Origin of the sequence: Bacillus litorisediminis, from assembly GCF_022808645.1 — a bacterium.
GTDB lineage: Bacteria > Bacillota > Bacilli > Bacillales > JC228 > Bacillus_BF > Bacillus_BF litorisediminis.
This window is the reverse complement of sequence record NZ_JAKZKT010000004.1, coordinates 115,343-173,013: the sequence shown is the minus strand read 5'-3', so window position 1 is coordinate 173,013 and position 57,671 is coordinate 115,343. Positions and strand designations below refer to the sequence as shown.

At 40.3% G+C, this 57,671-nt stretch carries 62 protein-coding genes and 1 riboswitch (1 of these 63 cut by a window edge); of the genes, 51 read left to right on the top strand and 11 right to left on the bottom strand.

Annotation, left to right across the window (positions count from 1 at the left end):
- From MLE14_RS03650 to MLE14_RS03630, 5 genes are all read left to right on the top strand, one after another.
- Positions 1-855, top strand: the 3' portion of a protein-coding gene (locus MLE14_RS03650; protein WP_243296941.1) for an MBL fold metallo-hydrolase. 93 nt of this gene lie to the left of the window's left edge; only the last 855 of its 948 coding nucleotides appear in the window; its start codon lies off the left edge, out of view; it ends in the stop codon at positions 853-855.
- Positions 852-1,649 (top strand): SDR family NAD(P)-dependent oxidoreductase, encoded by a 798-nt coding sequence (locus MLE14_RS03645; protein ID WP_243296940.1) that lies wholly within the window; start codon positions 852-854, stop codon positions 1,647-1,649. Before MLE14_RS03650 ends, MLE14_RS03645 begins: the two co-directional genes overlap by 4 nt.
- A 66-nt stretch (positions 1,650-1,715) precedes the next feature.
- Complete coding sequence (locus tag MLE14_RS03640) at positions 1,716-2,264, top strand: YobA family protein (RefSeq protein WP_243296939.1); 549 nt, start codon at positions 1,716-1,718, stop codon at positions 2,262-2,264.
- Positions 2,265-2,532: 268 nt separating this feature from the next.
- Positions 2,533-3,063: a sigma-70 family RNA polymerase sigma factor gene (locus MLE14_RS03635; RefSeq protein ID WP_243296938.1), complete on the top strand. Its 531-nt coding sequence runs from the start codon at positions 2,533-2,535 to the stop codon at positions 3,061-3,063.
- Positions 3,050-4,381 (top strand): DUF4179 domain-containing protein, encoded by a 1,332-nt coding sequence (locus MLE14_RS03630; RefSeq protein WP_243296937.1) that lies wholly within the window; start codon positions 3,050-3,052, stop codon positions 4,379-4,381. Before MLE14_RS03635 ends, MLE14_RS03630 begins: the two co-directional genes overlap by 14 nt.
- Before the next feature lie 46 nt (positions 4,382-4,427).
- Here the strand turns inward: MLE14_RS03630 and MLE14_RS03625 are convergent, their stop codons facing one another.
- Positions 4,428-4,634 carry a YqzH family protein gene (locus MLE14_RS03625; protein WP_243296936.1) on the bottom strand — a complete coding sequence of 69 codons (207 nt, stop codon included), beginning with the start codon at positions 4,632-4,634 and terminating at the stop codon, positions 4,428-4,430.
- A 143-nt stretch (positions 4,635-4,777) separates the two neighbouring features.
- On the opposite strand from MLE14_RS03625, the gene MLE14_RS03620 reads away from it, so the two are divergent.
- From MLE14_RS03620 to MLE14_RS03595, 6 genes are all read left to right on the top strand, one after another.
- The gene (locus MLE14_RS03620; protein WP_243296935.1) at positions 4,778-6,037 is read left to right on the top strand and encodes a Y-family DNA polymerase; all 1,260 of its coding nucleotides are present in this window, start codon (positions 4,778-4,780) and stop codon (positions 6,035-6,037) included.
- A 19-nt stretch (positions 6,038-6,056) separates the two neighbouring features.
- The gene (locus MLE14_RS03615) at positions 6,057-6,386 is read left to right on the top strand and encodes a YolD-like family protein (RefSeq protein WP_243296934.1); all 330 of its coding nucleotides are present in this window, start codon (positions 6,057-6,059) and stop codon (positions 6,384-6,386) included.
- Positions 6,387-6,651: 265 nt separating this feature from the next.
- The gene (locus MLE14_RS03610; RefSeq protein ID WP_243296933.1) at positions 6,652-8,394 is read left to right on the top strand and encodes an ABC transporter ATP-binding protein; all 1,743 of its coding nucleotides are present in this window, start codon (positions 6,652-6,654) and stop codon (positions 8,392-8,394) included.
- Between the two features lie 252 nt (positions 8,395-8,646).
- Positions 8,647-9,408, top strand: a complete 762-nt coding sequence (locus MLE14_RS03605) for a methionine ABC transporter ATP-binding protein (RefSeq protein WP_243296932.1) — start codon at positions 8,647-8,649, stop codon at positions 9,406-9,408.
- Positions 9,401-10,063 (top strand): methionine ABC transporter permease, encoded by a 663-nt coding sequence (locus tag MLE14_RS03600; RefSeq protein WP_243296931.1) that lies wholly within the window; start codon positions 9,401-9,403, stop codon positions 10,061-10,063. Before MLE14_RS03605 ends, MLE14_RS03600 begins: the two co-directional genes overlap by 8 nt.
- Before the next feature lie 21 nt (positions 10,064-10,084).
- The gene (locus tag MLE14_RS03595; protein ID WP_243296930.1) at positions 10,085-10,906 is read left to right on the top strand and encodes a MetQ/NlpA family ABC transporter substrate-binding protein; all 822 of its coding nucleotides are present in this window, start codon (positions 10,085-10,087) and stop codon (positions 10,904-10,906) included.
- A gap of 56 nt (positions 10,907-10,962) precedes the next feature.
- Here the strand turns inward: MLE14_RS03595 and MLE14_RS03590 are convergent, their stop codons facing one another.
- Positions 10,963-11,175, bottom strand: a complete 213-nt coding sequence (locus tag MLE14_RS03590; RefSeq protein WP_243296929.1) for a CDGSH iron-sulfur domain-containing protein — start codon at positions 11,173-11,175, stop codon at positions 10,963-10,965.
- A gap of 148 nt (positions 11,176-11,323) precedes the next feature.
- On the opposite strand from MLE14_RS03590, the gene MLE14_RS03585 reads away from it, so the two are divergent.
- The 10 genes from MLE14_RS03585 to argH all read left to right on the top strand — a co-directional run bounded on the left by MLE14_RS03585 (position 11,324) and on the right by argH (position 24,202).
- Positions 11,324-11,647, top strand: coding sequence for an iron-sulfur cluster biosynthesis family protein (locus MLE14_RS03585; RefSeq protein WP_243296928.1), 324 nt, complete (start codon positions 11,324-11,326; stop codon positions 11,645-11,647).
- Positions 11,648-11,894: 247 nt separating this feature from the next.
- Entirely contained in the window at positions 11,895-12,932 is a 1,038-nt protein-coding gene (gene argC, locus MLE14_RS03580; protein WP_243296927.1) for an N-acetyl-gamma-glutamyl-phosphate reductase, read from the top strand.
- 22 nt (positions 12,933-12,954) lie between these two features.
- Positions 12,955-14,181 carry a bifunctional ornithine acetyltransferase/N-acetylglutamate synthase gene (gene argJ, locus MLE14_RS03575; RefSeq protein ID WP_243296926.1) on the top strand — a complete coding sequence of 409 codons (1,227 nt, stop codon included), beginning with the start codon at positions 12,955-12,957 and terminating at the stop codon, positions 14,179-14,181.
- A gap of 12 nt (positions 14,182-14,193) precedes the next feature.
- On the top strand, positions 14,194-15,006 hold the full coding sequence (argB, locus tag MLE14_RS03570; RefSeq protein ID WP_243296925.1) for an acetylglutamate kinase: 813 nt from the start codon (positions 14,194-14,196) through the stop codon (positions 15,004-15,006).
- A complete protein-coding gene (locus MLE14_RS03565; protein WP_243296924.1) occupies positions 14,990-16,189 on the top strand; it encodes an acetylornithine transaminase in 1,200 nt (399 codons plus the stop codon). The genes argB and MLE14_RS03565 overlap by 17 nt, the downstream gene beginning before the upstream one ends.
- Before the next feature lie 16 nt (positions 16,190-16,205).
- The gene (locus tag MLE14_RS03560) at positions 16,206-17,288 is read left to right on the top strand and encodes a carbamoyl phosphate synthase small subunit (protein ID WP_243296923.1); all 1,083 of its coding nucleotides are present in this window, start codon (positions 16,206-16,208) and stop codon (positions 17,286-17,288) included.
- Positions 17,275-20,508 carry a carbamoyl-phosphate synthase (glutamine-hydrolyzing) large subunit gene (carB, locus tag MLE14_RS03555; protein WP_243296922.1) on the top strand — a complete coding sequence of 1,078 codons (3,234 nt, stop codon included), beginning with the start codon at positions 17,275-17,277 and terminating at the stop codon, positions 20,506-20,508. The genes MLE14_RS03560 and carB overlap by 14 nt, the downstream gene beginning before the upstream one ends.
- A 36-nt stretch (positions 20,509-20,544) precedes the next feature.
- On the top strand, positions 20,545-21,522 hold the full coding sequence (argF, locus tag MLE14_RS03550; protein WP_243296921.1) for an ornithine carbamoyltransferase: 978 nt from the start codon (positions 20,545-20,547) through the stop codon (positions 21,520-21,522).
- 78 nt (positions 21,523-21,600) lie between these two features.
- Complete coding sequence (locus MLE14_RS03545) at positions 21,601-22,836, top strand: argininosuccinate synthase (RefSeq protein ID WP_243296920.1); 1,236 nt, start codon at positions 21,601-21,603, stop codon at positions 22,834-22,836.
- Positions 22,829-24,202, top strand: coding sequence for an argininosuccinate lyase (gene argH / locus MLE14_RS03540; RefSeq protein ID WP_243296919.1), 1,374 nt, complete (start codon positions 22,829-22,831; stop codon positions 24,200-24,202). The genes MLE14_RS03545 and argH overlap by 8 nt, the downstream gene beginning before the upstream one ends.
- Positions 24,203-24,248: 46 nt before the next feature.
- Here argH and MLE14_RS03535 read toward each other — a convergent pair whose 3' ends face one another.
- Both MLE14_RS03535 and MLE14_RS03530 read right to left on the bottom strand, forming a co-directional pair.
- The gene (locus MLE14_RS03535; RefSeq protein ID WP_243296918.1) at positions 24,249-24,779 is read right to left on the bottom strand and encodes a cysteine hydrolase family protein; all 531 of its coding nucleotides are present in this window, start codon (positions 24,777-24,779) and stop codon (positions 24,249-24,251) included.
- Between the two features lie 102 nt (positions 24,780-24,881).
- Positions 24,882-25,829: an alpha/beta hydrolase gene (locus MLE14_RS03530; protein ID WP_390628125.1), complete on the bottom strand. Its 948-nt coding sequence runs from the start codon at positions 25,827-25,829 to the stop codon at positions 24,882-24,884.
- 628 nt (positions 25,830-26,457) lie between these two features.
- Positions 26,458-26,559: riboswitch (TPP riboswitch) on the top strand.
- Positions 26,560-26,668: 109 nt separating this feature from the next.
- Here MLE14_RS03530 and MLE14_RS03525 point away from each other — a divergent pair.
- From MLE14_RS03525 to MLE14_RS03505, 5 genes are all read left to right on the top strand, one after another.
- Positions 26,669-27,277 (top strand): Ykof family thiamine-binding protein, encoded by a 609-nt coding sequence (locus MLE14_RS03525; protein WP_243296917.1) that lies wholly within the window; start codon positions 26,669-26,671, stop codon positions 27,275-27,277.
- A gap of 1 nt (position 27,278) precedes the next feature.
- Positions 27,279-27,866: an ECF transporter S component gene (locus MLE14_RS03520; protein ID WP_243296916.1), complete on the top strand. Its 588-nt coding sequence runs from the start codon at positions 27,279-27,281 to the stop codon at positions 27,864-27,866.
- Positions 27,863-29,527, top strand: coding sequence for an ABC transporter ATP-binding protein (locus tag MLE14_RS03515; protein WP_243296915.1), 1,665 nt, complete (start codon positions 27,863-27,865; stop codon positions 29,525-29,527). The genes MLE14_RS03520 and MLE14_RS03515 overlap by 4 nt, the downstream gene beginning before the upstream one ends.
- On the top strand, positions 29,517-30,296 hold the full coding sequence (locus MLE14_RS03510; RefSeq protein ID WP_243296914.1) for an energy-coupling factor transporter transmembrane component T family protein: 780 nt from the start codon (positions 29,517-29,519) through the stop codon (positions 30,294-30,296). Before MLE14_RS03515 ends, MLE14_RS03510 begins: the two co-directional genes overlap by 11 nt.
- 120 nt (positions 30,297-30,416) lie before the next feature.
- On the top strand, positions 30,417-31,007 hold the full coding sequence (locus MLE14_RS03505) for a histidine phosphatase family protein (RefSeq protein ID WP_243296913.1): 591 nt from the start codon (positions 30,417-30,419) through the stop codon (positions 31,005-31,007).
- A 42-nt stretch (positions 31,008-31,049) separates the two neighbouring features.
- Here MLE14_RS03505 and MLE14_RS22385 read toward each other — a convergent pair whose 3' ends face one another.
- Positions 31,050-31,181 carry a hypothetical protein gene (locus tag MLE14_RS22385; protein ID WP_279326199.1) on the bottom strand — a complete coding sequence of 44 codons (132 nt, stop codon included), beginning with the start codon at positions 31,179-31,181 and terminating at the stop codon, positions 31,050-31,052.
- 49 nt (positions 31,182-31,230) lie between these two features.
- Positions 31,231-32,148: a hydroxymethylglutaryl-CoA lyase gene (locus MLE14_RS03500; RefSeq protein WP_279326757.1), complete on the bottom strand. Its 918-nt coding sequence runs from the start codon at positions 32,146-32,148 to the stop codon at positions 31,231-31,233.
- A gap of 155 nt (positions 32,149-32,303) precedes the next feature.
- Between MLE14_RS03500 and MLE14_RS03495 the strand changes: the two genes are divergently transcribed.
- The 4 genes from MLE14_RS03495 to MLE14_RS03480 all read left to right on the top strand — a co-directional run bounded on the left by MLE14_RS03495 (position 32,304) and on the right by MLE14_RS03480 (position 35,167).
- The gene (locus MLE14_RS03495; RefSeq protein ID WP_243296912.1) at positions 32,304-33,512 is read left to right on the top strand and encodes an acetyl-CoA C-acetyltransferase; all 1,209 of its coding nucleotides are present in this window, start codon (positions 32,304-32,306) and stop codon (positions 33,510-33,512) included.
- The gene (locus MLE14_RS03490; protein ID WP_243296911.1) at positions 33,513-34,202 is read left to right on the top strand and encodes a CoA transferase subunit A; all 690 of its coding nucleotides are present in this window, start codon (positions 33,513-33,515) and stop codon (positions 34,200-34,202) included.
- A 14-nt stretch (positions 34,203-34,216) separates the two neighbouring features.
- The gene (locus MLE14_RS03485; RefSeq protein ID WP_243296910.1) at positions 34,217-34,888 is read left to right on the top strand and encodes a CoA transferase subunit B; all 672 of its coding nucleotides are present in this window, start codon (positions 34,217-34,219) and stop codon (positions 34,886-34,888) included.
- Positions 34,889-34,951: 63 nt separating this feature from the next.
- On the top strand, positions 34,952-35,167 hold the full coding sequence (locus tag MLE14_RS03480; RefSeq protein ID WP_243296909.1) for a YqkE family protein: 216 nt from the start codon (positions 34,952-34,954) through the stop codon (positions 35,165-35,167).
- 52 nt (positions 35,168-35,219) lie between these two features.
- Here MLE14_RS03480 and MLE14_RS03475 read toward each other — a convergent pair whose 3' ends face one another.
- A complete protein-coding gene (locus tag MLE14_RS03475) occupies positions 35,220-36,140 on the bottom strand; it encodes an aldo/keto reductase (protein WP_243296908.1) in 921 nt (306 codons plus the stop codon).
- Positions 36,141-36,220: 80 nt separating this feature from the next.
- Positions 36,221-36,352, bottom strand: coding sequence for a Z-ring formation inhibitor MciZ (mciZ, locus tag MLE14_RS03470; protein WP_243296907.1), 132 nt, complete (start codon positions 36,350-36,352; stop codon positions 36,221-36,223).
- A gap of 106 nt (positions 36,353-36,458) precedes the next feature.
- Between mciZ and MLE14_RS03465 the strand changes: the two genes are divergently transcribed.
- Positions 36,459-37,013 (top strand): NUDIX domain-containing protein, encoded by a 555-nt coding sequence (locus tag MLE14_RS03465; RefSeq protein WP_243296906.1) that lies wholly within the window; start codon positions 36,459-36,461, stop codon positions 37,011-37,013.
- Positions 37,010-38,182 (top strand): endonuclease Q family protein, encoded by a 1,173-nt coding sequence (locus MLE14_RS03460; RefSeq protein WP_243296905.1) that lies wholly within the window; start codon positions 37,010-37,012, stop codon positions 38,180-38,182. Before MLE14_RS03465 ends, MLE14_RS03460 begins: the two co-directional genes overlap by 4 nt.
- A gap of 36 nt (positions 38,183-38,218) precedes the next feature.
- On the opposite strand, the gene MLE14_RS03455 is transcribed toward MLE14_RS03460, so the two are convergent.
- Positions 38,219-38,779 (bottom strand): GNAT family N-acetyltransferase, encoded by a 561-nt coding sequence (locus MLE14_RS03455; protein ID WP_243296904.1) that lies wholly within the window; start codon positions 38,777-38,779, stop codon positions 38,219-38,221.
- 147 nt (positions 38,780-38,926) lie between these two features.
- On the opposite strand from MLE14_RS03455, the gene spoIIM reads away from it, so the two are divergent.
- The 6 genes from spoIIM (at position 38,927) to MLE14_RS03425 (ending at position 44,174) form a co-directional block, all read left to right on the top strand.
- Positions 38,927-39,583: a stage II sporulation protein M gene (gene spoIIM / locus MLE14_RS03450; protein ID WP_313897595.1), complete on the top strand. Its 657-nt coding sequence runs from the start codon at positions 38,927-38,929 to the stop codon at positions 39,581-39,583.
- A gap of 116 nt (positions 39,584-39,699) precedes the next feature.
- Positions 39,700-40,146: a ferric iron uptake transcriptional regulator gene (fur, locus tag MLE14_RS03445; RefSeq protein ID WP_097157469.1), complete on the top strand. Its 447-nt coding sequence runs from the start codon at positions 39,700-39,702 to the stop codon at positions 40,144-40,146.
- Positions 40,147-40,396: 250 nt separating this feature from the next.
- Entirely contained in the window at positions 40,397-40,627 is a 231-nt protein-coding gene (locus tag MLE14_RS03440) for a YqzK family protein (RefSeq protein ID WP_243296903.1), read from the top strand.
- 5 nt (positions 40,628-40,632) lie between these two features.
- Positions 40,633-41,526, top strand: a complete 894-nt coding sequence (xerD, locus tag MLE14_RS03435) for a site-specific tyrosine recombinase XerD (RefSeq protein WP_243296902.1) — start codon at positions 40,633-40,635, stop codon at positions 41,524-41,526.
- Between the two features lie 147 nt (positions 41,527-41,673).
- The gene (deoB, locus tag MLE14_RS03430) at positions 41,674-42,855 is read left to right on the top strand and encodes a phosphopentomutase (RefSeq protein WP_313897594.1); all 1,182 of its coding nucleotides are present in this window, start codon (positions 41,674-41,676) and stop codon (positions 42,853-42,855) included.
- Positions 42,856-42,869: 14 nt separating this feature from the next.
- Positions 42,870-44,174 carry a pyrimidine-nucleoside phosphorylase gene (locus tag MLE14_RS03425; protein ID WP_243296901.1) on the top strand — a complete coding sequence of 435 codons (1,305 nt, stop codon included), beginning with the start codon at positions 42,870-42,872 and terminating at the stop codon, positions 44,172-44,174.
- Positions 44,175-44,363: 189 nt separating this feature from the next.
- Here MLE14_RS03425 and galU read toward each other — a convergent pair whose 3' ends face one another.
- Positions 44,364-45,224, bottom strand: a complete 861-nt coding sequence (gene galU / locus MLE14_RS03420; RefSeq protein ID WP_243296900.1) for a UTP--glucose-1-phosphate uridylyltransferase GalU — start codon at positions 45,222-45,224, stop codon at positions 44,364-44,366.
- A gap of 242 nt (positions 45,225-45,466) precedes the next feature.
- Between galU and MLE14_RS03415 the strand changes: the two genes are divergently transcribed.
- From MLE14_RS03415 to MLE14_RS03355, 13 genes are all read left to right on the top strand, one after another.
- Positions 45,467-47,149 carry a DUF6044 family protein gene (locus tag MLE14_RS03415; RefSeq protein WP_243296899.1) on the top strand — a complete coding sequence of 561 codons (1,683 nt, stop codon included), beginning with the start codon at positions 45,467-45,469 and terminating at the stop codon, positions 47,147-47,149.
- Positions 47,150-47,182: 33 nt separating this feature from the next.
- The gene (locus tag MLE14_RS03410) at positions 47,183-48,220 is read left to right on the top strand and encodes a glycosyltransferase family 2 protein (protein WP_243296898.1); all 1,038 of its coding nucleotides are present in this window, start codon (positions 47,183-47,185) and stop codon (positions 48,218-48,220) included.
- A complete protein-coding gene (locus MLE14_RS03405) occupies positions 48,189-48,623 on the top strand; it encodes a GtrA family protein (RefSeq protein WP_243296897.1) in 435 nt (144 codons plus the stop codon). The genes MLE14_RS03410 and MLE14_RS03405 overlap by 32 nt, the downstream gene beginning before the upstream one ends.
- Before the next feature lie 128 nt (positions 48,624-48,751).
- Positions 48,752-49,924 (top strand): D-alanyl-D-alanine carboxypeptidase family protein, encoded by a 1,173-nt coding sequence (locus MLE14_RS03400; protein ID WP_243296896.1) that lies wholly within the window; start codon positions 48,752-48,754, stop codon positions 49,922-49,924.
- A 112-nt stretch (positions 49,925-50,036) separates the two neighbouring features.
- Positions 50,037-50,387 carry an anti-sigma F factor antagonist gene (gene spoIIAA, locus MLE14_RS03395; RefSeq protein ID WP_097157479.1) on the top strand — a complete coding sequence of 117 codons (351 nt, stop codon included), beginning with the start codon at positions 50,037-50,039 and terminating at the stop codon, positions 50,385-50,387.
- Between the two features lies 1 nt (position 50,388).
- Positions 50,389-50,829 carry an anti-sigma F factor gene (gene spoIIAB, locus MLE14_RS03390; RefSeq protein ID WP_243296895.1) on the top strand — a complete coding sequence of 147 codons (441 nt, stop codon included), beginning with the start codon at positions 50,389-50,391 and terminating at the stop codon, positions 50,827-50,829.
- Between the two features lie 12 nt (positions 50,830-50,841).
- The gene (gene sigF, locus MLE14_RS03385) at positions 50,842-51,600 is read left to right on the top strand and encodes an RNA polymerase sporulation sigma factor SigF (protein WP_243296894.1); all 759 of its coding nucleotides are present in this window, start codon (positions 50,842-50,844) and stop codon (positions 51,598-51,600) included.
- 149 nt (positions 51,601-51,749) lie between these two features.
- Positions 51,750-52,370 carry a stage V sporulation protein AA gene (locus MLE14_RS03380; RefSeq protein WP_243296893.1) on the top strand — a complete coding sequence of 207 codons (621 nt, stop codon included), beginning with the start codon at positions 51,750-51,752 and terminating at the stop codon, positions 52,368-52,370.
- Positions 52,360-52,782 carry a stage V sporulation protein AB gene (locus MLE14_RS03375; protein ID WP_243296892.1) on the top strand — a complete coding sequence of 141 codons (423 nt, stop codon included), beginning with the start codon at positions 52,360-52,362 and terminating at the stop codon, positions 52,780-52,782. Before MLE14_RS03380 ends, MLE14_RS03375 begins: the two co-directional genes overlap by 11 nt.
- Before the next feature lie 24 nt (positions 52,783-52,806).
- Positions 52,807-53,382 (top strand): stage V sporulation protein AE, encoded by a 576-nt coding sequence (locus MLE14_RS03370; protein WP_243296891.1) that lies wholly within the window; start codon positions 52,807-52,809, stop codon positions 53,380-53,382.
- Positions 53,369-54,835, top strand: a complete 1,467-nt coding sequence (locus MLE14_RS03365; RefSeq protein WP_243296890.1) for a spore germination protein — start codon at positions 53,369-53,371, stop codon at positions 54,833-54,835. The genes MLE14_RS03370 and MLE14_RS03365 overlap by 14 nt, the downstream gene beginning before the upstream one ends.
- Positions 54,836-55,073: 238 nt before the next feature.
- A complete protein-coding gene (lysA, locus tag MLE14_RS03360) occupies positions 55,074-56,408 on the top strand; it encodes a diaminopimelate decarboxylase (RefSeq protein WP_243296889.1) in 1,335 nt (444 codons plus the stop codon).
- A gap of 297 nt (positions 56,409-56,705) precedes the next feature.
- Complete coding sequence (locus MLE14_RS03355; RefSeq protein WP_243296888.1) at positions 56,706-57,053, top strand: GNAT family N-acetyltransferase; 348 nt, start codon at positions 56,706-56,708, stop codon at positions 57,051-57,053.
- Between the two features lie 37 nt (positions 57,054-57,090).
- Here the strand turns inward: MLE14_RS03355 and MLE14_RS03350 are convergent, their stop codons facing one another.
- Positions 57,091-57,612: a DUF309 domain-containing protein gene (locus MLE14_RS03350; RefSeq protein WP_243296887.1), complete on the bottom strand. Its 522-nt coding sequence runs from the start codon at positions 57,610-57,612 to the stop codon at positions 57,091-57,093.
- Between the last annotated feature and the right edge of the window lie 59 nt (positions 57,613-57,671).

The window sequence follows — 57,671 nt, the reverse complement described above, 5'->3', positions numbered from 1 at the left end:
GCTCTGACTTTGGTAGATGCGGGTGTGCTGACAAATGAAGCTTGGGAACAAATGCAGCACTCCTTTAGCGAGCTGGGGATTAAGATTCACGATATTGATCAAATTGTTTTAACCCATCATCACCCTGATCATGTTGGGTTAGTTGAAAAATTTCCTCAATCAACACCCGTACTGGCTCATCCGGCTGCGGACAGATGGCTTTACCGGACAAAGGATTTTGCTGATTATCATCGGGAAGTTTTTACAGAGTGGTTTGCTGAGTTTGGTGTTCCTGATGAATTTTCTTATTATCTGGATCAATTAATGAGTCCGCTTGATTATGCCTGCCAGAGAAAGCTGGATATCCCTCTAACGGATGGAATGACTCTTCCTTTAGAAAATGATTGGGTGGTATTAGAAACACCTGGACATGCAACCAGCCATATTAGTTTATATCGGGAAAAAGATCAGATTCTAATTGGCGGAGACGTGCTTCTGAACCATATCTCATCTAATCCTATCTTAGAGCCGCCCTTTAATAAGGGGGAGGAACGCCATAAACCTTTGTTAGATTATATACATACGTTAGAAGACTTAGCTGAGCTAAATCCTTTGACGGTTTATCCGGGTCATGGGGAAATTATGAAGGGCGGTGTGAGAGAGCTAGTAGAAAAAAGGTTAAAAGCGCAAGAAGAACGGGCTTTTAAGGTATGGGACATGCTGAAGGAAAATGAAAATTTGTCGGTATTTGAAATTTGCCGGAAGCTATTTCCGCATGCCTATAAAACGCAGCTGCCTCTTACGATTTCGGAAACAGTTGGACAATTAGATTATATAGAAGCCAAATTTCAGATAAAGGATTGGAATCAAACATGATAAATGATCGGCTAAACGGCAAAAATGTGGTTATTACAGGAGCATCATCAGGCATTGGCGCGAAAATAGCGGTACTATGTGCACAAAGTGGGGCTAACGTGATTTTATTAGCGAGATCATGGGACAAGCTTCAAACTTTAAAGCAGGAGATTGAGGAAAATTATCCGGTATCTGTATGGATTTATAAGCTGGATATAGCGAATACCGATGAAATTCAGAGAATTTTTGCACAAATAACTGCAGAAGTCCCGTCTATTGATGTTCTCGTCAATAATGCAGGATTTGGCATATTTGAAACGGTTGAAGAGGCCAAGATTGAACATGCCAAAGCGATGTTTGAAACCAATGTGATTGGACTAATCGGGTGCACCAAAATGGTGCTCCCTGGAATGAAAGCAAGAAAGCAGGGACATATCATTAATATCGCATCAATTGCCGGAAAAATTGCTACGCCTAAATCCAGTATATATTCTGCTACTAAGCATGCGGTTCTCGGTTTTACCAATGCCCTTAGGCTGGAAGTAGCTGAAGATGGAATCTTTGTGACCGCTGTTAACCCGGGGCCAATCGAAACTAATTTTTTTAATATAGCTGATCAAACTGGTTCTTATGTCAAAAATGTGCGGAAGATTATGCTATCCAGCGACCAGGTCGCTGGAGCAGTTGTAAAAAGAATGCTAAGCCGGACAAGGGAAATCAATCTGCCTCGCTGGATGAATGCAGGTGATGTCCTTTTTACTCTTTTCCCTAAAACCTTTGAAAGACTTGGCAAAAAAGCTATCTTTAAAAAATAGTGTAACAAATGATGAGTTCCCTCCGTCAAACTAAGTAAAGAGAAGACACCTTAGGAGGGTTTATATATGTTAAAAAAGGGGATTATCGTGATTGCGGCTGTCCTGTTTCTAGCAGGGTGCGGAACGGCTCGGGATACAACTTCCGGAGACGAAGGAGATACAGTGAATTACCGTGAGTCAGAACCTATGTTTATTACGGATCTTATGGCTGAAGGAGAAATGAAGAGGGTTCTCATTAAGGATATTATCTATGGCATTGAAGAAGAGACTGAGATCGTAAATGACAAGGGAGAAGAACTAGCCTTTGAAGATTTAGAGCTTGGCATGCGTGTCATTCCTGAGTCAACCGGTCCAATTTTAGAATCATACCCTGGCCAAACCGGCGCGAAAAAAATCATGGTCTTAACGGATGATGAGAGTAAGGCAGAAGCAGCTGTTGTGCGATCGGTCGTTCATGAAATCAAGAATGAGGAATTAGATGGATTCACAATCGTTAAGGAATTGAAAAAAACCGAATCAGGCTATGAAATCCATGCAGACGTGTCTTCTGGTACCCAGCCTAATCGGGTTTATCTCTATGACATGGCCACTCAGAAGCTTGAGCTCCAGCCTTAATAACAGGAAAAATGTCAGCCCGCTATTTTGGCGGGTTGTTTTATTTTAAAAATGAAACATGGGGACGGTTCTTGCGTTTCACTTTGTAACGGACATCTTTTCCGCTATATGTGAAAAAATGGGGGATTTCAGAAATGAAAGGACATAGTTCCGTTATCAAGGTAAATATCAGCGATATCAGCTCCACAAATAAAAATAATAAAAAATAAAAAACAAAATGCTTTTTTTCCAGTCTAACAAATAGAACCATTCAAAAGGGGAGAGCGTGTTGACGCAAAAAAGCTTAGTGAAACGAGCGATAAAAGGCGATGACGGCGCTTTTTATGAGCTGATTCAGAGAGAAAAAAACAAACTCTATAAAATCGCGATTCTTTACCTGAAAAATGAAGATGATGCAATTGAAGCCGTCCAAGAGATCACGTATCGTGCTTATTGTTCGATTTCATCCTTAAGAAAACCGCAATATTTTTCAACCTGGATTGTCCGGATCTTAATTAATTATTGTTTTTCACTTCTGAAAGAACGAAAACGCCTATCTTTTCACGATGAAATGGCACAGATACTTGGCGGAAAAGAGGATGCGATTTATCTAGATGTGTATGTAGCTTTGGAGAAATTAGAGGAAAATCAGCGAAATGCCATTACACTTAAGTATTTGCACCAATTTAAAATTAGAGAAATTGCTGACATCCTTGAATGTCCTGATGGAACAGTTAAAACATGGATTCATAAGGGACTAGAGACTCTTCGATTAGAACTCCGTGATGAGGAAGGAGGGGCTCACCGTGTTTACGAATGAGGAGAAAACATTAGAGGCACTGCATAAAAAAATGGATCATGTTCAGATTCCTGAAGTCCGTTTAGATGAAGCGATACTGAGAGGGATTCACCGTGGGAAACTAGAAGCACCCAAACGAAAAAAAGGGGTGTCTTGGAATTGGAGAGCCGGACTCGCCCAGGCTGCTGTTGTACTCCTCTTATTTGTTCTTTCAATCCGTTATTTAGATGGGTTTGCTGCGGTCGTGCGGGGAATTCCGGGCATGGAAAACCTCGTAAGTGCTATCCGTGATGAACCCTCACTGCAGGAAGCAATTGATAATCATTTCTTACAAGAAATAGGTTTGTCTGACGAACATGATGGAATTAAGTTCACCGTTCATTCTGTATTAGCAGATGAAAAAAGAATGATCTTGTTTTACTCAATTGAAACGGATCAGGAGTTTAACGAATTGACGGTTAGACCCGAGCTGATTGATAAAGACGGAAATAAAATGGATCAGGGCTATGCTATGTCTGTTTGGAGTGTCCCTGAACCGCACAAGTCGAAAGGGAAACTGTATCAGATTGAGTTTACTTTTACCGATATAGAAGTACCCGAGGAATTTTTGCTTGAGGTTCATATAAGTGAGTATCGTTCTGAGCTTCCTGGGGAATGGAAAATTCCGATTCAGCTGGACAGAAGTGTTTTTGCCGGACAGAAAAAAGAGTTTGTCCTTAATCAAACCTTTGACTTTGAAGGGCAGAAAGTGACAGTTCGGGACATCACTATTTATCCAACACGAACGGAAATAGATGTTATGTTTGATGAAAAGAACTCGAAGCAAGTTTTTGATATTGAGGATTTGCGGTTAGTAGACGAAAAGGGTGAGTTCTGGTCCGGTCATCCTGGCAGTTTATCGGCTACAGGTTTGCAAGATTATATGACTTTTTATCTGGAAAGTAATTATTTCCGTCATCCTAAACACCTTAGCTTACAATTTTCTAAACTGCAGGCTCTTGATAAGGATGAGCTGGATCTAGTCATTGACCCTGCTAAAGCAGAGATTATCAAAAGGCCTTCGGTAGGACCAGAGCTATCGGTAAAGCGGGAGGGCAGTCTCTTACTTATTACAATCCATGATGTGCCGGACGACTTTCATCACTTCGTTATCGAAAAAGTAACCGACAGTGCGGGCAATGAGTTGAATCGGAATAGTATGGGCGTTGCGGAGACTGGAAAGGATATGATTTTCCATGTTCCTTATAATGATAAAACTGTCGCACCTGGTCCTATAAGGATAAGAATGAACGGATTCCCTTCTTATATTTACGGAGATGCTAATATACCGCTTTATTAAAAAAATCCCGTTTCCTCTGTGAGGGGAGGATGCGGGATTTCTTGTCTCATACATTCGCATCATTGGTTATATACTCATATACCACATCTTCCACGAGCTCATATACCTCATTTTCTGACGCCAGTGTTTTCCTTTCCATGATCCGCTTGTACATAATCTCATAATCTTCATTCCTAATTTCCCAGTCATCCGCCCCTGATATATAGGGAATTAACGCGTCTTCAATCATTTTGTATATAAATTTTTTCTCCAATTTCCAACACCTCTCCTCGTATTATACAGAACAAACCAAAAAATCCACCTTAAAATTTCCATTGAATCAGAACGTATATTCCCCTACAATAATACATATAATATATAGGAACATATGTTTGGTTAAATTTGGAGGAGAAGAAGATGGTTGATTACAGCTTGTTTCCCAGGAAACAGATACTATGCATTGACATGAAGAGCTTTTATGCAAGCTGCTCGGCCGTCATGGAAGGATTGGATCCTCTTACCTGTTACCTGGCTGTTGTGGGTGATATCGACCGTCAGGGAAGTATCGTACTGGCCGCCTCCCCCCGTTTGAAAAGTGAGTTTGGGATTAAAACAGGGTGCAGGCGCTTTGAAATTCCCAATGATCCGCGGATCAAGATAGTCGAACCGAAAATGTCGACGTATTTGCGGCTTTCCACCGAAATTACACGCCTCTTTCATCGTTACGTCCCAAAGGAAGCGATTCATACGTACAGCGTTGATGAAAGCTTTTTGCAGTTAGACGGGGCAAACAATCTCTGGGGTGATGCGAAAACAGTCGCATATCAAATTAGAGACGAATTGGAGCGGGAATTTCAGCTCCCCTGTGCAATCGGAATTGGTCCGAACATGCTTCTGGCCAAGCTTTGCCTGGATTTAGAAGCAAAAAAGAAGGGGGTAGCAGAGTGGACATATGAAGATGTAGCTAAAAAGCTTTGGCCCGTGACCCCTTTACGGGAAATGTGGGGAATTGGCCGGAGAATCGAAAAAAGACTAAACAGTATGGGGATTTTTACAGTTGGTCAGCTAGCCAATTACGACCTGGAAAGGCTAGAAGCAAAGTTTGGCATAATGGGAAACCAGCTTTACCACCATGCCTGGGGCATAGATTTATCAGAAATTGGCGCCCCGATTATGGAAGGGCAGATTAGCTTTGGCAAAAGCCAAATTTTGCTTCGTGACTATACCGATGAGACGGAGGTGAAGCACGTTATTTTAGAAATTTGCGAGGAGGTGGCGAGGAGAGCGCGTACCCATAAAATGGCAGGCCGCACGATTAGCCTTAGCGTCGGGTACAGTAAAGATGAGTTTGGCGGCGGCTTTCACCGCTCCCGTTCGATTCCGGAGCCAACCAATATAACGATGGATCTTTACCGGGTATGTTTGGAACTGTTTCATGAGAATTTTGAGAAAAAAACAGTTCGTCAGCTGGCGGTGACGCTCTCCAATGTGGTGCCGGACGAGAGTATGCAGTTAAATTTGTTCGACCCGGATCAGCCCAAGCGCCGGGAGTTAGGGTACGCGATGGATCTGATTCGCCGCCGCCACGGCTCGAGTGCGCTGCTCCGGGCCGTTTCTTATACATCAGGAGGGACTGCCGTTTATCGCTCTAAGCTCGTAGGCGGTCACAAATCATAACGGAAGAAGGAAGAAACGGATGCTTCGAGATCGCGGACGAATTAAATGGACATCAATGATGCTGCCGGAACACGTTAAGCTCTTGCGTGACTGGGCAGAAGAAGACAAATATGAAACACCAAAAGAGTTGGACGAACAACAGATGGAGGAAATGAATCAGCTATTGGAAGAAGCGATTGCAACTGACCAGCCTTTACTGATTACCTACTTTGAAAACCATCATTATCAGACTGTAAAGGGGCGTGTTCACAAGGTCGATCCTTATCAGCATCGCCTCTATCTGAAAAGAGAAAATGAAGAGGTTCTCCTTATTCCTTTCGAAAGAATCGGGCGGATTGCCGCGGTCTGAAAAAGGAGGGGCAACCCTTTTTTTATTTATACTTTAAGTCTTCAAAAAACGAATAAAAGTCAACGGCAGAAAAATTGTAAAAATATTCTGTACATTATTAAGTAAAATTATATATAATTTTCGTATCAACGAATAAGGAGGAACTTTCAATGAAAAACATGACATATCAATCCGTTCAAACATATAAGGGTGGAACACTTTCTTAAATGTTTACGGTGTACCCCCTTATATGTGTTTATTTAAATAACACAAAAAGGGGTAACTCATGGATTTTCCAATTAAAAAATTTTTATCGTATTACAAACCGTATTTAAAGTTGTATCTTTCAGTATTGGCATGTGCCTTTATTGTGTCGGGTGTCACATTGGTGTTCCCATTACTCGTGCGGTATATAACGAAAGATGTCCTTGAAGGAGACTTGATCGCCGCCCTGAGTGAGATTTATTGGATAGGCGGGCTGATGCTTGTTTTAGTCGCCATCCAGAATATTGGAAACTATTTTGTTGACTATAAAGGACATGAAGTTGGTGCTCGAATGGAAAGTGATATGCGCAGTGAGCTGTTCGCACACATGCAAAAACTTTCCTTCAGCTTTTACGATAAGGAAAACACAGGCCAGCTCATGTCCAGAATTACGAACGATCTGCTGCTGCTTTCCGAATTGTACCATCACGGCCCGGAAGACTATCTCAAATATCTGGTCCGCTTTATTGGGGCATTTGTTATTTTATTCATTATTAATGCACCATTGACGATTGTCACATTCTGCTTCCTGCCATTGTTAGGAGCCATTTCTTTATATTTTAATAAGATCGAAAACATGGCATTAAGAAGAAACAAAGAAAGGATTGGGGACATAAACGCACAGGCAGAGGATAGTCTATCAGGAAACCGTGTAGTCAAATCATTTGCCAACGAGCAGGTTGAGATTGAGAAGTTTAACCGGGAAAATAATCGTTTCCTTGATAGCAGAAAAATATTTTATAAGACGGAAGCAAAGTTTTACAATGGGGTACAAACGATTATCCAATTGATTACGGTGACGGTAATCATATTTGGCAGTACCAGTATCGTCAACAACACATTAGATTTAGCGGATTTGATCACTTTTTTACTGTACATCAACTTTATGATTGAGCCCATTCAAAAACTGACTCATATGAGTACCCAGTTTCAAGAAGGAATTACTGGCTTTCAGCGATTTATGGAAATCATGAATGTAAAACCCGTGATCGAGAACAATCCGAATGCCGTGACTTTGATAGAAGTTCGCGGTGAAATCGAGTTCAAAAATGTATCCTTCCGCTATGATGACCATTTGAATTATGTGTTGGAAAACCTGTCTCTTCGTATACAACCAGGAGAGTATGTAGCGTTGGTTGGTCCGTCTGGAGCAGGAAAAACGACATTTTGCTCGCTCATCCCCCGCTTTTATGAAGTTACAGACGGAGAAATATTACTGGACGGGAACAACGTTCGCACGATCGACCTGCAGTCTTTACGAAAAAGTATTGGAATTGTACAGCAGGATGTTTATCTCTTCGCGGGAACGGTTATGGAAAATATTCGTTACGGAAATCCGCAAGCCAGCGATGAAGAAATTATAAATGCTTCTAAGCATGCAAACGCTCACGACTTTATCATGAACTTGCCAAACGGATATCACTCTGAAATTGGTCAGCGTGGAGTCAAACTTTCCGGCGGGCAAAAACAGAGACTAAGCATAGCCCGTGTATTCCTAAAGAACCCGCCCATTCTTATTTTAGATGAGGCAACAAGTGCATTAGATAATGAGAGCGAAAGCATCATTAAGAAATCACTCGAAAAATTGGCAAAAGGGCGTACAACGATTGTTATTGCGCATCGTCTTTCAACCATCCGCAATGCAGGACGGATTATCGTAATAACTGAGGATGGTATTGTGGAACAAGGCACACACGATGCGTTACTTGCGAACAATGGTGCTTATTCACATCTGTATACTAAACAGTTTGAATTCACATCATAATTTTCTTTAAATAAATCGGCTCTCTTAAAAAGGGCTGATTTATTTTTTTATATTAGAATCTAATTGAATCACAGCTTCCCAGTTATCTATATTTGTAAAGCTATTCAGTGAACCTGAGGAGCGCATGCACGCTCTTAAGTCAGAAATTCCAATTCATACCGTTTCAGTCGGAATACATGGACATCCTATCCTCTCTTCCCTATAATAGAAAAGGTATGGGCCGAATTGATGGAAGAAAAGGAGAACAGAATCGTGATTTCTTTACAAAATGTTCGAAAGAGCTATCTGCAAAAGAAAAAACGTTATGAGGCGATTCAAAATGTATCTTTAACTGTAAATAAGGGAGATATCTACGGAATTATCGGGCATAGCGGTGCTGGGAAATCTACGCTGCTGAGGCTGATAAATTTATTAGAAAAACCGGATGAAGGAGAGGTTCTGGTTCATAACCAGGACTTAACGAAGCTTAACAGCAAGCAGTTGCGAAAAGCGCGGCAATCGATTGGGATGATTTTTCAGCATTTCAATCTGGTCGCTAATAAAACGGTTTTTGATAATGTGCTAGTTTCATTGGAATTAGCCCGATTTCCTAAAAGGGAGAGAACCGAACGGGTCCTAGAAAGTTTAAGATTTGTCGGTCTCGATCAGGAAAGGGATAAATACCCCGCCCAATTAAGCGGCGGACAGAAACAGCGGGTTGCGATTGCCAGAGCCCTTGCCAATCGTCCGACGATTCTTTTATGTGATGAGCCGACTTCAGCTCTCGACCCGAACACAACCGCTGAGATTTTAGAAGTACTCCAGACCATTAATCATGAACTGGGAGTCACGATTGTAATTGTGAGTCATGAAATGGGTGTCATAACCAGTATTTGCAACCGGGTTTCGATTATGGAAAATGGTGCGATTTATAAAACCGTGGATGTGAAGCCTAAGGGCATAGCCGTTCCAAGCAAAAGTCCAGACTGGTTTTTACAACAGCTGCAAGAGGAGGGTGAAAGACATCATGCCTGAGATCTTAGTCCAATATCAGTCTGAGATATGGCAATCGATTGGTGAGACTTTTGTGATGGTGGGAGTATCGGTTTTAGCTGCCATTCTGCTGGGGCTCCCAACCGGGACCTTGCTGTTTTTGTGCCGAAAAGGACAATTGCTTGAAAATCAATCTGTTTTTTCTGCGCTCAATCTATTTGTAAACATTGTCCGGTCCTTTCCCTTTTTATTATTTGTAGTCTTTTTGATTCCGTTTACTAGATTGATAGTTGGAACCGCGATTGGAACGGCTGCAGCAACAGTACCGCTAGCCATTATGGCGATTGCCTATTACTCCCGCTTAGTGGAACAAGCCTTGCTTGACGTTCCGAAAGGCGTGATAGAAGCAGCGGTTTCAATGGGTGCATCTGTAAGAGAGGTTATTTTTAAGTTTATTTTTGTAGAAGCTCGGTCTGGCCTTGTCCTTGGTTTAACGACATCTACCATCAGTTTTATTTCCTATTCAACGATTATGGGAGTTGTCGGCGGTGGCGGAATTGGGGACTTTGCCATCAGATATGGCTATCAAAGATTTGAAACAGAACTGATGATTTATTTAATTATAATCATGATTTTCTTTGTGCAAATGATTCAATTTACCGGAACAGCCATCTCGAGAAAACTCGATAAAAGATAGAAAACAGCAGGAGGATTTACTATGAAAAAAATTTGGACTCTAATGATGGTATTGCTTTTGGTACTGGCAGGCTGTGCCGAAGAGCAAGAAAAGGAAGCATCAAGTGATCAAACAGACAAAGAAGAAGTAACCTTAAAAGTGGCTTCATTAATCCCGCCTATGACAGATATTTTGGAAATTGCAAAGAAGCAGTTGAAAGAAGAGGGAATTAATCTTGAAATTGTAGTGTTAAGTGATAATGTTCAGCCTAATAATGCACTGGCAGCTAAGGAAGTCGATGCTAACTTCTTTCAGCATGTTCCATACATGGAAGAATACAATGAGGAAAACGGAACCGATTTAGTTCCAGTTCAGCCTATTTATCACGCGATCTATGGGGTCTACTCTAAAAATTATAAGACAATGGAGGAACTTCCTGAAGGAGCGACGATTGCGATTGCAAACGATCCGACCAACATTGGCCGTTCGCTTGCTATTCTAGATAATGAGGGAATTATTAAGCTCAAAGACGGCGTTGGGATTCATGCGACACAAGCCGATATTATAGAAAATCCTAAAAACTATAAGTTCGAGGAAGTAGACTTATTGATGCTTGCAAGGATGTATGATGATGCAGATGCAGTGATTATGACACCGGCTTATGCGCAGCCGCTTGGATTAACACCAAAAAGCGATGCCCTATTAACCGAAGGTCTTGAGTCAGAATTCGCGATTACATTGGTCGCACGTTCAGACAATGCAGATTCAGAAGCGATTCAAAAATTAGCTGAAAGTATGACAAGCCCTGAGGTGAAAAAGTTTTTAGAAGAAGAATATGGGGAGAATTCAATTCCTGCCTTTTAAACTAGCAAATAAAAACATCCACAGGAGTCAACCTGTGGATGTTTTTCATCGAGTCCTTATTTAAAATTTTCAGCTCTTACCATAGATTCAAAATTTCCTTTATGGGAACCGTCGCAAAATGGCTTGTTGTTAGAGCGACCGCAGCGGCATAAGGAGAATGAGCTTTTTGTATCAATTTTGTTGCCTTCACCGTCTAATAAATCAATGTGTTCCCCTCCACTAATGCGCAGGGAGCCATTATCGTTTACTTTGATTGTGATCTTTTCCATCATTATCAATCCCCTCTAAAAATTACCTTATTATTTTGATAGTACAGGAATACGGGCTACGAAAGCAAGGTTAATAGGACTTATAAATATAGAGAAACTAGGGTGTAATATGAAAATGATAAAATAAAGAAAATCAGGAGGAAAGCAGATGTTCATTACAATTACAGAGAAGGCTTCAACTGAAATTGAAAAAAAGCTAAAAACGAAAGAAAGTGTTCTTCGCCTTCACTACGATACGGAAGGGTGCGGATGTGCAGTTAGCGGGGTGCCAACCCTATATTTGGAACAAACCAGTAAACCGGGAGATCATCAGGCTGAGTCGAATGCCAAGGTTAGAATTTTTTATAACCCGCAGCATCAAATATTCCTTGGCGACCGCCTCACAATTGACTTTTCAGAAAAAGCGAATACATTTCAGTTAAAAACGCCCAACGAAATGCTAAGTCCGCGAATGAAACTAATTGAACGCTAACATGTCTATGAAATAATTCATAGGCATTTTTTTATGTAAAAAAGCTTGGCATACGATAATAAACAACCTGTTGCTATATGCATAGGCTTGTATATTTATGATTAACCAAGAAGGGAAATTCTGTAAAGGGCTATTAAAATAAGGGTTAAATAATGAAAATAAAATTTTTGTAAAATGACTGTTGTATAAAAATTCATACCGAGTTATAATCATTCAATAATAAGGGTTTTTTTAGGAGTGAGAAGGTATGAAAGCAGCCATCGTTGGAGGAACAGGTTATAGTGCGGTCGAGCTAATCAGGTTATTACAACATCATCCTTATATTGAGCTTGAAACCGTCATTTCCCATTCAACTGCAGGGAGTGAAATGGATTCAATCTATCCACACCTCTCTCATATCATTGAAACACCATTATCCGCTTTAGATATTGATTCTTTAAGTGAAGCGGTTGATGTTATTTTTTTTGCAACACCATCAGGCGTAAGCAGAGAAATCCTGCCCAAATTTTTAGAGAACGGATTAACCTGTATTGATCTCTCGGGAGATTTTCGGCTAAAGTCACAAACCGAATACGAAAAATGGTACAAAAAATCAGCTGCGGATCAAGGATTTTTAGATACAGCCGTATATGGCCTAAGTGAGATTTATCAGGAGAAGATTAAAGAAGCAAAACTGATTGCTAATCCGGGCTGTTATCCAACTGCAGCACTATTGGCGCTTATTCCTGCTGTACAGCACAAACTTATTGACTATCAATCTATTATTATCGATGCAAAGTCTGGTGTATCTGGTGCAGGGAGGGGACTTTCGTTAGGCTCCCTTTATTCTGAAGTGAATGAAAATTTAAAGGCTTACAAAATAGGAGCACATCAGCATATTCCCGAGATTGAGCAAATTTTAAATGAACAAAGCGGGGAATCATTCCCTGTAACCTTAACAACTCATCTTGTTCCGATGACGAGAGGGATTATGACTACCATTTATGCAAACCTAAATAACCATATAAAAACAGATGAAATTATTGATATTTACAAGGATTTTTATCAGGATCACCCATTTATAAGGATACGAAAGCAAGGGGTTATTCCAGCAACAAAAGAGGTATATGGCAGCAATTATTGTGATATCGGCTTCCTTGCCGATGAAAGAACAGGAAGACTTACGATCGTTTCAGTGATTGATAACTTAGTGAAGGGTGCTTCTGGTCAGGCGATTCAAAATATAAACATTATAAACGGCTGGGATGTTCAGACAGGACTCAAAAACATCCCGCTCTACCCATAGGAAAGAGAGGAAGATGTTCGTCATGCAGATCACCAAGGAAAATAAAATAACCTTCATCCCGGACGGGGGTGTGACTTCACCTAAAGGATTTAAAGCAGGAGGTATACATTGCGGCATCAAAAGAAAAAGATTGGACCTTGGGTTTATTGTTTCAGCAGTACCTGCAGCAGCAGCAGCGGTGTATACTACTAACCTTTTTCAGGCAGCTCCATTACTCGTTACCCAGGAGAGTATCAAAAAAGAGCATAAAGTTCAGGCGCTTATCGTAAATTCAGGAAACGCCAATGCTTGTACAGGAGAACAAGGTCTAAAGGATGCATACGACATGCAAGCTCTTTTTGCCGAAAAACTTGGGATTCCTGCTGCTTATGTGGCTGTGGCGTCAACAGGAGTAATTGGAGTTCCGCTGGAAATGGATAAAATTAAATACGGGATTGAACAAATTAACTTGCCAGAATACGAAGCCGTAAGACGCTTTGAACAAGCAATTTTAACGACAGATACAAGTGTAAAACATGCATGTGTTCAGCTTGAAATAGATAGACAGACGGTTACAATCGGGGGCGCTGCCAAAGGTTCAGGGATGATTCATCCGAATATGGCAACAATGCTTGGTTTTATTACAACAGATGCAAAGATTAACCACGATGAATTGCTGTTTGCTTTGCGGGAAGTTACCAATCAAACGTTCAACATGATTACCGTGGATGGCGATACCAGCACGAATGATATGGTTCTTGTTATGGCTAATGGAGAAGCAGATAATCTGACCTTAACCAAGGACCATCCAGAGTGGTCTGTGTTTATAGATGGATTAAGGATGGTATCCGAATCACTTGCCAAACAAATCGCAAGAGATGGTGAAGGGGCAACAAAGCTCGTTGAGGTTCAGGTAATAGGGGCAATCGATGATAACACGGCTCGGGTGGTCAGTAAATCAATTATTGGCTCCAGCCTAGTCAAAACAGCTGTTTACGGAGCAGACCCGAACTGGGGAAGAATCGTTTGTGCAATTGGCTACAGCGGAGGGCAGATCAATCCAAACAGTCTTACTGTCAAACTTGGACCTATCGTGGTGGTTGAAAATGGGTTACCTGTCCCTTTTAACGAAGGCGAAGCAAAAGCTTATTTAGAACAGGAACACGTTCATATTTTTGTAGATTTGAAAGAGGGATCCGGAAGTGCAACTGCATGGGGCTGCGATTTAACCTATGACTATGTGAAAATTAATGCTTCTTACCGAACGTAAGGGAGGTTCCGAATGAAATACCTTGTCATTAAATGCGGCGGAAGTGTTTTGGATCAGGCTCCTAAAAGCTTCTTTCAAAATATAGTTCAGCTAAAGGAAGCCAAGGAATGGCAGCCAATTGTAGTTCATGGCGGGGGGCCAATGATTTCTTCACTTCTAACTCAGCTCGATATTGAAACGAGATTTGTGGATGGGCTCAGGGTCACTACTGAAGAAGTGCTAAATGTTGTTGAAATGGTGTTAAGCGGCTCTGTTAATAAACAAATTGTTCGAAATTTGCAAAAAGCAGGCGGGGCAGCTTTTGGGATGAGCGGAGTCGACGGCGGGCTATTGTTAGCGAGGCCAGTTCAAAATAGTGAACGCCTGGGATTGGTTGGTGAAATTACAAAGGTACATTCGGCTTTAATTGAAGATATCGTAAATCAAGGAATGATTCCGGTGATTTCTCCGCTTGGAGTCGATGAGCACGGACAACACTATAACATTAACGCTGATATCGCGGCATCAGCGATTGCAAAAGCGATGCAGGCGCAATTATGTATGATCAGTGACATTCCAGGAATTTATACGGAACAAAACGGAAAGAAGCATTTGCTAAAACAAGCTACCAACATAGAGGTAGAAGAGTTAATTAATAAAGGCATCATTCATGGCGGTATGGTGCCAAAAGTAAAAGCAGCGATAGATGGTCTTGCGGCAAATGTTCCAGAAGTTGTGATTATAAATGGAAATGAGCCTGATAGTCTATTAGCGTATACAGAAGGAAGAGAAATTGGAACGAAAATCACATTAGAGAAGGAGAGTCAATATGTTAGCGAGTTCTAGCCAATCTGCCGTGACTTCACCTTTAATGCCTACCTATAATCGATTTCCGCTTACGATTGTGAAAGGAAAAGGATCTTATGTGTGGGATGATCAGGGTACGCAATATTTGGATTATACATCTGGAATCGCAACCTGTAATTTAGGGCATGTACCGGAATCAGTAAAACTCAAACTGGAAGAACAGCTTCAAACCTTATGGCATTGTTCTAACCTTTATCATATACCGAATCAAGAAAAGCTTGCCAGATTACTAGTAGATCATTCCTTCGGGGATCAGGTCTTTTTTTGCAATAGCGGTGCAGAGGCAAACGAAGCTTCAATTAAACTGGCAAGAAGCTATGCCCAGAAGGAATTAGGGAAAGGACGCTATGAAATTGTAACATTTAAGCAATCTTTCCACGGCCGGACACTTGCGACTTTATCAGCTACAGGACAAGAAAAAATCCAGCAAGGTTTCTTTCCGCTTGTGCCAGGCTTCCGCTATCTTCCTTTTAATGATTTCGAGGCACTAGACTCACTTGTTTCAGAACATACTTGTGCGGTTCTACTCGAACTGGTTCAGGGAGAAGGCGGAGTGATTCCTGCTAATCCAGAATGGGTTAAGCGATTAGCACAGCTTTGCAAGGAACATAATCTGTTGCTGATGATAGATGAAATTCAAACAGGGATGGGGCGGACTGGTACTTTGTTTGCCTATCAGCAGTATGGAATTGAACCAGATGTAATAAGTTTGGCAAAGGGACTAGGTTCAGGGTTTCCGATTGGTGCAATAGTGGCCAATAAAAAAGCAGCAATAGGTTTTCAGCCAGGAAGTCATGGCAGTACGTTTGGCGGTAATCCTCTAGCTGCGACAGCCGGGTTAGCAACAATGGAACAGTTTATATCAACGAAGCTTCTGGATCAAGCCAAAGAGCTCGGTACTTATTTACACGAAAAGCTCACGGAAATCAAGAAAGTAAGTAATCAAATTGAAGAAGTAAGGGGATTAGGCCTTCTCCAAGGAATTGTAATCAAGCAGAAGGCTAATAAAGTGGTAGAAGCAGCAAGAAAACAAAATTTGTTGCTTTTAACAGCGGGGCCAGATGTGGTGAGAATACTCCCGCCTTTAACGACTACAAAAGTAGAAATCGATCAATGTAGTCAAATCCTTGAAACAATTTTCAAGTATTCTTTAGAGGACTAATTTGGAGGGAGCTTACATGACAGAAGGATATTTGATACTTGAAACAGGGGAAACATTTACCGGTACGTTAATTGGGAGTGAAGCCGATAGCATAGGAGAGGTTGTTTTTAATACGAGCATGACCGGGTATCAGGAAATGATTACAGATCCGTCATATGCGGGTCAAATTTTAACATTTTGTTACCCGCTAATAGGAAATTATGGCATTAATCTATATGACAATGAAAGTAAACGTCCTTACCTTTCCGGTGTGGTAATCGGGGATGCGTGTGAAACACCAAGCCACTATCAGGCAATCAGCAGTCTTTCCGATCAGCTTAAAAAGGCCGGAATTGTCGGTCTTACCGGGATTGATACACGGAAATTAGTTCAGTTAATCCGAAAAAGAGGAACCATTAAAGGATTTATTTCAAAGCAAAAGATAGATGCCAGCAAGGTTTCACAAATGGACGCAGGGAGTTTTTGGGTAAAACAAGTATCGACAAAAGAAGTTGTTGCGTATAAAAATAATGGCCCGCATGTGGTTCTGATGGATTTTGGGTTTAAAAAATCAATTCTGGCTGCATTGTTAGATGCCAATTGTTCGGTAACCGTGGTTCCTTACCACTTTACCTATGAGCAAATTTGTCAGCTCAAGCCGGATGGCGTTCTGCTTAGCAATGGACCTGGGGATCCAATGGAGTTAAAGGAACAATTTCAGGATATTAGAAAAATAACGCAAAGCTTTCCTTCACTTGGTATTTGTTTGGGGCATCAGCTGATTGCCCTGGCATTTGGGGCACAAACGGGAAAAATGAAATACGGTCACCGTGGAGGCAACCACGCGGTTAAAGAGATCGAAACAGGAAAGGTCAAAATGACGTCACAAAACCATAGTTATGTGGTAATCGAGGAAAGTATCGATCCAAAAGAATTTATGATAACCTACCGTAATGTCAATGACGATACAATCGAAGGGATTAAGCATCTGAAATATCCGATTCAGTCTGTTCAATTCCATCCTGAGGCACATCCTGGCCCAAGTGATACTGCTCATATATTTGATTCATTTATACAACAATTACTTGCTTTAGGAGAAATCAACTATGCCACTACGTAAAAACTTAAAAAAAGTACTTGTAATCGGTTCTGGCCCAATTGTCATTGGGCAGGCCGCTGAATTTGATTATGCAGGAACCCAAGCCTGTCTAGCATTGAAAGAAGAAGGGATTCAAGTTGTACTTGTTAATAACAATCCCGCTACTATCATGACAGACCAAACGATTGCAGATAAAGTCTATATCGAACCGCTTACTGTTTCTTCTTTGGAGGAAATCATAAAAAAAGAAATGCCTGATGGGATTATTGGAACATTAGGCGGTCAGACAGGATTAAATCTAACAGTTCAGTTATTTGAGCAAAAGATCCTGCAAAAATATGGTGTTGAATTGCTCGGGACGTCAGTCGAATCCATACAAAATGGGGAAGACCGGGAAAGATTCAGAAATTTAATGATTGAAATTGGTGAACCGATTCCTTCATCAAAAATCGTAACAAGTTTTAATGAAGGCATGAAATTTGCAGAGGAAATCGGCTATCCCGTGATCATTCGTCCTGCATATACCCTTGGCGGAGCGGGGGGCGGTTTTGCTTATTCGCAGGAGGAACTGGAGATCATCTTGAAAAAGGGGTTAAATGCCAGCCCGATTCATCAAGTATTAGTCGAAAAGAGCATTAAAGGCTGGAAGGAAATTGAATATGAAGTGATGAGAGATGCAAATGATACGTGTATTATCGTTTGTAATATGGAGAACATGGACCCGGTCGGGGTTCATACAGGTGACTCGATTGTCGTCGCCCCTTCACAAACATTAACAGATGTCCAGCATCAAATGCTCCGAAATGCATCTTTAAAAGTCATTCGCGCTTTGCAAATTATTGGGGGCTGCAATATTCAATTCGCCTTAGACCCCCATTCCGATCAATATTATATTATTGAGGTGAATCCTCGCGTCAGCCGATCATCAGCATTAGCTTCAAAGGCGACGGGTTATCCGATTGCCAGGATTGCCGCAAAATGTGCGATTGGCTATCACCTGGATGAAATTGTAAATCCGATCACAGGGAATACGTTCGCATCGTTCGAACCGGCGATTGATTATATTGTGGTGAAACTTCCGCGATTCCCGTTTGATAAATTTTCAGAAGCTGACCGCTCATTAGGCACACAAATGAAGGCGACGGGAGAAGTCATGGCGATTGACCGTTCATTTGAAGGGGCCTTAAACAAAGCGATTCGCTCGTTAGAAATTGGCGTCAGCGGATTAAAGAATCATAGTTTAACTGCTTTACCGCTTGAAGAGATCACCAGTCTTTTAGAAACGGCTACAGATTTGCGGCTTTTTGCGATAGCAGAAGCATTTTGGCGCGGAATGAGTGTAACTGACATTCATAACCTGACCCACATCGATTATTGGTTTTTAGAAAAGCTGCACGGAATGGTGAAACTTGAGCAAAAATTGAGTCAATTTTCGCTGGAACAGCTTCCATTGGCTCTATTGAAGGATGCAAAACGAATCAACGTCAGTGACCAGCGGTTGGCCCAAATTTTTCAAGTAGAAGAAAAGATGATCAGAGATAAAAGAAAAGCGCTGTCGTTAAAACCAGGATATAAACTGGTCGACACTTGTGCGGCTGAATTTGATGCCGTTACACCTTACTATTACTCAACCTGGCATGGTGAGGATGAGGTAGAAACGACGGACCGCAAAAAAATTCTAGTGATTAGTTCTGGCCCGATTCGGATTGGGCAAGGAATCGAATTTGATTATTGTTCGGTTCACGCCACGAATGCTGTAAAGAAAAAAGGTTATGAAGCTATTGTTATTAATAACAATCCTGAAACAGTCAGCACCGATTATTCGATTGCAGACCGACTCTATTTTGAACCATTAACAGCAGAAGATGTTTTGCATGTAATCGAAAAAGAAAAGGTAGAAGGCGTTTTAATCCAATTTGGCGGACAAACGGCTATTAATCTGGCTAGCGCGTTAAAGGAGGAAGGAGTTCCTCTGCTGGGGACTTCAGTTGAAGGAATCGATGCATTGGAAGACCGAAAGCAGTTTTATCAATTATTAAGCAGACTGGAAATTCCTCATATTGCAGGGCAAACAGCGAATAAACCTGAAGAACTGATTGATGCGGCAAGCCTGCTAGGCTTTCCAGTATTAGTCCGTCCGTCATACGTGATTGGCGGTCAGTCGATGTTTATTTTTCATAAAGCAGAAGAATTGCTGCAATATATAAATCTATTGAAAAAGCAAAAAAATGAAAGAATATGGCCGCTGCTAGTGGATCAGTATATTCCGGGTCTTGAATGTGAGGTGGATGTAATCAGTGATGGGAAAGAGATCATTATTCCAGGGATTTTCGAACATATTGAAAAAGCTGGGGTTCACTCTGGAGATAGCACAGCCATCTTCCCGCCTGTCACAATATCAGATAAGCAAAAAGAAGTGCTAGTGGATTATGCCTCAAGAATAGCACAAGAAGTTCCCATCATAGGGATTATGAACATTCAATTTGTGATTGCTGGAAAGACGGTTTATGTATTAGAGGTGAATCCTAGAGCCTCGAGGACGGTTCCAATAATCAGCAAGGTAACGGACACCCCGCTGATTGAATGGGCAACAGCGATTCAGCTTGGTGAAAAGGTATCAGATATTTCAAATGTAAAAGGTTTATTGGAGGAGCCGCCATTTTATTCTGTTAAATTCCCTGTATTTTCAGCCAGTAAGTTAAAGGGAGTTGACCATGCTCTCGGACCGGAGATGAAGTCTACAGGCGAAGTGTTAGGTTTGGGGCAAACACTTGATGAAGCCATTAAAAAAGCACTCTACTTTGACGGCCATCCACTGCTGCAGGAGCAAAAGGAAAATCCTTATCTTTTATGTTCTTTTTCAGATGAATCGAAAGCGGAAGGTGCAGAGATTATCCAAGAGCTTGCATTATCTTCAACATACAAAATCATTGGGACTGAAGGAACGGCAGAGTTTTTACAGAAACAGGGAATCGAAGCTGAAAAGGTCCAGAATGATCGAATCGTATTGGATGAGTTATTTAAAAAAGGAATTGTAACAGCTGTTTTGAATATACCGACAGCCGGAAGAGATGAACGGACGGTGGGGTTTTATTTACGGGAGCAGGCAACGCGTTATCAAATTCCAATATATACGAGTCTGCAGACATTTAAGGCAGCTGTTAGTGTGAACACGAAAATAGAAAATAAAGCCCGTACAATAAGTGAATACCATTGCTTGAAGGCAGGAGCAGCCATATAAGCGCTATTATATAGGACGAAAGTGGAGGAATGATAAATGAACCATATAAGTAAGTGGCAGCAAATTGAGACACCGAGGATCACACAAAAAGACTTTTTAACATTGGCTGACTATAGCACGGAAGAAATTATGTCCCTCCTTTATGATGCACTTGAGTTAAAGAAACAGCAAAAAATGGGGATTCCCCATTCTCATCTAAGCGGAAAAGTTTTGGGGTTAATCTTTGAAAAATCATCTACTCGTACAAGGGTTTCATTCGAAGTTGGGATGCTTCAGTTAGGCGGGCATGCCATCTTCTTAAGCTCGAAGGATATTCAGCTTGGACGCGGCGAAACGGTGTCTGATACGGCCAAGGTATTATCGAGATATGTGGACGGAATCATGGTTAGAACCTTTGAGCATGATACGATTGAAGAATTTGCGAAGCACGCAACCATACCAGTAATCAATGGATTAACGGATTTGCACCATCCGGCTCAGGTTATGGCTGATCTGTTAACGATTTTAGAGTATAAAGGAAAGCTTGCGGGTCTTAAGCTTTGTTATATAGGAGATGGACATAACAATATGGCTCATTCACTTTTAGATGGAACGGCTAAAGTGGGTATGCATATGAGCATTGCCTGTCCAGAAGGATATGAACCGAACGCGCTGATTACCCAGAATGCCAAGAAAGCAGCCTCTAAAATGGGCAATAAAATCTTGATTACCAATGATCCAATCAGGGCAATAAAGGATGCAGATGTGGTCGTAACAGATGTTTGGACCAGCATGGGGCAAGAGAAAGAAGCAGAACAGAGATTACAAGATTTTAAGGATTTTCAAGTAAATCAAGGTTTATGTGAGCATGCGAAATCAGACTTCATCTTCCTCCATTGTCTGCCAGCTCATCGCGGTGAAGAGGTTACAGCTGATATTATTGATGGCCCGCATTCGGTCGTTTTTGACGAGGCAGAAAATCGTCTCCATGCACAAAAGGCGATTTTAAAGGCATTGCTTGGCAAGAAATCTTAAAATTTTTTTGTTGAAAAATGAATAAAAATACAATACAATAAATATTAATTCATAACAACAAAAATGGGGAGTTAAAACATGGGTAAAGAAAAAATTGTATTGGCTTATTCAGGCGGATTGGATACATCTGTTTCAATTAAATGGATTCAGGAAAAATATGGATATGACGTGATTGCCCTCGGACTTGATGTCGGTGAAGGGAAAGATCTTGAGGCTATTAAAAATAAAGCCCTGCAAGTAGGGGCGATTAAAGCATATATATTGGATGCAAAAGAATTATTGGCAAAAGACTATATTCTTCCTGCATTAAAAGCAAATGCATTATATGAAGGAAAATATCCTTTATCTTCTGCTCTTTCTCGTCCGCTCATTTCTAAACTTCTAGTGGAGGTTGCGGAAAAGGAGGGAGCTGTTGCAGTTGCGCACGGCTGTACAGGAAAAGGAAATGACCAGGTGCGTTTTGAAGTATCTATTCAGGCATTAAATCCGGACTTGAAGGTGATTGCTCCTGTTCGGGAGTGGGGAATGAATAGAGATGAGGAAATTGAATATGCAGAGAAGCATGGGATTCCAATTCCGGTAGATTTAGATAATCCATTCTCGATTGATGCGAACATTTGGGGGCGTGCATGTGAAGCGGGTATTCTCGAAAACCCATGGAATGAAGCACCTGAAGAAGCATTCGCCTGGACGAATCCAATCTCATTAACTCCAGATGAAGCAGAGTATGTGGAAATTGAGTTTGAACAAGGTGTTCCAGTTGCTCTTAATGGAGTAAAAATGGATTTAGTTCCTCTTATTGAAGAACTCAACCTGCTCGGCGGTAAGCATGGAATCGGAAGAATTGATCATATTGAAAACAGATTGGTTGGGATAAAATCTCGTGAAGTTTACGAAAATCCAGCTGCCCTGATTTTAATCAATGCTCATAAAGAGCTTGAGTTTTTAACATTACCGCGCGAAGTAACACAATTTAAAACGCAAATTGAACAGCAAATGACAAAGCTAATCTATGAAGGACTATGGTATTCACCTCTTCGCAGTGCACTAGAAGCTTTTGTGGATGAAACACAAAAAAGCGTTTCGGGAACAATCAGGGTAAAACTTCATAAAGGGAATCATTTTGTGGTTGCACGTAAATCAGCTCATAGCTTATATAATGAAGAACTTGCAACTTATTCAAAAGGCGACATGTTTGACCATAATGCCGCTGTTGGCTTTATTAAGCTTTGGGGACTTCCAACGAAGGTATTTTCCCAAGTAAATCAGACGGAAAAAGAAGAATCTGTTGTTGGAGGAAGTACGGATGTCTAAATTATGGGGAGGTCGCTTTACAAAGGAAACGAACCGATTAGTCGAAGAATTTACAGCATCGATTTCCTTTGACAAAAGATTAGCCCTTCAGGATATCGAGGGAAGCCTGGCTCATGTCCAAATGTTGGAAGAATGTAAAATTATTCCGCTGGAAGATACAGAAAAGATTAAAGCAGGCCTCCTGCAAATCAGGGAAAGAATAGCCTCGGGCAAAATTGAATTTTCAGTTGAGCATGAAGATATTCATATGAATATTGAAAAACTGCTGATTGACGAGATTGGTCCGGTAGGCGGAAAGCTCCATACCGGAAGAAGCCGAAACGATCAGGTTGCAACTGATATGCATCTGTATCTAAAAGGTAAAACATTGGAATTAATTGAACATGTAAAAGCGGTTCAGGCCGCTTTGCTGACACAGGCAAAAGCTAATGTGGAAACTTTAATTCCCGGGTATACGCACCTTCAACGGGCTCAACCCGTTTCGTTTGCTCATCATTTGATGGCGTATTTCTGGATGTTTGAACGTGATAAAGAACGTCTTCAGGATAGCCTGAAACGGATTGACTGGTCTCCGCTTGGCGCCGGCGCATTAGCCGGGACGACTTTTCCAATTGACAGACACCGTTCGGCTGAGCTATTAGGTTTTAGTACCGTCTATCCAAATAGTATGGATGCCGTGAGTGACCGTGATTTTATCGTTGAATTTTTATCGATCGCCTCATTAATCATGACTCATATTTCGAGACTGTCAGAGGAAATGGTGATTTGGTCGAGTCAAGAATTTCAATTTATTGAACTGGATGATTCCTTCTGCACTGGCTCAAGTATTATGCCGCAAAAGAAAAATCCCGACGTGCCGGAACTGTTGCGTGCCAAAACCGGGCGTGTGTATGGCAACCTCATGGGCTTGTTAACTGTTTTAAAGGGGTTGCCGCTTGCCTACAATAAAGACATGCAAGAAGATAAGGAAGGCATGTTTGATACAGTTGAAACTTTGGAAGGCTCTCTTCAGCTGCTTGCTCCGATGATTGAAACGATGTCAGTAAATAAAAATCAGATGAAACAAGCAGTCAATCAGGACTTTTCAAATGCCACTGACATTGCCGACTATTTGGTCACAAAAGGAATGGCCTTCAGAGAGGCACATGAAGTGATTGGAAAAATGGTACTGTATGCGATCCAGCATCAGAAGTTTCTGCTAGATTTAAAGCTGGAAGAATTTAAAGAGTTCAGTCCTCTATTTGAGGAAGATATTTATGAAGTCTTAGCTCCGGAGCATGTCGTAGCTGTTCGGCAAAGCTATGGGGGTACTTCGCCTGTACAGGTGAGGAAGCAGATTGAATTGGCTGAAGAAAAATTGGGATAAATAATGATAAAAACCGCTTGGCAGCTCCAAGCGGTTTTTTACATGCCTAAACCAACTGTTTCGAGATAATTTCGCTTGTTGGACTGACCTTTGCAAAAAAGCGCAATGTCCGGTTATGATGTTGAATAATTTGCTCTGCAGTGAGCTGATCAGAATTCCAAGTACCATGAGCATCCGAAGCCAAGGTTACATGATAGCCTAAGCTGAAGGCTCTTCGGCAGGTTGTATCAATACATATTTCGGTTTGAATACCTGCTACTATCAACTGATCTATTCCCCGTTTCTTTAACTCGGTATCCAATTCCGTATTAAAAAATGAATCGGGTGTCGTCTTTTGAATGACAGGATCGTATTCATGCGGCGCTATTTCAGTATGAATTTCCCATGCGAAAGTGCCTGTTTCCAATTGTTCTCCTTTTGGCTCATTGTGCTGAATATAAAAGATGGGTGTACCATTTGTGCGTGCTTCTGAAATCAGTTTTTTTACATTTTCGATTAAGAAGTCCCCTTTGTAAACAGGATCCTCCTCAGCAAACATCCCATTTTGAACGTCAACTACCAATAAGGCTGTATTCATTATTTTTTCTCCTCCCCAAAACATATGTTCTTATACTAAGTATAAGGGGGCAGGAGCTTGGATACAAGTTAAAAATTACGAAAAGTTAAAAAATAAGCTGGCCTATTGATCTAATTCATTTTTAGGATAATCCCTAGTCCAGGGTGCCACTTTTTCAAGAAATTCGAAAACCGTTCTTTCATATTCTTTTGGATTGGTTACGTACGTTTCAGCATGCCCGCCTCGCTCAGGCATAAAGAGCGCTTTTTCGCCTTCATACGCATCATAGAGCTCCTTCGTCATACTGGCGGGAACATACGTATCTTCCTGGCCATGAATAAAGAGGATAGGCTTCCTAATATTTTTCACTGCTTCAAGCGGTACAATGTCTTTCATGGAAAAGCCTGCACGAAACTTTAAAAATAAATCAGTGTAAGGCAGTAATATCGGAGGCAGTTTAAAATCTTCCCTCAATCTTATTTTTAGCTGTTCCGTAAAATCAGAAAAAGGACAATCCACCACATAAAAGTTAGCTTTATCTTCAACCGTCCCGGCATACATAAGGGTAGTGGCCCCCCCCATGGATTCACCAAATATGCCAAAATAGAGATTGTCTCCGACTTTACTCTTCAGCCAATCTACCACAGCCTTTAAATCATGTCGTTCATAATACCCATAGCTGGTAGTAGTTCCACCCGATCCGCCATGGCGTCTATGATCATATAATACGGCATTAAACCCTTTTTTGATAAACAGGTTCATATACTTAATCATATTGGTTTTAGATTCTGTTACACCATGGGAAAAAATCATATAGCGATTACTCTCATACGGTTTCACCAGTAAAGCGTGCAAAGAATATCCAAAGGGAGAAGGGATTCGAACCTCTTCCTTTGGCAGCCTCTGAAATTCTTCTAAATCAAATCGTGCCTCAGAAGTTTCCCTTTCTAAAATCTCTTCCTCATTTTTCTTGCGAATGTACATGATCCTATTGGAAAAATAGATGCCACCAGAAGCAAGAAGACTAATTAGTCCAGCACCAGCAGAAACCCATTTCCACTTTTTTTTCACGGATTGTCATCCCTTCATAAGATGTAATACCTTTATTTTACCAATTGGACAGGTACAAAAGGAAATCGGTTACTCTTTTAATTTAATCTTCGGTGCGGACGGTTCACTTTCGGTAGGGGGATTTAGTCTCGGCAGGGGGGATTTAGTCTCGGTAGAGGGGATTTAGTCTCGGTAGGGGGGATATAGTCTCGGAGGCGAGGGATATAGTCTCGGAAGCGAGGAGTTTACTACTGGAAGCGTGAGATTAACTACCGGAAGCGGGGTACTTACTACCGGAAGCGGTTGTTTAACTACCAGTAGCGTGAGATTTACTATCGGTAGCCGAGGAATTACTCTCGCAGCGAGGATTTTACTCTTAGCAGTGTGCAAACTACTCCTATCAGGCAGTAGGGCTCCAAATTATGGTATTAAACAAAGAGGAGGGGGAAGCAACTTTGAAATATAAACAATTACTTGTATTCTGCTTATTCATTGGATTTATCGCAACTTTTTTTGGGATGTACCACTTTTGGGAAAAGGGAATATTTAAGGGAAATATATGATTTATTAAATCTATGACTTTAGTATTATTTACATCAACCAAACTTATCATTTATCATAAAGGTTGCAACAAAAACTGCATACTGCGAAAAAACACTAGGGGAGCTGCTTTTAGGCGGCTGAGAGGGAAATCCGACCCTTATGACCCGATCTAGGTAATACTAGCGTGGGGAAGTGTGGTTTGAGCCTGTTAAAGTTCGGGTAGTTTTTGTCTATCCGTCTATATACATAGGGACAACTGCATCCTCACGTGGATGCAGTTTTTTTGTGTTCAAAAAACTACAAGGAGTGATGAAGAAATGGATAATCTACAAGCTTGTGGCACAAGCAGAATTGCGGGGTGTCGTTTTTCTTTATACCCAATGACCGATGATTTTGTGGAGGTGATTTTGTCAGCTTTAAAAGAAGTAGATACGTCAAAGGTTTGGAAGCAAACCGATGATGTCAGTACTTGCATACGAGGAAGGATCTCCCACATCTTTGATGTTACAAAAGCTATTTTTCTTCATGCAGCTAAAACAGGGAAACATGTGGTGATGAGCGGTACATTTTCAATAGGCTGTCCTGGAGACTCGGAAGGAGACGTGTATCTGGTCGAAAACGATATTCGTCTAAATACAGAAAAATCAGCTGTCATAACTCAGCCTGCAGCCTGTCAATTTGCCTTATATCCAATGGGCGATGGCAGCTACATGGATGTGATTTATCGCGAAGTTCAAAAAATAAAGGATCAGGGCGTCGATGTAACGAGTATCCATTATGCAACAAGACTCGATGGCGATACTCATGCAATCTTTACCGGTTTGGAGAATTGTTTTACCAACGTGGAAAAAAGCGGGGTTTCCCATGTGGTAATGACGTTTACAATTTCAGCCAATAGCCCATCCGCAATGAAAGGAGCCAAATAAAATGTCCAATTGGAATATGCGAGAAATTGTTGTAATGTCTGTCCTTTCGGTTGTTTTTGCAATTGTCTATCTGGCGTTTCTGCCCGTAGGAAAGCTTTTAGTGGGGTTCTTTGGACCGATTGGCTATGATTTGATTTTTGGCATTTGGTTTATTGTATCAGTTATCGCAGCATACATCATTCGTAAGCCGGGAGCTGCTTTTATTTCAGAAACAATGGCAGCTGCTGTGGAGGTGTTAATGGGAAATGCAGTGGGGCCAATCCTGATTTTGACCGGGATGATTCAAGGAATTGGAGCGGAAGCTGTATTCGCTGCAACCCGCTGGAAAAATTACTCTATTTGGGTTCTCGTGCTGGCCGGAATGGGCTCAGCCGTTACAAGTTTTGCCTGGGGGTATTTCAGATCTGGCTTTGCTGCACTGGAGCCTGGCTACGTACTCGCCATGTTGATTGTCCGTTTAATTAGCGGGGCCCTACTGGCCGGATTGCTTGGAAAATTAATCAGTGATGCTTTAGCAAAAACAGGGGTGCTTTCAAGATTCGCTTTAGGAAAAGAAATGAAAAAACAAAGGCTGGATAAAGTCTCATGAACGAAATGATACATTCAGATCATGTAACGTTGCAATATGAGGATCATGAGAAAGCTACCCTAAAAGACATTCATTTTAAGATAAACCAAGGAGAACGGGTGCTTCTCCTTGGCCCAAGTGGTTCTGGGAAAAGTACACTGACCTTTTGTTTGAATGGGCTTTATCCGAAAGATCTCGATGGAGAAATGACAGGGAACATTTTTATACAAGGGAAGGAAACCGCTGCATATCGTCCGGGTGAAATCAGTCAGGTGGTCGGGGTAGTTTTTCAAGACCCGGAAAGCCAATTTTGTATGCTTACAGTAGAAGATGAGATTGCATTTGGGTTAGAGAATATTCGAGTGGATCCTGATGAGATGGAGCAAGGAATTGAACAGGCACTGCAATTAGTCGGAATGCTTCCGTACCGCTATGAAATGATCTCAACCCTTTCAGGGGGATGGAAGCAAAAGCTTGCTTTAGCCTGTGTACTTGCATTAAAGCCGAAAGTGCTGATCCTTGATGAACCAAACGCAAACCTAGATCCTATCGCAAGCCGTGAATTGATCCAAACAATCAGAAAGCTGCAAAAAGAGCTTAACTTTACCCTCATTGTGATTGAACACCAACTAGATGAATGGATGGCGATGATTGACCGCTGTCTGATTTTAAATAGAGAAGGCTCTATTATCTATGACGGTCCTCCTGCTCAGGGTTTTCGCAAGCATTATTCCCTGTTAAAAAATGAGGGGATCTGGCTTCCGCGTGCATTTGAACTTGGTATCGAGTGGAATCAGAAAGGATTTCTTACCGATTCGGTGACCCCATTAGTTCTAAATGATTTGTTAAAACATGTTACGGCTTCAAGCGTGGAATTTTTTCCTTCCCGTAAAAGGAAAGAGTCGAATAAAGCCATTCTTACAGCACGGAACATTTCGGTTCGAACACCAGAGAAAGAGATTCTTAGAGATCTATCGATAGACTTATATCACGGGGAAGTCCTCGCGATTATCGGTCCGAATGGTGCAGGCAAAACAACACTTTCCCAGGTGCTTGCTGGCATCAAAAAAGCAAATAGTGGAGAGGTACGGCTGGAAGATAGACCCCTGCATGCTTTTCCAGAGGAAAAATTAAGGAAAAAAATCGGTTATGTTTTTCAAAATCCAGAGCATCAATTTATAACAGATACGGTCTACCAAGAAATAGCTTTTGGGTTAAGAATGCAAAGATTAGGCCAAGAGGAAATTGATGAGAAGGTCAATGAAGTCATTGATATTTGCCAGCTGCAAGACTTAGAATACGCACATCCATTTTCCCTAAGTCAAGGGCAAAAAAGGCGGTTAAGTGTGGCAACGATGATAGTCGATGAGCAGCAAATTTTAATCCTGGACGAACCGACTTTTGGCCAAGATGCAAGGTCAACCGAAGAACTGATGAAATTATTGATTTCGAGAAAAGAGAAAGGCTGTTCAATCATGATGATTACTCATGACTTAGACCTTGTTCACCAATACGCAGACCGGGTAATCGTATTAAAAGATGGAACTGAATATTTTAGCGGAAGCCCTGAAACGCTATGGGACAAAGGAAGCGACTTTTTAGAAACGGCCCATTTATATCTTCCATTTGAAAAACAAATCGAACATGAACTGAAAAGGAGAACAAGGGTTTATGTTTCTTAAATCATTAAATCCAAGTATAAAAGCAGGAACGATCACAATCGTAATTATACTTCTCGCTTTAGTTTTTGATCCTATTACACCGTTGCTATTTTGTATCTGGACTATAGCGATTACGATCCTTTTTGGCCAAGTTACTATAAAAAAGTGGTTCCTCTATTTTTCACCTTTTCTGATTTTAGCATTTGGCTTTTTCTGGACGACCATTGCATTTGCCAAAGACGCGGCGAACAATTCTGATATAGTTCCTATTTTTTGGCTAGAAGTACCGACTGAAACCTTCCTTCTGGCCATTTCATTGAGCTTACGGGTTTTATGCTTTTCAGCCCTCTCTCTCTTATTTATTTTTACAACAAAACCAACTGATTTTATCTTAAGTCTGATGCAGCAATGTAAGCTCTCTTCTAAGCTTGCTTATGGAATCTTGGCAGGATTCCGCTTTTTGCCAATGCTAAAGGAGGAGCTGTTTATTATAAGGTCAGCCCACCGGATCCGTGGGGTCAATCGTGCGAAATCATTAAAAAATTATATAGAAAATATAAAACGATATTCGATTCCGCTTTTGGCAAGTGCAATTAGAAAGGCAGAAAGGACAGCCATTGCTATGGAGTCGAAAGGTTTTACAGGGGAGAAAGGACGAACTTTTTATAGGACGATGAAGGTAACACAAAATGATTGGCTGTTCGTCTTTCTAATGCTCACTTTTCTAGTAGGGAGCAGTTTCATTTCTTGGAAACTGGGATTCTTTCAATTTTATAAGGGAGAGCTGTAAAATGCTATGCTGGAAAGGGCATAGCATTTTATCATTAATGCTTTAGTGATAAAATGAATAGTATCAAATATAGAGATTCATAGAAAAAAGAAATTGATACAGACAGGAAGGGAGAATAGGATGACAAAAATATGCTTAGTACGTCACGGGGAAACAGACTGGAATGCAATCAGAAGAATTCAGGGCAGAGAAGAAATTCCGTTAAATGATAAAGGGAAAAAACAGGCGGAAGAATGCGGTCAGTATTTAAAGAATCTTCACTTTGATGTATTGATTTCCAGTCCGATGGTTCGAGCGAAACAAACCGCAGAATTGATCAATACACATATTGGTCTGCCCGCAATTATTGAGATGGCCGATTTTATGGAACGGGATTACGGCGTTGTTTCTGGGATGACCATTGATGAAAGGAAGGAAAAATTCCCTGATCAGGAACATCCTTCAATTGAAAGCTGGGAAGCATTAAGCCAGCGTGTCATGAAAGGAATTGATACGATTCACGAAATCTACCAGGGTCAAAGTGTGCTGCTCGTCGTTCATGGCGGGGTTATCAATGCCATCCTTGGCTCTATTTCAAATGAAGAGCTTGGTCATGGAAAAACAAAGATTATGAACGGAAGTATTACGAATATCGAAAATCAAAATGGAATATGGGTAATCCATGAATATAATCGGGTTGACCACTTGTCACTCTCTATAACCAATTCATGAAAACTGAAGGACTGAACACCTGCAAAGGCTCAGTCCTTTCTATTATTGTGGGCTATTTTGCCGATTCGTCGGATGAATCGCCTGATCTAATGTTTCCTTTGCCATCGGATTTTTGCTCGTATCTGCACTTGTTTTTCCTTTTTGGCTGTAGCCTTTTTCACGCTTTTGACTCATTTTGAAAAGCTCCTTTCTTTTTTTATAGGGTGAGCCTTTCCTTATAGGTTTATGCTTGCTTGAGCTGATCTTGCAGATGAAGTTTGTACTTGGCGCTTTCTAAGGGCCGTTCCATTTGGGATGCGATTACATCGATTGCATCAAGTAATTTTGCCAAGTCGATACCTGTTTCAATCCCCATTTGATGGAGCATAAACACAACATCCTCTGTAGCAACATTTCCGGTAGCTCCGGGTGCAAATGGACAGCCGCCAAGTCCTCCGGCCGAGCTGTCAAAGCGGTCAACCCCTGCCTGCAAACTTGCTAAAATATTGGCTAGAGCCATTTTCCGCGTATCATGAAAATGTGCCGTTATGAGAGTGTTCGGAAATAAGGACTTTAAGTCTGTGAATAAATCATAAGATTCAATTGGATTTGCCATTCCAATCGTATCTGCCACACTTAACTCATCGATACCGGAATCAACAAATGCCTGGCACAACTCAATGACCTTTTCTTTTTCGATTTTTCCTTCAAACGGACAATAAAAAGCGGTTGATATGCAGGCACGGAGAAAGATTCCCATCTGTTTTAGTCTTCGAATTGTTGGAATAAGTTCGTTAAGACTTTCTTTTGTCGTTTTATTAATATTTTTTTTATTGAAGGTATCACTAACGCCAACAAAGACGGCTAATGCATTGCAATTTTCTTCTAAGGCACGTGCGATTCCTTTTTCGTTAGGAACAAGAACTATTTTTTTCTTTGGTATTGAATTGGAAGCCCTTACAATATCGCTCGCATCTTTCATCTGCGGGACCCATTTCGGAGAAACAAATGAGGTGATTTCCATTTCGCTAATCCCGGAATCAGAAAGAGCCGTGATAAATTTTGTTTTGATTTCAGTCGGTACAAATTGTTTTTCATTTTGCAAGCCGTCGCGTGGTCCTACCTCAATAATCGTTACTTTTTTTGGATAGCTAATCGTCATGAACCTTCTACCCCCTTACATACAATTGTAGCGAGCCTTTTCATTGGATGGCAAGATTTATTAGAAAAATTGACAAAATTAGAGGAATTTTAACATTTGAATCGAAACAATTATGTATTACAAGTACAAGAAACAGACAGGAAAGGGGAACTTGTATGCTACATAACGAAGTCGTTATTGCAAGCGCTGTCAGAACAGCCATTGGCAGTTTTAACGGAAGCCTAAAAAATATATCAGCACCTGAGCTTGGTGCAATTGTCATCCGTTCTGCCCTTGAAAAAGCGGGAGTACCGTTTGACCAGGTAGATGAAGTAATTATGGGGAATGTATTGCAGGCGGGTTTAGGACAAAATCCAGCTCGACAGGCTTCCATCAAAGCTGGTTTGCCTGAATCAGTCCCGGCAATGACCATTAATAAAGTCTGCGGGTCTGGATTGAAAGCGGTCCATTTAGCGACACAGGCAATCCTTACTGGGGATGCAGACATCATTGTTGCAGGCGGGATGGAAAATATGAGTCAAGCCCCTTATTTGCTGCAAAATGCCCGTGAAGGATATAAGATGGGGGATCAAAAACTGATAGATTCCATGATTAAGGATGGACTCTGGTGTGCTTTTAATGACTATCATATGGGCATCACGGCTGAAAATTTATGTGACCGATATCAAATTACGAGAGAGGAGCAGGACAGTTTTGCGGCTAAGAGCCAGGAAAAAGCGATTAATGCTATTGAGGCGGGTGTTTTTAAAGAAGAGATTACTCCTGTTGCCATCCCGCAGCGTAAAGGGGAACCGATTCTATTCGATACAGATGAATACCCAAAGAAAGGGACTACTGAAGAAAAGCTTGCAGGGTTACGACCTGCCTTTAAAAAAGACGGGAGTGTAACGGCAGGAAATGCATCGGGCATTAATGATGGAGCGGCCGCTGTTGTTGTCATGAGCCGGAAAAAATGTGAAGAGCTTGGCCTTACACCGCTTGTATTCATAAAAGCGAATGCATCAGCAGGTGTAGATCCAAGTGTTATGGGGATCGGCCCAGTTTTTGCTGTCAGAAAGGCATTAGAAAAATCATCATTACAGTTGTCCGATATGCAATTAATTGAAGCCAATGAAGCTTTCGCCGCCCAGTCAATTGCAGTGGACCGGGAGCTTAAGTTTAATCATGACATTTTAAATGTAAATGGCGGAGCGATTGCCTTAGGACATCCAATTGGAGCAAGCGGAGCAAGGATTCTTGTCACTTTAATCCATGAGCTAAAAAGAAGAAAAGGCACTTTTGGCCTTGCCACTTTATGTATTGGCGGCGGTCAAGGGGTTGCAACCATAATAGAAAACGCGGAATGGAATAAGGAGGAAATTTAGATGAAACCAGTTTTTACAAGTTTCCAAGAAGCAGTCAAAGATATTCATGACGGAGCCACGATTATGGTTGGAGGTTTTGGCCTATGCGGGATTCCGGAAAATTTAATCTTAGCTTTAGTTGAAAAAGGCGTAAAAGACTTAACGGTTATCTCTAATAACTGCGGAGTAGATGATTGGGGATTAGGGTTACTTCTGCAAAATAAACAAATTAAGAAGATGGTAGGTTCCTATGTAGGTGAAAATAAAGAGTTTGAAAGACAAGTATTGTCAGGTGAAATTGAAGTAGAATTAGTTCCTCAAGGAACATTGGCTGAAAAAATTAGAGCCGGCGGTGCCGGGATTCCCGCTTTCTATACGCCGGCCGGAGTCGGAACTCCGATTGCGGAAGGGAAAGAAACACGAATCTTTAACGGAAAAGAATATTTATTAGAAGAAGCCTATACAGCAGACTTTAGCCTTGTCCGGGCCTGGAAAGGAGATACGATGGGTAACCTTATTTACCGCAAAACAGCACGCAACTTTAATCCAATGATTGCAGCAGCCGGAAAAGTAACAATTGCTGAGGTAGAGGAGCTCTATACCCCTGGTGAATTAGATCCGAATCAGATCCACACACCAAGTATTTATGTTCAGGGAATTATTCAAGGCACTCAAGAAAAAAGAATAGAAAGATTAACTGTATTAAGCTAAAGGAGGACAGGATTATGGTACAAGTTGATAAGAAAAACATACGAGAACAAATCGCAAAACGGGCAGAAAAAGAAATTGAAAATGGATTCTATGTCAATCTTGGGATCGGTATGCCTACACTCGTTGCCAACTATATAAGCGAAAATAAAAGAGTCGTGCTCCAATCGGAAAATGGCTTGCTCGGAATTGGTCCCTATCCGACTGAAGCGGAAGTGGATGCGGATTTAATCAATGCCGGTAAAGAAACAGTAACCGCTATTGAAGGGGCCAGTTATTTCGATAGCTCAGAATCATTTGCTATGATTAGAGGCGGACATATTGACATCGCGATCTTAGGCGGAATGGAAGTCTCTAAAACGGGGGATTTAGCGAACTGGATGATTCCCGGGAAAATGATAAAGGGCATGGGTGGAGCGATGGACTTGGTTCATGGTGCGAAAAAGATTATCGTCATCATGGAGCACGTAAATCGGGACGGTGCCCCTAAAATCGTAAATGACTGCAGTCTCCCTTTAACCGGAAAAGGGGTAGTAGACCGTATTATAACTGACAGAGCCGTGATTGATATTACAGCTGATGGTTTAAAGCTCGTCGAAGTGGCAAGCGGGTATACAATTGAGGATGTCGTCCAGTCGACGGAACCAGAGCTGATTATCGCTGATGATGTGAAACTGGAAGCTTATTAAGCTTGCAAGACTCCCTTTCCCAAAGGAATATTGGTATACTGTTGGAGAGGGAGGATGGATGGTATGAAAAATGATCAGGATTCTTCTTTGAAAGCCCGATTAAATCCGGAAATTCTGAAGAAAATGCAAGAAACGAAGCTGGAATTAAAAGAAATAGAAAAAAGAAAAGCGGAAGAGGAAGAAGCGAGACAAAGGGAAGTACGCAAGTCTAAGGAAAAAAATAAATCATTTGAAGAATTGCTAAATGAGAGTAATTTAGACTGGAAAAAGTTTAAATAATAGAAAGGTGGAGCCCTATCCATAGGGCTCCACCTTCATTTATAGCAGGTTTTCAACGATGCTGGGTATAAACATTCATTTTCGCGATTTTGCGAATGTATTGTATTTCCTCTTTGCTTAAAGGAGGTTCTTTTACTGCTTTTATATTATTTTTTAATTGCTCCACACTTGAAGCCCCAGGAACAACGACGCCTACTGCAGGATTAGAAAGAACGTAGTGTAAAGCCACCGCGGTCATACTGCGTTCGTTAGTGAGGTTATCTTTTAAAGCTTTGAGCAGTTGTTCAAGCTCCTCGTACGTATAATCTAGATATCCCTTCTCCCTGATTGATTCCCCTGCCTTATTCAGCAGCCGATCGGTAAGCAATCCTTTTGCGACTGGCCCCCGGGCAATCACATGAATGTGGTGATCCAGTAAAATCGGGAATACTTCTTCCGGTCTGCGGTCCAAAATCGAATATTGCATCATTATAGACGTTATTTTTGATTTTTTTACAAATTCACGAATCACATTCGGCCGAATTGATGATATGCCATAATAGCGAATATACCCTTCTTGCTTTAATTCTTCGAATGCCACAATCGTCTCATCAATAGGATCGTCAATCGTCCCGCCATGTAGCTGGTATAAATCTATGTAGTCCGTATCCAGCCGTTTAAGGCTTTGTTTAACCTGCTCTTTAATATAGGCTTTGCTTGGATCCCATGACCAGCCTTCCCTGTTTTCATTCCAGCGGTTGCCTACTTTTGTGGCAATCACGACTTGATCCCTTACTTGCTTTAACGCTTGTCCGACAATTTTTTCATTTTCGCCAATATCATAGAGGTCGGCAGTATCAAAATAATTGATGCCTTCCTCTAGTGCCGTTTCGATGATTTTTTCCGCTTTTCTGGCGTCTGTTCCGAGGGACATACAGCCTAGACCAAGCCGGGAAACCGTTAAATCCGACGTTCCTAATTGAATTTTTTTCATAAATCAAGATCCCCTTTTTATAGAATCAATTACTAAGAAGTGTAAAGGGAAAAATAAAATCTGGCAAATAAAAGAAACTACTATCTGGCTGCTGCGGATTCTACCCACTCCTGCATGGTTTTATAGTGTTTTTGATATTGTTTGAGCATAATCTTTACTTGCCATGCCTTTCCTACAAGAACAACCCCTTTATCATGAACATAACATTTCATTCCCATCGCCTCCAAAAGCATTATGGTAAAATGTATGTGAATTTAAACATGAAATAGAACCAGTAAGAATGATTGAAACGGATGACTAAAAACAAGGAGTTGCGACATGTCTGAAAAATTTAATGAAAAAACAATCCATAGGGATGAAATTTTTAGAGGTAGAATCATTACCTTACAAGTAGATGAAGTAGAACTGCCAAACGGAAAAACTAGTAAAAGGGAATTAATCAGACACCCGGGAGCGGTGGCTGTTATCCCAATTTTAGAAAATGGAAAGATTTTAATGGTGGAGCAATTTAGAAAACCGCTTGAACGAACTATTGTTGAAATTCCTGCTGGAAAACTAGAGCCCAATGAAGAGCCAGAATTGACCGCGAAAAGGGAGCTTGAAGAGGAAACTGGGTATCAGTGTGAAAGCCTTGAACACTTAATCTCTTTTTATACATCACCTGGCTTTGCCGATGAACTGATTCATGTATATGTAGCCACGGGTTTGTCCAAGGCGGAGAATCCATTACCTGCAGATGAAGACGAATTTGTCAATATACTAGAGGTTAGCTTATCAGAAGCGGAACAAATGATTGAGTCAAAACAGATTTATGATGCGAAAACTGCTTATGCCATTCTTTATTTGAAGCTAAAGGAGCTTATGAAAAAATGAGATCTTTTTTTGCTGATCTCCATATTCATATAGGACGAACAAGCCGGAATCAGGCTGTCAAAATCACAGCTTCTGATAACCTCACATTAGTATCAATCCTAGACTATGCCAAGCAAGAGAAGGGATTAGATGTGGTAGGTATCATTGACTGTCATTCTCCTGGTGTATTGGAAGATATCCAATTTGCCATTCAGCAAGGTAAATTGGAGGAGCACAAGGATGGCGGGTTGGTTACGAGTGATTCGCTTCTTCTCATAATGGGGGCAGAGGTAGAGATTTATGATGAGTTCTCAAGTGGCCCGATCCATATCCTATGTTTTTTCCCGTATGTAGACAAAATGGCGAAGTTTTCAAAATGGCTCCAAAAAAGGGTGACCAACATTCATTTAAGTTCACAGCGAGCCTACGCAAGCGGAAAAGAATTGCAAGAAATCGTCAAGGAACTGGATGGCCTTTTTATCCCGGCCCATATTTTTACCCCATTTAAAAGTCTTTTTGGAAAAGGGGTTCATAAAAGTCTGACTGAGGTATTGGATCCTGAAAAGATTGATGCCGTTGAATTGGGGCTGAGCTCAAATACGGAAATGGCATATCAAATAGAAGAAATCCGAAAATACCCGTTTTTAACAAATTCGGATGCACATTCATTACAAAAAATGGGAAGAGAATATCAAAAATTGCAGATGGAGGAACTAAGCTATAAAGAGCTTGTTCTTGCTATTAAAGGTTTGGAAGGACGGTTTATTGAAGCCAATTATGGATTAGACCCCCGCATTGGAAAATATCATCAGACTGTTTGTGCGAATTGTTTTCAGCAGGTTACTTCCATTGAGGAGCCTTGTCCGTATTGCGGGCACAAACGGATTGTGAAAGGTGTTAAGGAGCGGATTGAGGAATTAAGAAGCACAGAAAAAGTAAATGAGATTAGAAAACCGCCTTACTTCCATCAGGTTCCTCTGGAAAACTTGCCCGGAATCGGGCCAAAACTATTGAAAAAGCTCATTTCTGCATTTGGAAATGAAATGAACGTGTTACACTTTGCAACGGAAGAAGATTTACGAAAAGTCGCTGGCGAAAAGGTCACAACCTTTATTTTAGCAGCCCGGTATGGCACATTGACTCTCGAAACTGGCGGTGGCGGCCGCTATGGGAAGGTAACCGAAACGTAACGGGGAAGGATATCTAAAGCAGATATCCTTCTTTTTTTATTGTGTAATTGCAAAGACACAAGTGTCCCTGACTTCACTTTCGTCTGCACTTAATGAATCATTTCGCAGAATTCCCTCTAATGTGAATCCTGCACGCTCGGCCACGGTTCTGCTGCTGTTGTTCCTCGGGTCACAACGAATCTCGATACGCTTGACATCCCATTCTTGAAAGGCGAAGTTCACTAAAGCGTTTACTGTCTCAACCATGTATCCCTTTTTAGTATAACGGGTATCTAGCCAGTAGCCAATTTCTACTTTAGGAATCTTCCAGTTTATTCGGTGAAAACCAGTAGACCCAATGAATTCATTATCTTCTTTACGAAAAATATGGAGCCGGATATCATCTCTTTTAATAAACTCTGCCAGAGCTCTTCTGACACTATCTTCAGCATCTTCAAGCGAAGGAACCGCATGTGCAAAAGGAAGCCAAGGCTTCAATTCATTGAGAGAGGCAGCTATTGCTTGTTGGACCTTTTCTCCGTCTCCCGGCTGAGGAGGGCGGATATAAAGCCGTTGAGTTTCAATTTTTTCGGGAAACGAAATCAATGTTTGTTTCATTTTCAGCGCCTCCATTTTTACTAGATTTCTAGCTATTTTACTGAAATTGGCACAATCTAGCAACTCTATTTTTTTTTGATACATGGAATACTTAACTAGATTTGCTCATACGATTAAGTAAGTGTTTAAGAGGAGGCCATATATAAAATGAAGATGAAAAAACGATTTAGCCGTAAGATGCAGCAAACCACTCTTGCTTTTCATTTAAAGCAGCATTCCTCTATTTATTTGTTTGTAACGATATTATTTTTAATGGGAATCGTATTTGGAGCCATCGTAGTTAATAGTCTTTCTTTTTCCCAGAAGGAAGATCTCTTCTATTATTTAAACCAATTTTTCGGGACCGTGATAGAAGGGGAGACAGCAAATGGCCGAGAGATGTTTTTTCAAAGTCTTTTCCATAATGCCAAGCTTATTCTATTTATTTTTATATTAGGTGTGTCTATAATAGGGGTTCCTATTATTCTGATTATCCTGTTTATGAAAGGAGTAGTGATTGGGTTTACAGTCGGATTTTTAGTGTATAAGCTGAACTGGGAAGGTTTTTTTCTTTCATTCGTTTCCGTATTGCCGCAAAACTTAATCACCGTTCCCGTCTTAATCATGATGGCGGTCATGGCGATCACGCTGTCATTTAAACTTGTGAAAAGGCAGTTTGTTCAAATCCATCAGCCCATCGCACCGCTATTTTCATCATATATTCTTACATTTGTGGCTGCATTGTGTTTATTGGTAGGTGCAGCTGCAACCGAGGCATTTATTTCGCCATTTTTCATGGAAAGATTAGTTGATAATATATATTAAATAATAATTAATATCATCTAATAATAAATTTTTTATACAGATTAGAATAATTCTCTTTTGCATCTTCCAAACCTTTTGATATAATATAGTAGACATGGGCGAGGGAGGTTCAAGTGATGGAAAGCAGAATTGAGAGAATAAAAGAGCAGCTTCATTCTGCCAGCTATAAACTTACGCCACAACGGGAAGTAACGGTAAGAGTGCTGTTAGAGAATGAAGAGGATCATTTGAGTGCAGAAGATGTGTACCTCCTCGTAAAAGAGAAATACCCTGAAATAGGTCTGGCAACCGTGTATAGGACACTTGAATTGCTAACCGAGCTAAAGATTGTCGACAAAATTAATTTTGGTGACGGGGTATCCAGATATGACCTGAGACGAGAAGGAGCCACTCATTTTCATCATCACCTCGTATGTATCGAATGCGGATCTGTTGATGAAATCCAGGAGGACCTCCTCGAAGACGTGGAAAAAATTGTGGAACGCGACTTTAATTTTAAAATAAAAGATCATCGTTTAACCTTTCATGGAATTTGCCACAGATGCCATAAAGAAGAATCATAGGCTACATAAAACCTTTTTTCGGATACGGAAAAGGGTTTTTTTGCGTTTCAAGGCCAATATATATTCGATTTTCGCTTTCCAAATTAGATGGTAACCTTCCAGCTGCAGCAAGAATCAAAAATAAAATAAGGCTCTTCCCACAATTCATCCCCTCCAGACGTATATTTTCATCCTCTATTGGCATAGGTTGTTATTAATAGAGTTCTGCCTTACCGCGATCTTAAACTCTGTGTTTCTGGAGGACAAGCTAATGAAAAAATGGATCAGGCTCGTTTTGAATACATTAAAGGTTTTTCTGCTATTCACATTATGCACGATTTTATTTTACTATGGTATGATATGGGTACATCAGGAATATCAAAACTATCAAAAGTATGATGAACCGGATGGTGCAGCAGTTAAGGTTTTTGAAACAAAAGATGATCCGGTCATGTTGAGCGGATATGAACGAATTATATACTTTTTTTTACATGGGGAGTAATCAGGTTGAAATACTTAGTTGCGGATTTTATCCATTTTTTAAGGGTTGAAAAAGGGCTATCCAATAATACCATCACATCGTACCATCGGGATTTACGGGCTTACACCCAATATCTGCAAACCATAGAAAAGATGGATTCGCTTAAGGATGTATCAAGACCAATCATAATGAAATTTTTGGCACATTTAAAGGATTCAGGTAAATCTTCGAAAACGATTGCCAGACATATTTCTTCAATCCGCTCTTTCCACCAATTTTTATTGCGGGAAAAGCAGCTAGATCATGACCCGACTGTACATATTGATTTGCCTAAACAAGAAAAAACACTGCCAAAGGTATTAAATTTAGACGAGGTCGAAGCATTGCTAAGTGCGTCTTACAAGGGTGACTCTTTTTCCTTAAGGGATAGAGCTATGCTTGAAGTGTTGTATGCAACCGGACTTCGGGTCAGTGAGCTGATTGGATTGAACATTGGGGATGTGCATACGATGCTAGGGTTTGTCCGATGTATCGGAAAAGGGAATAAGGAACGGATTGTACCGCTTGGTTCTAAAGCAAAAGAAGCATTGGAAGAGTATTTGGAAAAGGGGCGACCAAAACTTGTTAATCGTAAAAATAGGTCAGAAGCGCTCTTTTTAAATCATCATGGAAATCGTTTGACAAGGCAGGGTTTTTGGAAAATTTTAAAACAAATTGCTTCTTCCGCTGGAATTGAAAAAACTATTACGCCCCATACATTGCGGCATTCGTTTGCCACTCATTTGTTAGAGAATGGGGCTGACTTGCGGGCTGTCCAGGAAATGCTCGGCCATGCTGATATTTCAACAACACAAATCTATACGCACGTCTCAAAAGCGAGATTAAAGGATGTTTACAAACAATTTCATCCCCGTGCTTAGGTTCAGGCTCTCCTTCAAAGAGCCTTTTTTAACGGAATACAGCAGGACTTTCTTCCTAAATCCAAACTTTGATAAAATCAATATGCTATCATGATTCACATTTTTCGGGGTAATTTAAACGTAAGACTGTAATAGGAGGAACACAGAGTGAGTTATACATATAAAAGGGTTTTTCTGATTGTGATGGATTCAGTAGGGATTGGTGAGGCTCCGGATGCTAAAGAATTTGGCGATAAGGGGGCTGACACCTTAGGGCATATTGCAGAGCATATGGGCGGCTTGCATATGCCGAATATGGCTAAGCTTGGTCTGAGTAATATTAGGGAAATTAAAGGAATAGAAAGAGCGGAAAAACCATTGGCCAACTATGGAATTATGCAGGAAGCGTCTGTAGGCAAGGATACGATGACTGGCCACTGGGAAATTATGGGTTTACATATTCATAAACCGTTTAAAGTGTTCCAAGAAGGATTTCCAGAAGACTTAGTCAAACAATTAGAAGAAAAAACAGGACGAAGCGTAATTGGAAATAAACCAGCGAGCGGAACGGCCATCATTGATGAGCTTGGGAAAGAGCATATGGATACAGGTGCGATGATTGTTTATACTTCGGCCGATTCAGTTCTGCAAATCGCTGCTCACGAAGAGATTATTCCATTGGATGAATTATATAAAATCTGTGAAATCGCTCGACAATTAACCTTAGATGAACCTTATATGATAGGCCGTGTCATTGCTAGACCGTTTATTGGCACTCCGGGTAATTTCAAGAGAACTGCAAATCGTCATGACTATGCATTGAAGCCATTTGACCGGACCGTTATGAATGAATTAAAAGACGCTGATTATGATGTTTTAGCGATTGGAAAGATATCTGATATTTACGATGGTGAAGGGGTTACCCAATCATTCCGTACCACCTCTAACATGCATGGTATGGACGAACTGTTAAAGACAATGGATATGGATTTTATCGGTTTAAGCTTTCTAAATTTAGTTGATTTTGATGCTTTGTATGGACATCGCCGGGATCCGCAAGGGTATGGGGAGGCACTCCAAGAATTTGATCAGCGCTTGCCAGAGGTTTTAGAAAAAATGAAACAAGATGATTTGTTAATCATTACGGCTGATCACGGGAACGATCCGGTTCATCATGGAACCGATCATACCAGGGAGTATGTCCCATTGCTCGTCTATTCGCCATCACTTCAAGGAAACAATCCATTGCCTCTGCGGGAAACCTTTGCAGATCTTGGTGCAAGTGTTGCGGAAAACTTTAATGTAACGATGCCGAAACATGGGAAGAGCTTCTTAAAAGAATTAAAATAAAGGAATGAATAGATATGAGAATGGTGGATTTGATTCAAAAAAAGCGGGACGGAGCCGAACTAACTACGGAAGAAATTAAATTTATCATCCAAGGTTTCACAAACGATGAAATCCCGGATTACCAGATGAGTGCCTTTTGTATGGCTGTCTTTTTTAAAGGAATGACTGATAAAGAATGTGCTGATTTAACGATGGCAATGGTAGAATCAGGGGACCAGATTGATCTCTCAGCGATAGAAGGGATCAAAGTTGATAAACATTCAACTGGAGGAGTAGGTGATACGACTACGTTAGTATTAGGTCCGCTTGTTGCCACATTAGGCGTGCCTGTTGCAAAAATGAGCGGAAGAGGTTTAGGGCATACTGGAGGAACGATTGATAAGCTGGAATCTGTGCCTGGATTCCATGTTGAGATTGAGAATGAGGAATTTGTCCGTTTAGTGAATCAAAACAAATTAGCCGTAATCGGACAAAGCGGGAACCTAACCCCAGCTGATAAAAAACTATATTCCTTAAGGGATGTAACTGCAACAGTCAATAGTATTCCGCTGATAGCAAGCTCTATTATGAGCAAAAAGATTGCTGCGGGAGCCGATGCAATTGTCTTAGACGTCAAAACTGGAGCGGGAGCTTTTATGAAATCTCTGGAGGATTCTCTTTCTCTGGCAAAAGCCATGGTTAAAATCGGGAATCAGATTGGACGTAAAACGATGGCTGTTATTTCCGATATGAGTCAGCCGCTTGGGTATGCGATTGGCAATGCCCTTGAAGTAAAGGAGGCCATTGATACGCTGAGAGGGGAAGGTCCTGAAGATTTAACAGAGTTGTGTTTAACTCTCGGAAGTTATATGGTATTCCTCGGAGGAAAGGCGGATAGTTTAGAGGAAGCAAAAGAAAAGCTGAAAGAGGTATTAAAAACCGGTGCCGCGTTAGATACATTTAAGACATTTTTGCAGGCTCAAGGCGGAGATCCGTCGGTGGTGGATGATACGTTAAAGCTTCCTCAGGCTTCCTTTGCTTTTGAGCTTGAAGCTAAAGAAGATGGGTTTGTGGAAGAGCTAGTAGCAGATTCCATCGGAACAGCAGCGATGTGGCTAGGGGCTGGCCGTGCAACCAAGGAATCTTCAATTGACTTGGCCGTAGGTCTGTTACTCCGAAAAAAAATCGGTGATTCTGTAAAGAAAGGCGAGTCACTCGTAACGATTTACAGCAACACTGAAAATGTGGATCATGTAAAAGCAAAGTTATACGAAAGCATTCGAATCTCCAAAACAGATATTGCAAAACCAAAGCTTATTTACGGGGAAGTTAAAGATTAAGCATGGAAAAGGTACTGCTAGTGGAGCAGTACCTTTTTTATGTTATATTGATTTGATTAGAGTTCGGAAAAGAGTGTGCTGAGTTCGGAAAAACAAGTGAGTTCCGATATCCTTGTTCAGGACTGAAAAAAAACACAGTAAAAAATCATTAGCACCATCAACGTTTGACGATGCCCTCTCTTTATCCATTCACCTAACATTCTCCCGTATATACCGTATTAGCTGTTCCTTTAATCCTGGATTTTTCAAGGCAAAATCAATCGTAGCTTTTAAAAAGCCAAACTTATCGCCGACATCATATCTTTTTCCTTGAATCAGATAAGAGTGAACAGGCTCAATTTCAACCAATCGGTCAATCGCTTCAGTTAACTGAATTTCTCCGTTTCGGTCAGGTTTCACCCATTCAATTTGCTCAAAAACCGCTGGAGTTAAAATATAGCGCCCGACAATTGCGAGGGTTGAAGGAGCCTCTTCAACAGAAGGTTTTTCAATTAAATTTAAAACACCGTAGAGATCTCCAATCTTATGAGAATACTGAACTATTCCGTACTTTGACACATCGTGTCGAGGAACATCCTCGCAGCCGAGAATTGATTTTCCCGCTATTTCAAATTGCTGAATCATTTGTTTTAATGCCGGTACGTCGCTGTCGATAATATCGTCGCCCAGTAACACCGCAAATGGTTCATCCCCTATAAATTTTCTTGCACAAAAGACGGCGTCACCCAGTCCAAGCGGCTCTTTTTGCCGGACATAATGAATTTGAGCTAAATTGGATATTTGTTTTACCATCTCATAAACCTCATGTTTAGAGGTTTTTTGCAGAATAAGCTCAAGCTCAACTGATTTATCAAAATGGTCTTCAATGGCCCGTTTATTTCTCCCTGTTACGATAATGATATCTTCAATCCCTGAAGCTACGGCTTCCTCGATTATGTATTGAATCGCAGGCTTATCGACAATAGGCAGCATTTCTTTAGGCTGTGCTTTTGTGGCAGGTAAAAATCTGGTGCCAAGGCCCGCAGCAGGAATAACGGCTTTTTTTATCATAATCTCCCCCCGTTCTGATATCACTCGTTCTCGGATCTCTTTTTAAAACGAATTACTGCATCTTTTTCATATAGTCATAGTTTCATATCGATTTATGTGTATGCACAGAAGCTTGCCCTTATCCCGAACATCCTACTTTCTAGAAATAATTAAAAAAGATGGAGAAAAAGGAATAGAACTTTCATTATGGTAAAACATAGGGTTGTGTCCCGTTTGTAAAGATTCTTTTAGAGGTGTAAACAGTGGTTTTAACTAATCCTAACTATGAACGAAAACTGATTCTCCTCTCGTTCGTCATTATTCTTCTGTATTTATCCCCCTTATTTATTTTAGGAGAAAACGCACACATTCGAGTTCATGATAATTTGGATTCTAATATAGCCTGGTACAAGGTGCTGATTAACAGCGGAGAAATATTTGGCAGCATTAATGCAACAATCCCCCAGGTAATTAATGGGCTACCGCGGAATGCGCTTGCCTCAGAATTTTCCGGGATTGTTTGGCTTTATGCATTTTTCCCAACGATGGTGGCGTATGGACTTAGTCAGGCTATAACAAGATTTATCGCATTTTGGGGAATGTACCTGCTTTTAAAAAAACATTTTTTGAAAAAAGAGGAATGGGCTCTTATCAGAGTAGGCGTTGCTTTGACATTTGCCCTGACCCCATTTTGGCCATCAGGAATGTTAAGTACCTTAGGGATGCCCCTGGCATTATGGGCATTTTTAAATATTCGAAACAACGAGTATTCCTGGAAAAACATTGCCGTCCTTTTATTGCTTCCGTTTTACTCCAGCTTTGTATTAGGCTTTTTCTTTTTCTTAACAGCGATGGGGCTCTTATGGGGATGGGACGTAATCAGGGGTAAAGGGTGGAATTGGCAGTTCTTTTTTTCAATTGTTCTTATGACGATGATGTTTCTTTTAGTTGAGTATCGTCTTGTAGCATCCTTTCTATTTTCGACTGAACCAAACAGTAGAGACGAATATTTTCATGCAAGGCTGCCTCTTTGGAGAGTCATCCGTCTCACTTTTAAAAATTTCATTTTAGGTCACAACCATGTGATGACCGTACATGGATTATTTATCTTACCTGTAATCCTAATGGCACTGATTCTTGTCTTCTATAAAAGATTGTGGCGTCAGGAGAAACCATTTTTGTACTTATTTATGATCAATTTTGCTCTATCAGCCTGGTATGCTTTTTGGTTTTATAAGGGATGGCTCCCACTGACAGAACGGTTTCATTTTTTGGATACCTTTAACTTTGCAAGATTTCATTTTCTCAGGCCACTTATTATTTATGTAAGCTTTGCTATCGCATTAAAGATTCTTTGGCAAGAAAAAGTATTTAATAGAGGCATGGTGGCAGCTATTATATGCCTTCAGCTCGTTGTATTGGGAATGTTTAATGATGAGATTGTTTACCATAAAAAACCATCCGTAAAAGAATTTTATGCAACTGAATTATTTAACGATATTAAAGAATTTATCGGTCTGCCACCTGAAACATACCGGGTCGCCAGTATCGGCATTCATCCAGCCATCGCTCAGTATAATGGGTTTTATACATTAGATACGTACAATAATTTCTATCCCCTCTCATATAAATATCAATTTAGGAAAATAATCGCAGAGGAATTAGCTAAAAATAAAACCATAAAGGAATATTTTGACGAATGGGGAGGACGCTGTTATCTGTTTACAGATGAGTTAGGTAAACACTATATGTTTAAGAAAAACTCAAAAGCTAAACTGACCAATCTGCAATTGGACATGACAGCGTTTCAAGGATTGGGAGGATCCTTTATTTTCTCTAGCATTCCGATATTAAATGCAGCTGATAATCATCTTGTTTTAGAACAAACTTTTACATCAAAAGAAAGCGCATGGAAGATTTATCTGTACCGGGTAATGGAAACGTAAAGCAGTGACAGCTTTGGGAGGAATAAAAGCATTATGACTGAACCTGTACTAACGATTGTAGTCCCATGTTATAACGAAGAAGCAGTTTTGAAAGACACGATAAGCCAACTTCAGGATTTATTGGTGAAAATGATCGAAGACTCCATAGTTGATGAGAATAGCAAAATTTTATTTGTTGATGATGGCAGCAAAGACAAGACGTGGTCCATTATTGAAAAAGCAAGCTTACAATTCAATTATGTTAGAGGCTTAAAATTATCACGAAATGTAGGGCATCAGAATGCTTTATTAGCGGGTCTATTTTCTGCAAAAGATGTGTCCGATTGTGTGATCTCGATTGATGCCGATCTTCAGGATGATATTTCAGTTATTCCGTTATTTATCGAAAAATTTATCGAAGGGAATGAAATTGTGTATGGCGTCCGCAATCGTCGTGATTCGGATACCTTCTTTAAAAGAAAATCAGCAGAACTGTTTTATTCGGTCATGAAAAAAATGGGAGTAGATCTTATTTTTAATCACGCGGACTTTCGATTAATGAGTAAAAGGGCAATAGAAGAACTTGAGCGTTTTGACGAAGCAAATCTTTTCTTGCGTGGAATCATTCCGCTCATTGGCTTTCCATCAGCTGTTGTTCATTATGATCGAAAAAAAAGGATGGCTGGCGAGACAAAATATCCGTTAAAGAAGATGATCGCTTTTGCTTTTGATGGAATTTCTTCATTCTCCGTTACACCAATTCGACTTGTTTTATTTATCGGAATGGTTTCGTTTTTTGTAAGTTTATTATTTGGTGCGTATTTCTTATTTTTAAAATTTACCGGACATACAGCTACTGGATGGACGTCTCTAATTACATCAATTTGGCTGATCGGCGGTTTACAGCTTATAGCAATAGGGCTGGTTGGGGAGTACATTGGAAAAGTATATAAGGAAACGAAGCGCAGGCCGAAATTTATTGTGGAGTATGATTCATTTGCTATTCAGAAAACGATTAGCGCGAGGCAACTTCAAATGAAAGAGGATGAGCTATATTCGATTGTATCTAGTAAAATACCTGAATCGAACTAATTCTTTTATTCGATTTCTTCTGGTAGGAATCGCTAATACAATTGTAGGGTTTTCAGTGATTATGCTATTGCTGAATGGATTGGGATTATCGTACTGGGTTTCAACTTTTATCGGTAATAGTGTTGGTGCAGCAGTTAGCTTCTTTTTGAATCGGGGTTTTACTTTTCAATCCGATATAACGTATCGGAGAGGAATACCCAGGTTTGTCTTTATCATTTTTGTCAGTTATTTGCTCTCTTACTCCTTAAGTCAGGAAATTGCCAGCCAGATGCACTCAACCCTCCTGCTTCCCGTTTCTAAAGAAAATCTCGCGGTTTTATTAGGGATGGGTTTATATACGATCATCAATTATTTCGGGCAAAAATATCTTGTCTTTGTGAAAACCTCTTCACCTATGTCGTGAAGAGGTTTTATCGTATGACTGTTTATTTAAATTTAGGAAAATCCTGTATAAAAAAAGATTGTCTGGAAAAAATGGAAACTGAGTATTTCTAAGGAAAAGACAACTCTACTTTTAATTGGAGGGATACAATGAGACGTTCGTTATCTTGTGTAATAGGCATCCTGTTAATTTTTAGTTCGTTATCAACTCCAGCATTAGCCAATCAAAAAAGCGAAGAGACGCTTGCTTTGGCCGAAAATGCAAAGTCAGCGATATTAATTGAAAGAGACACGGGAACTATACTTTATCAAAAAAATCCTGACGAGAAATTGCCTCCAGCTAGTATGACTAAAATCATGACCATGTTATTAATCATGGAAGCGTTGGATAGCGGGAAGATCTCATTGGATGAAAAGGTTCGCACTAGTGAACATGCTGCTTCCATGGGAGGATCGCAAATTTTCCTGGAGCCAGGGGAAGAGATGACCGTCAAAGAGATGCTTCAAGGAATTGCAATCGGATCGGGGAATGATGCATCCGTTGCAATGGCAGAGCATATAGCAGGGTCCGAGGAAGAATTTGTAGAGATGATGAATGAAAAGGCAAAAGAACTTGGTTTGAAAAATACCAATTTCGTCAATACAACAGGATTGCCTGCCCAAGATCATTTTTCCACTGCCCGGGACATGGCTGTCATGGCTAAAGAGCTTTTAAAATATGAACAAATTACTGAATTCACGGGCATGTATGAAGCCTATTTAAGAGAAAATACAGATAAAAAGTTTTGGCTTGTCAATACAAACCGTCTTGTTAAATTTTACGATGGTGTGGATGGTTTAAAAACTGGTTATACCAATGAAGCCAAATATTGTTTAACGGCAACGGCAAAAAGAGATGGAATGAGGGTCATTGCGGTAGTATTTGGTGCACCAACGCCTAAGGACCGGAATGCGCAAATTTCAAAAATGCTTGATTACGCCTTCGCCAAGTATAAGACACATAGAATGTATGAAAAAGACGCAGTGATAGCTAAAGCTACCGTTTCAAAAGGTGAAAATAATAAAGTAGAAGTTGTAACAAGTGAAAGCATCTCCCTGTTAACCAGAAAGGGAGAAAAAGTAGATGATGTTGAAAAGAGAATCGAAATCAATGATAAGATTAGGGCTCCGCTGCAAAAGGGAGACGAGGTTGGGACCTTATCACTTGTAAAGAATGGAAAGGTATTAGTTGAAAGTCCATTGGTTGTAAAGGATTCAGTTGAAAAAGCAAGCTGGTGGACGCTATATAAACGGACATTTGGCCATTTTGCAAAAGCAAACTGATGTCATATTTTTGGATATTTCTTCGAATGAACACTAGTTTTGTCTCCTTGCAGGAGAATAATTAAAAAATGACGAAAGACTTTCTATACCTTCAAGAAGGAGGCAATTTATAGTGAGTCTTTCGATTAATTTAGAAGTTGTACAAGAAGTCTTATGTGTTCGCTTGAGTGGTGAATTGGATCATCATACGGCTGAACAGCTTAGAGAGGAGACTACAAGAGCTATTGAAAAGTATGGGATCCGCCATATCGTCCTTAATCTCCAAGAGCTTACCTTCATGGACAGTTCAGGACTCGGAGTGATTCTGGGACGGTACAAACAAATAAAACAAATGCACGGCGAAATGGTTGTATGCGCCATCTCCCCAGCTGTAAAACGATTGTTTGATATGTCCGGTTTATTTAAAATAATTAGACAAGAGACCAATGAAGCTCTTGCTTTAGAAAAACTGGGGGTGGCGTAACTTGAAAAATGAAATGCATATTCAATTTAGTGCTCTAAGTCAAAACGAATCATTTGCACGGGTGACAGTCGCTTCATTTATTGCGCAGTTAGATCCTACTTTGGATGAACTGACGGAAATTAAGACTGTCGTGTCTGAGGCTGTTACAAATGCAATCATTCATGGGTATGAAAATATCCCGGATGGAATGGTCTATATTTCTGTAACAATCGAGGATGGAGCCTGTGAGATTATGATTCGTGATGAGGGGGTCGGAATCTCAGACATCAATGAAGCGAGACAGCCATTGTTTACGACCAAGCCTGAGCTTGAGCGTTCTGGTATGGGCTTTACCATTATGGAAAATTTTATGGATGAAGTAGAGGTAGAGTCAGGACCAGGAGAAGGGACGACCATTCGCATGAAAAAGCAATTTGCTAAAAGCAAAGCGCTGTGCAATTAAGGAGTCTTGCTTATGGATGTTGAGGTAAAGATTGACACAACCCAAAGCTATTTAAAAGACCATGAAGTAAAAGATTTAATCGTAAGAGCGCAAAAAGGTGAACAAGAGGCAAAAGATACGATTGTACAGAAAAATATGCGGCTAGTATGGTCAGTTGTTCAACGTTTCTTGAATCGCGGCTATGAACCAGATGATCTTTTCCAAATTGGTTGTATTGGCCTGTTAAAATCTGTAGACAAATTTGACCTAAGCTATGATGTGAAATTTTCAACGTATGCTGTTCCTATGATAATCGGGGAAATTCAGCGATTTATCCGTGATGATGGAACTGTTAAGGTGAGTCGATCTTTAAAAGAACTAGGGAATAAAATCAGACGTGCCAAAGATGAACTTTCGAAATTAAATGGAAGAGTTCCAACAGTAAGTGAAATTGCTGAGCACTTAGAGATATCCGTTGAGGAAATAATTATGGCACAGGAAGCAAGCAGATCCCCATCATCCATCCATGAAACAGTCTATGAAAATGATGGAGATCCTATCACTCTTCTCGATCAAATTGCTGATCAGGAAGAGAATTTATGGTTTGATAAATTAGCATTAAAAGAAGCCATTCGCGATTTAGATGATAGAGAACGGTTGATTGTGTATTTACGATACTTTAAAGATCAAACGCAGTCAGAGGTTGCTGCGAGATTAGGAATCTCCCAAGTGCAGGTTTCCCGGCTTGAAAAGAAAATATTACAGCAAATGAAGGACCGAATGAACGATTAAATCAGTTCATTCGGTTCTTTTATTTTACCCAAACCTGGATTCGCATTTGTCATGAACATAAACGGGTTACTAATTATTGGACATCATGAAAAACGTGCGACGATCCATACTACCAATAGAGGGAAACTTTTTTCGAGGAAGTGTGTCGGATGGAAAATTCGATTTATATTCGCTTAAGACATCGCCTGCAAGTACGTCCCAATGAACGGGTTATAGTAGGAGATGTAGCACAAGTCATTGCCCCTGAAGAACTTCTCGAGCAGATAAAAAAACTTGTGGTATATCAGGTCAAAAGAGAGGACAACAATATTGTCATTATTGATGTAATGCAGGTTATTAAAAAGATTCTCCAAGAGTTCCCGCAAATTGATGTACAGGCAATTGGGCCAACGCAAACAATCGTAGAAATCATTTTTCGCAAAAAAAGGGTTTCTAAAATCCTTTTTATTTTAGTCTGGTTCCTATTATTTGTCGGTGCAGCCTTAACCATTATGAATTTCCATGAGGATGTCAGCATGCAAATTGTCCAGCAAAAAATCTATACCATGATAACTGGAGAAGAGGTAGAAAAACCCCTTCTTTTTCAAATTCCCTATTCCTTTGGTCTTGGTTTAGGAATGATCCTATTTTTTAACCATGTCTTTAAAAAGAGAATTAATGAAGAACCTAGTCCTCTAGAAGTGGAAATGTTTAATTATCAGCAGGATTTAGATCGATATATATCTTTAAAAGAAAATAAAGAGAGTATGAAAAATATTGATGATGATTAAACTGGCTCTTGTTATTTTTATCGGCTTTGCAGGAGGACTAGCGGTCGGAGCTGGTTTTGTCGCATTTTTAACTGTACTGGGAATCATTCCAAGACTTACGCAATTAACAAAAACAATGAAATACATTCATCATTATGAATGGGCAGTTGTTACTGGTGCTCTAGCTGCTTGCTGGATTGGTCTTCAAGACTTGATTTTTCATATGTTTGAGTTTGTTACGATTCCCCTGGGCCTTGCCAGCGGTATTTTTGTAGGGATGCTGGCAGCAGCCTTGACAGAGGTTTTAAATGTTTTCCCAATTCTCGCGAAACGGATTAACATAGATGAGAAAATCATCATATTATTAATGGCCATTGTTTTGGGGAAAATATCAGGATCACTATTTCATTGGATTATTTTTGTGGATCTGTAACCCTTAATAAAGGAGGAGCAACGTTTGCCACAGCCTAAAGCAGTTATTCTCGTAACGGATGGAGACGAATATGCAAAAAAAGCAATTGAATCTGTTGCCCAGTCAATTGGCGGCAGATCTATATCCATGTCCCATGGCAATCCGAGTGTCTTAACGGGTCCGGAATTGATTGGGTTAATCCATCAAGCTCCATCTGAACCTGTATTCGTTATGTTTGATGATAGTGGTTACTTAGGTGAGGGACCAGGTGAGAATGCTTTGAAATTCGTCGCAAATCATCCTAGTATTCATGTTTTAGGTGTTATTGCCGTTGCCTCCAAAACGAAACAGGCAGAATGGGCAAAAGTGGATATCTGTATTGATCAGAATGGGGAATTAACGCCTTACGGTGTTGATAAATTTGGAATACCTGAGATGGAAACGGGCAGAATTAATGGTGATACAGTTTATAGCTTAGACGAGCTTAATGTCCCTATTATAGTTGGAATTGGGGATATTGGAAAAATGGGAGGAAAGGATTCCTATAAAATCGGATCCCCGATTACAAAAAAAGCAGTCGACATCATTCTAGAAAGGAGCGGTTTCAATGGCCCAAAATGAAAAACATCCGATACCAGCGAATTTAAATAAACTGGAAGAATATATGAAGGAACGTGTTGGCCTTGGAACAAGCTTTGATTTAGGGGTCAGGAAAGTAAAAATATTAAAACAGCATGTCCATGTTTACTATGTAAACGGGTTATGTGACTCAGCATATATAATAGATATCATGGATCAGCTGGTTGAGATAAATGATCACGAAAAATCCAGATCTGATGCATATGATGTGATTTATAATCGGATTGTCCATCAATCGGTTGATCCGGTAAAAACAATAGATGAAATGGTGGATCAGGTTCTTTCCGGCTTAATCAGCATTGTAGTAGAAGGATCGGAAATAGCACTGATTGTGGATGTCCGTGCTTACCCCGGCCGACAGCCTCAAGAACCGGATACAGAGAAAGTAGTAAGAGGATCCCGTGACGGATTTGTCGAAAATATTATTGTTAATACTGCACTTACTCGAAGAAGAATTAGAGATGAAAAACTTCGCTTTGAGATGATCAAAGTGGGCGAACGGTCTAAAATGGATGTTTCGATTGCTTATATTAAGGACATCGCGAATCCGGACTTAGTTGAGGTTATTCGGAAAGAATTGCAGCAAATAAAAATAGATGGAACCACAATGGGGGATAAAGCAGTTGAAGAATTCCTTGTTAAACAAGGTTACAACCCTTTTCCATTAGTCCGATATACAGAGCGGGCAGATGTAGCGGCAACTCACCTGCTCGAAGGACATGTCTTAGTCTATACAGATACTTCACCAAGTATCATTATTACTCCAACTACCTATTTTCATCATGTTCAGCATGCTGAAGAATACAGAGAATCCGCTTTAGTCGGAACGTTCATCCGCTGGGTCCGATTTATTGGGATTTTTACATCTATTGTATTGTTGCCTTTATGGTTTTTATTTGTTCTTGAACCCAATCTATTGCCAGAGAACTTAGCTTTTATCGGACCTAATGAACAAAGTAATGTGCCGTTAGTTCTTCAGCTTTTTATAGCTGATATAGGGATCGAATTTTTAAGGATTGCTGCTATACATACCCCTACCCCTCTTTCAACAGCAATGGGTTTAATCGCCGCTGTCATGATTGGGGAAATAGCGATACAAGTAGGGATTTTTGTACCTGAAACGATTCTTTATGTGGCAGTTGCAGCTGTTGGTACATTTGCTACACCAAGCTACGAATTAAGTGTTGCAAATAAATTAGTACGTTTATCTTTGTTGCTAGCCGTTTCCTTATTTGGCACTTATGGATTTGTAATAGGACTCACTGTAACTTTATTAGCGTTAGCAAGTGTCCGTTCTCTAAATACTCCTTATCTCTGGCCCTTGTTGCCGTTTAATCCAGGTGCATTTATGCAAATTGCGATTAGACGGTCAGTGCCTGGATCCAAAATTAGGCCAAGCATTGTCCAGCCAAGGAATGTTCGTAAGCAGCCTTAATAAGTCGGGCTATCTGAGGAGGAAAAATCATTTTTTGCCTCTTTTGATAGCCTTTTTTTGTTTTTGTGATATTTCAATGGTTCAATTTAATAATTTTAAACTTAAAATAATGGAAAGAAAGACTTGTATATCCTGATTATTGATACCGATTCATGAGTGTGGTAAAGTTAATTTTATTACAATAACGGGTTAAAGACACAATGGCTATTCGTGTTTTTAAAAAGGCGGGGAATGTATATTGAAGCATTATTTATATGGAAATCAATCAGTTAATGAAAAAGGCCATTTATCAGTTGATGGTTTAGATACGATAGAATTAGCAGAAAAATATGGAACCCCTTTATATATATATGATGTCGGCTTAATAAGACAAAAAGCTCGTGATTTTCAATCGGCTTTTAAAAAGCTAGGCATATCCCATCAGGTTGCATATGCCAGCAAGGCTTTTTCTTGTATTGGAATGATTCAGATTGTCCATGAGGAAGGACTGTCCCTTGATGTTGTTTCAGGAGGAGAACTTTATACTGCCATCGCTGCGGGATTTCCACCTGAAAAAATCCATTTTCACGGGAACAATAAAAGCGATGAAGAGCTATTGATGGCATTAGAATACGAGATTGGCTGTATTGTGGTAGATAATGAATATGAATTATCCAGACTGATTTCATTACTGAACGAAAGACAGAAAAAAATGTCGATCTTAATTCGGGTGACACCAGGAATTGAAGCACACACCCATGACTATATTTTAACGGGACAAGAGGATTCAAAATTCGGGTTTGATTTGCAAAATGGGCAGGCTGAAAATGCCGTGCGTCAAGCATTAACTTGTGATTACATTGAGCTTTTAGGGATACATTGTCATATCGGATCACAAATATTTGAAACGACTGGTTTTGTATTAGCTGCCAGAAAAATCATGGAGAAACTTCGAGATTGGAAGGACAGCTTTGGATTTGAAGCCAAGGTCCTTAATCTGGGTGGAGGCTTCGGAATTCGTTATACAAAAGACGATGATCCCATTCCTCCCAGCCAATATATTTATGAAATGATGAAAGAGGTTATGGATCAAGTTAGGGAGCAAGGGTTAAGCCAGCCAGAGATATGGATTGAACCAGGCAGATCCATTGTAGGTGATGCCGGAATTACGCTGTATAAAATTGGTTCTCAAAAGATTGTCCCAGAAATAAGAAAGTATCTGGCTATAGATGGCGGAATGAGTGATAATATTCGCCCTGCATTATATGAAGCTAAATATGAAGCAGCACTTGCAAATCGGATGAACGATGAAACCACTGAAGTGGTTTCAATTGCCGGAAAATGCTGTGAATCGGGAGATATGCTGATATGGGATCTGCCTTTGCCGCAGGCAAATCCTGGTGATTATTTAGCTGTCTTTTGTACAGGTGCCTATGGATATTCCATGGCTAATAATTATAATCGAATTCCAAGGCCAGCAGTTGTTTTTGTTGAGAATAGCGAAGATCAGCTGGTTATTGAAAGAGAAACCTATGAAGACCTTATCAAACTAGATTTGCCTTTTTCCCGAAAAAAAGTGGAAACACTTGACTGAACAAGTTACCTTCACTTAAAGTAAACTTGGCAAAGGGACATAAATAATGATGCAGTTGAATGTGCAGGTGGATGGAAGTTGAGAAAAAAACAAATTATTTTATTTATTAGTTTACTTTTTGGGAGTTTAGTATGGGCAGGCATCTATTTAATGTATATTCTAAAATAATCCAGGTTGAAACTCCCTCATTTATACGGTACCATAATGGGAAGTAATCTATGGTTTTCTTAGTATAATTTAACAGTAAATGGAAATACTTTATACAAAAAAAGGTTTTTTAGATTAAGAGGGATTTTAATGTTAATTCGCTATAAAAAGAATTTTGAAAAGATTGCGATGGGCTTATTATCTTTTATGCCAAATGAAAAAGATGTTAAAAAGCTTCAACAATCAATTAAAACCTATGAAACCGATCCATCGTGGCAGTTATTCCTGTGGAAGGAAGGCGAGGATATTATCGGGCTCATTGGTGTTATTAAACAGGAGAATTCACTGGAAATTCAGCATATATCCGTTAATCCGTCTCACCGCGAGCAAGGAATCGGAAAATCTATGATACAGGCATTACGGGAAATGTATCCAAACTTCACGATAACGGCAAATGATCTGACCTCATCGTTTTACGCAAAATGTACTGGAGAATAACAGATATCGTATGATTTAACCAAAAAAGAAAGAGTCTTTAAAAAGAGCTCTTTCTTTTTCGTTTAATTGCTTCTTTTCTAGATTCTTCAACCTCTGTGCGATCACGCATTTTATGTTTGTGGATAATTTCAGCTGGCGGAAGAGCTGCTGCTTCAGCAAATGTCCAGTTATGCTCTCGGCAGACTTTTTTACATTCAGCCAGAAGCTCATCATCTACTATAGGAAGATTGACACTTTCATAAGGATCGTTCCTCTCAATTTTTTTGATTTGTACGTCCAGCAGATTAAAATAACGTTCGGCATCAAGTCCCAGCTTCTCTATAGCGTCCTGTTCCAGCTTTAGTGTATTGATAGATTTTTCAAACATTTTCTTGGCCCCAGTAAGATTTCCTCGCCGGTAGTGATAAAATCCTACAGATGTCTGAATTAATCCTACCCAGATTCTTTCAGAATGACCTTCTGGACTTTTCCAATAATCTTCTAACACTTCATGACACTCAAAATAATCCCGATTGCCGTGAAAATATGATAAAAATAATATATAGCTATATGGATACAAGGGAACTCCCCCTTTTAAAAATTCTTCTCTAACTAGGGTACCACGTTTCCAAAAAAGCA

Bases quoted from the DNA above. Each gene is read 5' to 3' on its own strand.
- MLE14_RS03645 (WP_243296940.1), top strand. From the start codon at position 852: ATGATAAATGATCGGCTAAACGGCAAAAATGTGGTTATTACAGGAGCA.
- MLE14_RS03640 (WP_243296939.1), top strand. From the start codon at position 1,716: ATGTTAAAAAAGGGGATTATCGTGATTGCGGCTGTCCTGTTTCTAGCA.
- MLE14_RS03620 (WP_243296935.1), top strand. From the start codon at position 4,778: ATGGTTGATTACAGCTTGTTTCCCAGGAAACAGATACTATGCATTGAC.
- MLE14_RS03615 (WP_243296934.1), top strand. From the start codon at position 6,057: ATGCTTCGAGATCGCGGACGAATTAAATGGACATCAATGATGCTGCCG.
- MLE14_RS03610 (WP_243296933.1), top strand. From the start codon at position 6,652: ATGGATTTTCCAATTAAAAAATTTTTATCGTATTACAAACCGTATTTA.
- MLE14_RS03600 (WP_243296931.1), top strand. From the start codon at position 9,401: ATGCCTGAGATCTTAGTCCAATATCAGTCTGAGATATGGCAATCGATT.
- MLE14_RS03595 (WP_243296930.1), top strand. From the start codon at position 10,085: ATGAAAAAAATTTGGACTCTAATGATGGTATTGCTTTTGGTACTGGCA.
- MLE14_RS03590 (WP_243296929.1), bottom strand. From the start codon at position 11,175: ATGGAAAAGATCACAATCAAAGTAAACGATAATGGCTCCCTGCGCATT.
- MLE14_RS03585 (WP_243296928.1), top strand. From the start codon at position 11,324: ATGTTCATTACAATTACAGAGAAGGCTTCAACTGAAATTGAAAAAAAG.
- argC (WP_243296927.1), top strand. From the start codon at position 11,895: ATGAAAGCAGCCATCGTTGGAGGAACAGGTTATAGTGCGGTCGAGCTA.
- argJ (WP_243296926.1), top strand. From the start codon at position 12,955: ATGCAGATCACCAAGGAAAATAAAATAACCTTCATCCCGGACGGGGGT.
- argB (WP_243296925.1), top strand. From the start codon at position 14,194: ATGAAATACCTTGTCATTAAATGCGGCGGAAGTGTTTTGGATCAGGCT.
- MLE14_RS03565 (WP_243296924.1), top strand. From the start codon at position 14,990: ATGTTAGCGAGTTCTAGCCAATCTGCCGTGACTTCACCTTTAATGCCT.
- MLE14_RS03560 (WP_243296923.1), top strand. From the start codon at position 16,206: ATGACAGAAGGATATTTGATACTTGAAACAGGGGAAACATTTACCGGT.
- carB (WP_243296922.1), top strand. From the start codon at position 17,275: ATGCCACTACGTAAAAACTTAAAAAAAGTACTTGTAATCGGTTCTGGC.
- argF (WP_243296921.1), top strand. From the start codon at position 20,545: ATGAACCATATAAGTAAGTGGCAGCAAATTGAGACACCGAGGATCACA.
- MLE14_RS03545 (WP_243296920.1), top strand. From the start codon at position 21,601: ATGGGTAAAGAAAAAATTGTATTGGCTTATTCAGGCGGATTGGATACA.
- argH (WP_243296919.1), top strand. From the start codon at position 22,829: ATGTCTAAATTATGGGGAGGTCGCTTTACAAAGGAAACGAACCGATTA.
- MLE14_RS03535 (WP_243296918.1), bottom strand. From the start codon at position 24,779: ATGAATACAGCCTTATTGGTAGTTGACGTTCAAAATGGGATGTTTGCT.
- MLE14_RS03525 (WP_243296917.1), top strand. From the start codon at position 26,669: ATGGATAATCTACAAGCTTGTGGCACAAGCAGAATTGCGGGGTGTCGT.
- MLE14_RS03520 (WP_243296916.1), top strand. From the start codon at position 27,279: ATGTCCAATTGGAATATGCGAGAAATTGTTGTAATGTCTGTCCTTTCG.
- MLE14_RS03515 (WP_243296915.1), top strand. From the start codon at position 27,863: ATGAACGAAATGATACATTCAGATCATGTAACGTTGCAATATGAGGAT.
- MLE14_RS03510 (WP_243296914.1), top strand. From the start codon at position 29,517: ATGTTTCTTAAATCATTAAATCCAAGTATAAAAGCAGGAACGATCACA.
- MLE14_RS03505 (WP_243296913.1), top strand. From the start codon at position 30,417: ATGACAAAAATATGCTTAGTACGTCACGGGGAAACAGACTGGAATGCA.
- MLE14_RS22385 (WP_279326199.1), bottom strand. From the start codon at position 31,181: ATGAGTCAAAAGCGTGAAAAAGGCTACAGCCAAAAAGGAAAAACAAGT.
- MLE14_RS03500 (WP_279326757.1), bottom strand. From the start codon at position 32,148: ATGACGATTAGCTATCCAAAAAAAGTAACGATTATTGAGGTAGGACCA.
- MLE14_RS03495 (WP_243296912.1), top strand. From the start codon at position 32,304: ATGCTACATAACGAAGTCGTTATTGCAAGCGCTGTCAGAACAGCCATT.
- MLE14_RS03490 (WP_243296911.1), top strand. From the start codon at position 33,513: ATGAAACCAGTTTTTACAAGTTTCCAAGAAGCAGTCAAAGATATTCAT.
- MLE14_RS03485 (WP_243296910.1), top strand. From the start codon at position 34,217: ATGGTACAAGTTGATAAGAAAAACATACGAGAACAAATCGCAAAACGG.
- MLE14_RS03480 (WP_243296909.1), top strand. From the start codon at position 34,952: ATGAAAAATGATCAGGATTCTTCTTTGAAAGCCCGATTAAATCCGGAA.
- MLE14_RS03475 (WP_243296908.1), bottom strand. From the start codon at position 36,140: ATGAAAAAAATTCAATTAGGAACGTCGGATTTAACGGTTTCCCGGCTT.
- mciZ (WP_243296907.1), bottom strand. From the start codon at position 36,352: ATGAAATGTTATGTTCATGATAAAGGGGTTGTTCTTGTAGGAAAGGCA.
- MLE14_RS03465 (WP_243296906.1), top strand. From the start codon at position 36,459: ATGTCTGAAAAATTTAATGAAAAAACAATCCATAGGGATGAAATTTTT.
- MLE14_RS03460 (WP_243296905.1), top strand. From the start codon at position 37,010: ATGAGATCTTTTTTTGCTGATCTCCATATTCATATAGGACGAACAAGC.
- MLE14_RS03455 (WP_243296904.1), bottom strand. From the start codon at position 38,779: ATGAAACAAACATTGATTTCGTTTCCCGAAAAAATTGAAACTCAACGG.
- spoIIM (WP_313897595.1), top strand. From the start codon at position 38,927: ATGAAGATGAAAAAACGATTTAGCCGTAAGATGCAGCAAACCACTCTT.
- fur (WP_097157469.1), top strand. From the start codon at position 39,700: ATGGAAAGCAGAATTGAGAGAATAAAAGAGCAGCTTCATTCTGCCAGC.
- MLE14_RS03440 (WP_243296903.1), top strand. From the start codon at position 40,397: ATGAAAAAATGGATCAGGCTCGTTTTGAATACATTAAAGGTTTTTCTG.
- MLE14_RS03425 (WP_243296901.1), top strand. From the start codon at position 42,870: ATGAGAATGGTGGATTTGATTCAAAAAAAGCGGGACGGAGCCGAACTA.
- galU (WP_243296900.1), bottom strand. From the start codon at position 45,224: ATGATAAAAAAAGCCGTTATTCCTGCTGCGGGCCTTGGCACCAGATTT.
- MLE14_RS03410 (WP_243296898.1), top strand. From the start codon at position 47,183: ATGACTGAACCTGTACTAACGATTGTAGTCCCATGTTATAACGAAGAA.
- MLE14_RS03400 (WP_243296896.1), top strand. From the start codon at position 48,752: ATGAGACGTTCGTTATCTTGTGTAATAGGCATCCTGTTAATTTTTAGT.
- sigF (WP_243296894.1), top strand. From the start codon at position 50,842: ATGGATGTTGAGGTAAAGATTGACACAACCCAAAGCTATTTAAAAGAC.
- MLE14_RS03380 (WP_243296893.1), top strand. From the start codon at position 51,750: ATGGAAAATTCGATTTATATTCGCTTAAGACATCGCCTGCAAGTACGT.
- MLE14_RS03375 (WP_243296892.1), top strand. From the start codon at position 52,360: ATGATGATTAAACTGGCTCTTGTTATTTTTATCGGCTTTGCAGGAGGA.
- MLE14_RS03365 (WP_243296890.1), top strand. From the start codon at position 53,369: ATGGCCCAAAATGAAAAACATCCGATACCAGCGAATTTAAATAAACTG.
- MLE14_RS03355 (WP_243296888.1), top strand. From the start codon at position 56,706: ATGTTAATTCGCTATAAAAAGAATTTTGAAAAGATTGCGATGGGCTTA.